46 protein-coding genes, 1 rRNA gene and 1 pseudogene (1 of these 48 running past the window's edge) are annotated in these 57,671 nt (G+C 65.6%); 29 read left to right on the forward strand and 19 right to left on the reverse strand.

Features of this window, described 5'->3' with window-relative positions; genetic code table 11:
* Positions 1 to 4: 4 nt before the first annotated feature.
* A 5S ribosomal RNA gene (rrf, locus tag CFB45_RS32315) occupies positions 5 to 117 on the forward strand.
* Between the two features lie 137 nt (positions 118 to 254).
* Here rrf and CFB45_RS32320 read toward each other — a convergent pair.
* The 4 genes from CFB45_RS32320 to CFB45_RS32335 form a co-directional block, all read right to left on the reverse strand.
* A complete protein-coding gene (locus CFB45_RS32320) occupies positions 255 to 971 on the reverse strand; it encodes an O-methyltransferase (RefSeq protein ID WP_089429232.1) in 717 nt (238 codons plus the stop codon).
* A gap of 105 nt (positions 972 to 1,076) precedes the next feature.
* The gene (locus tag CFB45_RS32325; protein WP_373452763.1) at positions 1,077 to 1,379 is read right to left on the reverse strand and encodes a 4Fe-4S dicluster domain-containing protein; all 303 of its coding nucleotides are present in this window, start codon (positions 1,377 to 1,379) and stop codon (positions 1,077 to 1,079) included.
* Positions 1,376 to 1,684, reverse strand: coding sequence for a hypothetical protein (locus CFB45_RS32330; RefSeq protein ID WP_089429233.1), 309 nt, complete (start codon positions 1,682 to 1,684; stop codon positions 1,376 to 1,378). Before CFB45_RS32330 ends, CFB45_RS32325 begins: the two co-directional genes overlap by 4 nt.
* A gap of 12 nt (positions 1,685 to 1,696) precedes the next feature.
* A complete protein-coding gene (locus CFB45_RS32335) occupies positions 1,697 to 2,281 on the reverse strand; it encodes an RNA polymerase sigma factor (protein WP_089429234.1) in 585 nt (194 codons plus the stop codon).
* 534 nt (positions 2,282 to 2,815) lie between these two features.
* Here CFB45_RS32335 and CFB45_RS32340 point away from each other — a divergent pair.
* Positions 2,816 to 4,645, forward strand: a complete 1,830-nt coding sequence (locus tag CFB45_RS32340) for a methyl-accepting chemotaxis protein (protein WP_089429235.1) — start codon at positions 2,816 to 2,818, stop codon at positions 4,643 to 4,645.
* Positions 4,646 to 4,694: 49 nt separating this feature from the next.
* Here CFB45_RS32340 and CFB45_RS32345 read toward each other — a convergent pair whose 3' ends face one another.
* From CFB45_RS32345 to CFB45_RS38735, 4 genes are all read right to left on the reverse strand, one after another.
* Positions 4,695 to 5,159 (reverse strand): GNAT family N-acetyltransferase, encoded by a 465-nt coding sequence (locus CFB45_RS32345; RefSeq protein WP_089429236.1) that lies wholly within the window; start codon positions 5,157 to 5,159, stop codon positions 4,695 to 4,697.
* Between the two features lie 116 nt (positions 5,160 to 5,275).
* Positions 5,276 to 5,647, reverse strand: coding sequence for a nuclear transport factor 2 family protein (locus CFB45_RS32350; protein WP_089429237.1), 372 nt, complete (start codon positions 5,645 to 5,647; stop codon positions 5,276 to 5,278).
* A 92-nt stretch (positions 5,648 to 5,739) separates the two neighbouring features.
* A complete protein-coding gene (locus CFB45_RS32355; protein WP_089430071.1) occupies positions 5,740 to 6,339 on the reverse strand; it encodes a hypothetical protein in 600 nt (199 codons plus the stop codon).
* Between the two features lie 101 nt (positions 6,340 to 6,440).
* Positions 6,441 to 6,632 carry a hypothetical protein gene (locus tag CFB45_RS38735; RefSeq protein WP_144025250.1) on the reverse strand — a complete coding sequence of 64 codons (192 nt, stop codon included), beginning with the start codon at positions 6,630 to 6,632 and terminating at the stop codon, positions 6,441 to 6,443.
* A 92-nt stretch (positions 6,633 to 6,724) separates the two neighbouring features.
* Here CFB45_RS38735 and CFB45_RS32360 point away from each other — a divergent pair, with 92 nt between their 5' ends.
* The 3 genes from CFB45_RS32360 to CFB45_RS32370 all read left to right on the forward strand — a co-directional run bounded on the left by CFB45_RS32360 (position 6,725) and on the right by CFB45_RS32370 (position 11,390).
* Positions 6,725 to 8,230: an aldehyde dehydrogenase gene (locus tag CFB45_RS32360; protein ID WP_089429238.1), complete on the forward strand. Its 1,506-nt coding sequence runs from the start codon at positions 6,725 to 6,727 to the stop codon at positions 8,228 to 8,230.
* 81 nt (positions 8,231 to 8,311) lie between these two features.
* Entirely contained in the window at positions 8,312 to 9,703 is a 1,392-nt protein-coding gene (locus tag CFB45_RS32365) for an aspartate aminotransferase family protein (RefSeq protein WP_089429239.1), read from the forward strand.
* A gap of 301 nt (positions 9,704 to 10,004) precedes the next feature.
* Complete coding sequence (locus CFB45_RS32370) at positions 10,005 to 11,390, forward strand: purine-cytosine permease family protein (protein ID WP_089429240.1); 1,386 nt, start codon at positions 10,005 to 10,007, stop codon at positions 11,388 to 11,390.
* A gap of 48 nt (positions 11,391 to 11,438) precedes the next feature.
* On the opposite strand, the gene CFB45_RS32375 is transcribed toward CFB45_RS32370, so the two are convergent.
* On the reverse strand, positions 11,439 to 12,458 hold the full coding sequence (locus CFB45_RS32375; RefSeq protein WP_089429241.1) for an AraC family transcriptional regulator: 1,020 nt from the start codon (positions 12,456 to 12,458) through the stop codon (positions 11,439 to 11,441).
* A 144-nt stretch (positions 12,459 to 12,602) separates the two neighbouring features.
* Here CFB45_RS32375 and CFB45_RS32385 point away from each other — a divergent pair, with 144 nt between their 5' ends.
* The 3 genes from CFB45_RS32385 to CFB45_RS32395 are packed head-to-tail and all read left to right on the forward strand — an operon-like array spanning position 12,603 to position 16,269.
* Complete coding sequence (locus CFB45_RS32385; protein WP_089429242.1) at positions 12,603 to 14,270, forward strand: acyl-CoA synthetase; 1,668 nt, start codon at positions 12,603 to 12,605, stop codon at positions 14,268 to 14,270.
* A 22-nt stretch (positions 14,271 to 14,292) separates the two neighbouring features.
* Positions 14,293 to 15,060: a 3-hydroxyacyl-CoA dehydrogenase gene (locus CFB45_RS32390; RefSeq protein ID WP_089429243.1), complete on the forward strand. Its 768-nt coding sequence runs from the start codon at positions 14,293 to 14,295 to the stop codon at positions 15,058 to 15,060.
* Between the two features lie 18 nt (positions 15,061 to 15,078).
* Positions 15,079 to 16,269, forward strand: a complete 1,191-nt coding sequence (locus CFB45_RS32395) for an acetyl-CoA C-acyltransferase (protein WP_089429244.1) — start codon at positions 15,079 to 15,081, stop codon at positions 16,267 to 16,269.
* Between the two features lie 118 nt (positions 16,270 to 16,387).
* Here the strand turns inward: CFB45_RS32395 and CFB45_RS32400 are convergent, their stop codons facing one another.
* A complete protein-coding gene (locus CFB45_RS32400) occupies positions 16,388 to 17,080 on the reverse strand; it encodes a TetR/AcrR family transcriptional regulator (RefSeq protein WP_089429245.1) in 693 nt (230 codons plus the stop codon).
* Positions 17,081 to 17,436: 356 nt separating this feature from the next.
* Here CFB45_RS32400 and CFB45_RS32405 point away from each other — a divergent pair, with 356 nt between their 5' ends.
* The 8 genes from CFB45_RS32405 (at position 17,437) to CFB45_RS39840 (ending at position 28,139) form a co-directional block, all read left to right on the forward strand.
* On the forward strand, positions 17,437 to 18,717 hold the full coding sequence (locus CFB45_RS32405; protein WP_089429246.1) for a Zn-dependent hydrolase: 1,281 nt from the start codon (positions 17,437 to 17,439) through the stop codon (positions 18,715 to 18,717).
* Positions 18,718 to 18,852: 135 nt separating this feature from the next.
* A complete protein-coding gene (locus tag CFB45_RS32410; protein ID WP_089429247.1) occupies positions 18,853 to 20,190 on the forward strand; it encodes an NAD(P)-dependent oxidoreductase in 1,338 nt (445 codons plus the stop codon).
* A gap of 64 nt (positions 20,191 to 20,254) precedes the next feature.
* Positions 20,255 to 21,571: an NAD-dependent dihydropyrimidine dehydrogenase subunit PreA gene (gene preA / locus CFB45_RS32415; protein ID WP_089429248.1), complete on the forward strand. Its 1,317-nt coding sequence runs from the start codon at positions 20,255 to 20,257 to the stop codon at positions 21,569 to 21,571.
* A gap of 100 nt (positions 21,572 to 21,671) precedes the next feature.
* A complete protein-coding gene (locus CFB45_RS32420; RefSeq protein ID WP_089430072.1) occupies positions 21,672 to 23,180 on the forward strand; it encodes an NCS1 family nucleobase:cation symporter-1 in 1,509 nt (502 codons plus the stop codon).
* Between the two features lie 34 nt (positions 23,181 to 23,214).
* On the forward strand, positions 23,215 to 24,672 hold the full coding sequence (hydA, locus tag CFB45_RS32425; RefSeq protein WP_089429249.1) for a dihydropyrimidinase: 1,458 nt from the start codon (positions 23,215 to 23,217) through the stop codon (positions 24,670 to 24,672).
* 338 nt (positions 24,673 to 25,010) lie between these two features.
* Positions 25,011 to 26,285, forward strand: a complete 1,275-nt coding sequence (locus CFB45_RS32430) for a NupC/NupG family nucleoside CNT transporter (RefSeq protein WP_089430073.1) — start codon at positions 25,011 to 25,013, stop codon at positions 26,283 to 26,285.
* Between the two features lie 38 nt (positions 26,286 to 26,323).
* Complete coding sequence (gene deoA / locus CFB45_RS32435) at positions 26,324 to 27,640, forward strand: thymidine phosphorylase (protein WP_089429250.1); 1,317 nt, start codon at positions 26,324 to 26,326, stop codon at positions 27,638 to 27,640.
* Positions 27,641 to 27,749: 109 nt separating this feature from the next.
* Positions 27,750 to 28,139 (forward strand): cytidine deaminase, encoded by a 390-nt coding sequence (locus tag CFB45_RS39840; protein WP_089429251.1) that lies wholly within the window; start codon positions 27,750 to 27,752, stop codon positions 28,137 to 28,139.
* A gap of 34 nt (positions 28,140 to 28,173) precedes the next feature.
* Here CFB45_RS39840 and CFB45_RS32445 read toward each other — a convergent pair whose 3' ends face one another.
* From CFB45_RS32445 to msrB, 4 genes are all read right to left on the reverse strand, one after another.
* On the reverse strand, positions 28,174 to 29,289 hold the full coding sequence (locus CFB45_RS32445; RefSeq protein ID WP_069250308.1) for an aromatic ring-hydroxylating oxygenase subunit alpha: 1,116 nt from the start codon (positions 29,287 to 29,289) through the stop codon (positions 28,174 to 28,176).
* Between the two features lie 247 nt (positions 29,290 to 29,536).
* Entirely contained in the window at positions 29,537 to 30,232 is a 696-nt protein-coding gene (gene msrA / locus CFB45_RS32450; RefSeq protein ID WP_089429252.1) for a peptide-methionine (S)-S-oxide reductase MsrA, read from the reverse strand.
* Positions 30,233 to 30,355: 123 nt separating this feature from the next.
* Positions 30,356 to 32,233 (reverse strand): cytochrome c biogenesis protein DipZ, encoded by a 1,878-nt coding sequence (locus tag CFB45_RS32455; RefSeq protein ID WP_089429253.1) that lies wholly within the window; start codon positions 32,231 to 32,233, stop codon positions 30,356 to 30,358.
* Between the two features lie 37 nt (positions 32,234 to 32,270).
* On the reverse strand, positions 32,271 to 32,801 hold the full coding sequence (gene msrB, locus CFB45_RS32460) for a peptide-methionine (R)-S-oxide reductase MsrB (protein ID WP_089429254.1): 531 nt from the start codon (positions 32,799 to 32,801) through the stop codon (positions 32,271 to 32,273).
* A gap of 972 nt (positions 32,802 to 33,773) precedes the next feature.
* Between msrB and CFB45_RS32465 the strand changes: the two genes are divergently transcribed.
* Genes CFB45_RS32465 through CFB45_RS32475 form a run of 3 tightly spaced genes read left to right on the forward strand, consistent with a single transcriptional unit; the run spans position 33,774 to position 42,162 of the window.
* Entirely contained in the window at positions 33,774 to 34,595 is an 822-nt protein-coding gene (locus tag CFB45_RS32465; RefSeq protein ID WP_089429255.1) for a type IV toxin-antitoxin system AbiEi family antitoxin domain-containing protein, read from the forward strand.
* Positions 34,579 to 35,535: a nucleotidyl transferase AbiEii/AbiGii toxin family protein gene (locus tag CFB45_RS32470; RefSeq protein ID WP_089429256.1), complete on the forward strand. Its 957-nt coding sequence runs from the start codon at positions 34,579 to 34,581 to the stop codon at positions 35,533 to 35,535. Before CFB45_RS32465 ends, CFB45_RS32470 begins: the two co-directional genes overlap by 17 nt.
* Before the next feature lie 45 nt (positions 35,536 to 35,580).
* On the forward strand, positions 35,581 to 42,162 hold the full coding sequence (locus CFB45_RS32475) for a hypothetical protein (RefSeq protein WP_089429257.1): 6,582 nt from the start codon (positions 35,581 to 35,583) through the stop codon (positions 42,160 to 42,162).
* 319 nt (positions 42,163 to 42,481) lie between these two features.
* Here the strand turns inward: CFB45_RS32475 and CFB45_RS39845 are convergent, their stop codons facing one another.
* Complete coding sequence (locus CFB45_RS39845) at positions 42,482 to 43,531, reverse strand: IS3 family transposase (RefSeq protein ID WP_089430074.1); 1,050 nt, start codon at positions 43,529 to 43,531, stop codon at positions 42,482 to 42,484.
* On the opposite strand from CFB45_RS39845, the gene CFB45_RS32485 reads away from it, so the two are divergent.
* The 5 genes from CFB45_RS32485 to CFB45_RS32505 all read left to right on the forward strand — a co-directional run bounded on the left by CFB45_RS32485 (position 43,421) and on the right by CFB45_RS32505 (position 48,507).
* The gene (locus CFB45_RS32485; protein ID WP_089429258.1) at positions 43,421 to 44,320 is read left to right on the forward strand and encodes a LysR substrate-binding domain-containing protein; all 900 of its coding nucleotides are present in this window, start codon (positions 43,421 to 43,423) and stop codon (positions 44,318 to 44,320) included. The two genes, CFB45_RS39845 and CFB45_RS32485, sit on opposite strands and share 111 nt — an antisense overlap.
* A 156-nt stretch (positions 44,321 to 44,476) precedes the next feature.
* On the forward strand, positions 44,477 to 45,226 hold the full coding sequence (locus tag CFB45_RS32490; protein ID WP_089429259.1) for an SDR family NAD(P)-dependent oxidoreductase: 750 nt from the start codon (positions 44,477 to 44,479) through the stop codon (positions 45,224 to 45,226).
* 74 nt (positions 45,227 to 45,300) lie between these two features.
* Positions 45,301 to 46,626 (forward strand): MFS transporter, encoded by a 1,326-nt coding sequence (locus CFB45_RS32495; protein WP_089429260.1) that lies wholly within the window; start codon positions 45,301 to 45,303, stop codon positions 46,624 to 46,626.
* 40 nt (positions 46,627 to 46,666) lie between these two features.
* Positions 46,667 to 47,512, forward strand: a complete 846-nt coding sequence (locus CFB45_RS32500) for a transketolase (protein WP_089429261.1) — start codon at positions 46,667 to 46,669, stop codon at positions 47,510 to 47,512.
* The gene (locus CFB45_RS32505; protein WP_089429262.1) at positions 47,509 to 48,507 is read left to right on the forward strand and encodes a transketolase family protein; all 999 of its coding nucleotides are present in this window, start codon (positions 47,509 to 47,511) and stop codon (positions 48,505 to 48,507) included. Before CFB45_RS32500 ends, CFB45_RS32505 begins: the two co-directional genes overlap by 4 nt.
* 280 nt (positions 48,508 to 48,787) lie before the next feature.
* Here the strand turns inward: CFB45_RS32505 and CFB45_RS32510 are convergent, their stop codons facing one another.
* The 3 genes from CFB45_RS32510 to acnA are packed head-to-tail and all read right to left on the reverse strand — an operon-like array spanning position 48,788 to position 53,123.
* A complete protein-coding gene (locus CFB45_RS32510) occupies positions 48,788 to 49,522 on the reverse strand; it encodes an ABC transporter substrate-binding protein (protein ID WP_089429263.1) in 735 nt (244 codons plus the stop codon).
* Between the two features lie 44 nt (positions 49,523 to 49,566).
* On the reverse strand, positions 49,567 to 50,460 hold the full coding sequence (locus CFB45_RS32515; RefSeq protein WP_089429264.1) for a GntR family transcriptional regulator: 894 nt from the start codon (positions 50,458 to 50,460) through the stop codon (positions 49,567 to 49,569).
* Positions 50,461 to 50,498: 38 nt separating this feature from the next.
* The gene (gene acnA, locus CFB45_RS32520) at positions 50,499 to 53,123 is read right to left on the reverse strand and encodes an aconitate hydratase AcnA (RefSeq protein ID WP_089429265.1); all 2,625 of its coding nucleotides are present in this window, start codon (positions 53,121 to 53,123) and stop codon (positions 50,499 to 50,501) included.
* Between the two features lie 238 nt (positions 53,124 to 53,361).
* Here acnA and CFB45_RS32525 point away from each other — a divergent pair, with 238 nt between their 5' ends.
* From CFB45_RS32525 to CFB45_RS39665, 4 genes are read left to right on the forward strand one after another with little or no spacing between them, the layout of a single operon-like run.
* Positions 53,362 to 54,423, forward strand: coding sequence for a lactonase family protein (locus CFB45_RS32525; protein ID WP_089430075.1), 1,062 nt, complete (start codon positions 53,362 to 53,364; stop codon positions 54,421 to 54,423).
* Between the two features lie 53 nt (positions 54,424 to 54,476).
* Positions 54,477 to 55,802, forward strand: coding sequence for an MFS transporter (locus tag CFB45_RS32530; RefSeq protein ID WP_089429266.1), 1,326 nt, complete (start codon positions 54,477 to 54,479; stop codon positions 55,800 to 55,802).
* A 60-nt stretch (positions 55,803 to 55,862) separates the two neighbouring features.
* A complete protein-coding gene (locus CFB45_RS32535; RefSeq protein WP_089429267.1) occupies positions 55,863 to 57,089 on the forward strand; it encodes a porin in 1,227 nt (408 codons plus the stop codon).
* A gap of 43 nt (positions 57,090 to 57,132) precedes the next feature.
* Entirely contained in the window at positions 57,133 to 57,264 is a 132-nt protein-coding gene (locus CFB45_RS39665) for a hypothetical protein (RefSeq protein WP_256978526.1), read from the forward strand.
* Between the two features lie 35 nt (positions 57,265 to 57,299).
* On the opposite strand, the pseudogene CFB45_RS32540 reads toward CFB45_RS39665, so the two are convergent.
* Positions 57,300 to 57,545: pseudogene (locus CFB45_RS32540) on the reverse strand (LysR substrate-binding domain-containing protein); the annotation flags it as partial.
* A 120-nt stretch (positions 57,546 to 57,665) separates the two neighbouring features.
* Here CFB45_RS32540 and CFB45_RS32545 point away from each other — a divergent pair.
* Positions 57,666 to 57,671 carry the 5' portion of a zinc-dependent alcohol dehydrogenase gene (locus tag CFB45_RS32545; protein WP_089429268.1) on the forward strand. The gene runs 1,200 nt beyond the window's last position, so 6 of the gene's 1,206 nt are visible here — the first part of the coding sequence; its start codon is at positions 57,666 to 57,668; its stop codon lies off the right edge, out of view.

A 57,671-nucleotide genomic window follows, 5' to 3' on the forward strand; every position in this document is an offset into this window, starting at 1 on the left:
TTTGCCTGATGACCATAGCGAGTCGGTCCCACCCCTTCCCATCCCGAACAGGACCGTGAAACGACTCTACGCCGATGATAGTGCGGATTCCCGTGTGAAAGTAGGTAATCGTCAGGCTCCCTAAGCCGAAAACCCCCGCCCGAAAGGCGGGGGTTTTTGCATTTGGGCGGCGGAAATGCACAAGGAATCGGAGCGGGCGGCAATGTTCTTTAGCCCGAGATCCCATGGAAGAACCGCATCGACGGCATCGCCACTCAACAAACGACGACCGTAAATTCGACTCCGGATTCAAAGTCCAGGGTCGTGGTCGAAAACCGCGGGTCGTTGTCGAGGTAGTGCTTGTACGGTCGAACGGCGTCCTCTGCTGTGTACATGTTGTCGGCCAGTACGACCGATCCCGGGCGCAGCAGGCGCTCGATCTGCTTGAAGAGCCTCAGATAGGCGTCGGCCCATACATCGATGAACACCATGTCGAAAGTGCCGTCCAGTTCGGCGACGGTCTCGAATACGTCGCCCTCCCGCATGTCGACATAGGCATCCAGGCCCGCCGTCCTGACGTGAGCGCGCAAATGTGCGCACTTGAGCGGATCACGTTCGGTCGCGACGACAACGCCACGGCCCAACGTGCGCAGCGCCTCGGCGAAATACAGCGTGGATACGCCGCATGAACTGCCAAGTTCAAGGATTCTGGCCGGTCGTTGCGAGAGCACCATGTTGCGCAAGAATCCGCCCGTTTCCGGCGACACGGCCAACGATAGCGGACTGCCTTCGGGGGAATCGAAGTCGTCGCTGGACAGCCCGACCGTTTCGAGAAACCGCCCCCGCAGACGGGGCGCGATCGCTTCGTATTCCTCGGCTAACGACAGAAAATCCTCGTTCGATCCCTGGAACTGCGCACGGGCGCGGGCGACGATTTCGGTCCGGCTCTCTTCGTGGAGCCGCTGCAGAAGAGCGATGGTGGGTGACGCCATGTGCGTTCCTTGAAGAGATTGATTCGGTCGACGCAGTATTCAGCGGCGGCATCTCTCATCAGAGATGCCGCGCTGTCGCTCGATATCGGCGATACACGGAGGTTGCTATACCGTACGGGCAAGCGTGATTGCGCGTTCGGGGCACGCCGTCACACACAGTCCGCATGACCGGCACGCGTGCGCATTCGGCGTATAGGCGACCTTCATTCCATGCACGCGCTGCTTCAGGCGATGCATCAGATCAAGGCCGAGGTAATCGACTTTGTCGATGCGCCGGATCTCGAACACGTTCTCGGGACAAACGGCGACACAATCCCCTTTGCCTTCGCAGCGCTTCAGATCGACGACCGGCGCAATCACACCCGGCTTCTGTTTGCAGCCGCCCGTTGATTTGTCGGGCATGTTCATTCTCCCGTGGGCCGGTTGCTGCCGGATCGCCACGCGGTCCGGAAATGCTCGCGTTCCTCGGGGGTCATGGACTCCCACTTGCGCCAGTGGCGTCGACCGCGCCAGCCGTGATGTCCGCGGAATCCGCCGAACAGGATGCGGCTCAACACGAGCAGGCCCAGCGCATGGGCGAAGTCGATCGTACGGGCGCCGACGAATAGCGCCGGCATGACCCAGTTCCATAACATCATGACGACCCATCCGAGCACGCCTATCGCGATCAACACGAGAAGCGCCTTGCCTGCACATCTGATTCGGAAATTCATCTGTCGATTCCTCTAGGTGTTATCCAGTTCGTCATAAATGGGCTGCAGTCGGGCACGCAAATGCAAGACCGCATAGCGTTTGCGAGCGAGCAGCGTATTGAGCGCGACACCGCTTTGTGCGGCCATTTCCTTGAAAGACTGGCCCTCCAGCTCGTGTGCGATAAATACCTCCCGCTGATTGGTCGGCAACTCGTCGAGCGCATCCTGCAAGGCCTTGAGCACGAGCGTGCGCGCATAGCGTGCTTCGGGGCCGGCATCATGCGCCGGTAGCGCGAGGTCCAGGCGATACTCACCGTTTGTGTCATCGTCGACCTCGGGCAGATCGGTCAGCGGCTGCTCCTTCTTCTTGCGAAAACGGTCAACGATGCGGTTGCGCGCGGCACGGAAAAGCCACGCACTCGCCTGCTCGATTGGCGCAGGAAGTCGATACGCCTGTACGAATTCGTGAAACACATCCTGCAGGATGTCCTCGGCGTCGTCCGGGTCGCGAATCCGACGCCGGATAAAATTCACTAGCCTCGATCGTTCACGCATCACTGTCGCTGTGATGTCGCGGTCTGGGTCGGTCATCGTGTGCGAAGTGGGTGGCGATTCCATGTACCTGAAGACGTTTCAGGCGCGCGAATATTGTGGCGAGAGAAAAAAATCTGCTGCCGAATGCGTCGGCCTTGCGGTGATACCCTTTATCGTTGGCTAAGCCGGGAGCGCACTTATCGTCGGCGGCTCGTCAAATACGCGTGCCGGAGCGGAATCGATGCCTGATCCCGTCTCTCGGCTTCGACACGCTGAACGAGATGCCTTTCTGCTACCGGCCACGCGGAAGTCGACCGAATCGCGATGCAGATAGACCGTCAAACCTCCGGCGAACCGGAACATGGCAACCTTCCGCGTATCCGGACGAGCGTTGACAGTTCTTCAAGGCTCCCTGCTACGCGCCCCGGTCAGTCCGCACGGTATCCGATCTTGCCGGATCGGCACGTCCGTCTTTCAATCCACGGTTCTGCCGATCCGTTGCGCACACTGGTCTGGCCAGTCAGGCCTTAAGTTCCCGCAGCCGCTGTCGTTAAACAGGACGTTGCCCGCTTTCGGCGAGCCCATTCATATAACGCGGTAACGGAGATCGAAGTCATCATGTTGTCCTCGATTCGTGCACGGATACTCGCGACCTGCGTCGCCATCGTGGTAACGGCGCTGGCCGTGACAGGCGGCCTGGTCTATTACGTCGTCAAGCAACACAACGACGCGACAATCGACCAGAATCACAAGTCGATCCTCGCCGGGCACGCGCTGGCGATCAACGAATGGGTGGCCAGCAGAGGCCGGGAAACCCAGGCACTCGCGGACACGATCCCGATCGGCGAGGGCGACCCGCTGCCGGCGCTGAAGTTGCTTGGGAAGTCGGGCGGCTTCGAGGTGTTGACGCTCGGCCTGCCGGACAAGACCGCGTTCTCGAACGTGCCGCTCGCACCCGGCTACGACCCGACATCACGCCCGTGGTACAAGCAGGCCGTCAGCGCCGGCAGCCTGGTCGTGACGGCACTCTATCGTGATGCAACGACCGGCAAGCCGGCTGTCGCGTTCGCGGTGCCCGTGGTGCGCGACGGCACGGTGAAGGGCGTGCTGGCCGCCAGCCTGTTCATGGAGAGCGTGAGCTCGATCGTCACCTCGGTACACCCGACACCCGCGAGCTTCGCATTTCTGGTGGACAAGAGCGGACGCGTGATTGCGTCGGCCAAGACCGACCTGATCATGAAACCGGCAACCGGTCTTTCGCCGGCACTCGACGCCGACCACCTCGGCGCGCTGCAAACCGCGTCCGAGCCCGTCGCGGTCGACATCGACGGCGCCACCAAGCTGCTGCGGGCCCAGCCGATCGCGGGTACCGACTGGTCCCTCGTGCTCGCGCTCGACAAGGCCGACGTGACGGCCGGCATGCGCGCGGTCGCGACGACGACACTGGCGGCGATCCTGATCGTGGCCGTGATCGCGGCCGCGCTCGTCGGCGCGATGACGAACGCGGCCTTCAAGCGCATCCTGCTGGTTCGCGACGCGCTGACGGATGTCTCGACCGGCAGCGGCGACCTGACGAAACGCCTGCCTGCCGACGGCGCGGACGAAGCCGCGCAGATCGCGCATGCGTTCAACCTGTTCGCCGAAAAGATCAGTACGATCCTGCTGCAGATTCGCGAGTTCAGCGAATCCGTCAACCTCGCGAGCGCCGAGATCGCGCAGGGCAACCAGGATCTGTCCGGGCGGACCGAGCATGCTGCATCGAGCTTGCAGGAAACCGCCGCCGCGCTCGAGGAAATCGCCGGCACGGCCCGCAACTCGGCCGATGCCGCGAGCCAGGTGAGCCGTCTCGCGGAATCGGCGTCGGACGTCGCGGTGCGCGGCGGCACGGTCGTCAGCGAAGTCGTCTCGACGATGAACGAGATCACGCAGGCGTCGAGCGAGATCGCCAACATCGTCGGCGTGATCGACGGCATCGCGTTCCAGACCAACATTCTCGCGTTGAACGCTGCCGTCGAGGCCGCACGTGCGAACGAGCACGGCCGGGGCTTTGCGGTCGTCGCGGGCGAGGTGCGAGCGCTCGCGCAGCGCAGCGCGCAGGCCGCCAAGGAAATCAAGCAGTTGATTCACTCGTCGGTCGAGAAGATCGAGGGAGGCTCGGGACTCGTCCAGACGGCCGGCACGACGATGAACGAAATCGTCGAGGGCGTGCGCAGCATCACGAGCGTGATTGCGGAAATTACCGTGGCCGCCAAGGAGCAGAGCACGGGGATCGAGCAGGTGAATCAGGCGGTGTCGCATCTCGACAATGCGACGCAGCAGAACGCGGCGCTCGTCGAGCAGTCCGCGGCGGCCGCGACGTTGCTGCGCGAGCAGGCCGCCAGGCTCGCGCAGACGGTCGGCGAGTTCAAGCTCGAGGACCGCCGCGCGATGACGTTGCAGTCAGCGTGAGAAGGGCGATACCGGGTGCGTCTGGCGGCGGTGCCGACGGACGTTGCAATCAGATCGTGATCCTCACGATCGGGAAGTACCTGCCCGGGACGACGCTCGATTCCTTTTCGCCGATTTTTTCGGCGCCGAGCGCCAGATAGAACGGAAGCGCATTGGGGTCCGCTTCGATCACGAAGCTCCTGATCCCTCTCGCGACGCTTTCCCTGCGGACCTCTTCCCACAGTGCCCGGGCGACACCGCGGCCCATGTGGTCGGGATGGACGAACAGCCATCCGGGCGTCGGGCGATCCGATTCCGATGACGCCCGGACCCAGAACCCGATGATTGCCGCGCCGGACTCCGCAACGTATCCGATCGACCCGTCGATCGTCTCCGGCGCAATCGTGAGATCGCTCTGCCACAAGTCCAGCCAGTCCTGCGGATAGCCCCAGTGTGCCTTCGAAATGCGAGCCAGCCGCGTGAGTGCGTCCGCGTCCGCGGTACGGGCAGCGCGTACGGTGAATGCTTGGTGCATCTCGTCTCCTGTGATGGTCGACACCTTCGTCGGGGTATCGCCCGGCTCGCATCGACTCAGCTCAACGCCGGATTCGCGGGGCTTGCCGACTCGAAGGAACGTCGCGCACGACGCAGCTACGCGACCTGCGATGCATGCCCGGCGACGATGCGCCAGCCGGCGGATGATCGGCGCCAGAGCCGAGTATAGGCAAACATGCCGTCGAACGCCGTGCCGTCGAAATGGCCGGCGAGTCTCGCCTTCGTCGTGGTCAGGATCATCTCGCCGATCGCGCATGCGCGTGTTTCCTGCACATCGAGCCTGTCGAGGCGCAGCAGCTTCGCGCGATGCGCGGCCAGGTCGTCCTCCTTCGAGATGACCTGGCCGGTCGGAACGGTGAACGCCAGGTCGTCGTCCAGCAACGCATCGAGCGCTTCGACATCGTTGGCCAGCATCGCGGCACGAAGCGCGATTTCACTGGGTTCGATCGCTGTACGGATTGCATCCATGTCAGGGCCTCGCATCGTCTCTGAAGGTCTGTGGTTCAGCTCATACCGGCGAGCAACAGCAGCAACGAACATACCGCACCGTCGGATACCGTCTACCGCGCGTTCGACAGCGATTGGCGCCGGACGAGCATCACCACGCAGATGCCGATCGACGCGATGACGTTGACGGCCGGATAGAACGCGACCGCGATGCTCCACGTGCTCAACGCCAGCAACGCCAGCGCGTACTTGAGCACGCACAGCGCGAAATACGTGAGGCTCTCGCTCCACGGATCGCGGATCGTCTTGCGGACGGTCGGGCCGAGGCCGGCCAGCTCGATCAGCGTGACCAGACAGATCGAGAGCGTCGGGTCGTTGGTCAGCATCCACAGCGGAATGGCCGACAGGGCCGCGACCAGGAAAAACCAGTCGACGCGGGTCCAGCCGCGTTCTCCCCGAAAGATGCTTGCCACCAGCGTTAGGAAGCAGGTAACGGCAATGGCTGCCGTGCACCACGCGGACGGCCCGGCACCCGCGACGAACTGGCCGGCCGCCGCGATCGCCGTGACGACCGACCACACGAGCCAGGTGAACAGATGCGGGCGAATCGTGCGCCGGTAGATGGCGAGCGCATACGGAATCGCCGCCAGCAAAGACACGGCCGTTCCTATCACGCCGAAGATCGAAGCGGCGCCATGATCGACATTCACCATCGTCAGCATCCTTGTTCCCACTGGCCGACCAGTATGTGGTTGGACTGGGCGGGGCGCAACGTCGTACCGGCCAGATGTCGTCGCGGATGACACGTCGAATCTCATCGGAAAGCCGACGCGATCGCACACAAACAAACGGCACCGGGATCGCGACGTGGCAGGAAAACCCACTGCACGACCGCGGAATGAATAGAAATAACCTCTTCAATGAGAAGAAAAACTGTTCTTTCAAATCTCTTTTTGACGACCGACAGTTTGCCAACCGGACGACTGCGGCGATGCGCGGCGGTCATGGGCATCGGTCGTGCCCGCTGGCGTCTTTCGTCGGGTCGAGTTCAGGCGCAGAACAACGCACAAACGCCTGGTCGTCAAAACGGAGTCTTGAATGAACCCAACTTCAGCAGAAACTCTTCAGCACGCGAACTGGAGACGCCTCGCGGCGCAAGTGGTGCCGAGAACACTCGCGCAAATCGGCGGGCGCGGCGTGCCGGCTCGAAGCGGTCGGACGTTCACCGCGATCAATCCGGCGACGGAGGCCGTCATCGCGGAAGTCGCGTCGTGCGATGCACCGGACGTCGACGACGCCGTGCGCGCCGCGCGTCACGCGTTCGAATCCGGCGTCTGGTCACGTTGCGCGCCGGCCGAGCGCAAGCGCGTGCTGTGCCGGCTGGGCGAACTCATCGCAGCGCACGGCGCGGAGCTCGCGCTGCTCGACTCGCTCAACATGGGCAAGCGCGTGGCGGACGCGTTCAGCATCGACGTGCCGGCCGCGGGCGGCCTGTTCAGCTGGTACGGCGAAGCCGTCGACAAGCTGCATGGCGAAGTCGCGTCGACGGACCCCGGCAACCTCGCGGTCGTCACGCGCGAACCGTTGGGCGTGGTCGGTGCCGTGGTGCCGTGGAATTTTCCGCTCGACATGGTCGCGTGGAAGGTCGCGCCCGCGCTGGCGGCCGGCAACAGTGTCGTGCTGAAGCCGGCGGAGCAATCGCCGCTGTCCGCATTGCGTCTCGCGGAACTGGCGCTCGAGGCCGGCCTGCCGCCGGGCGTGCTGAACGTCGTGCCGGGCTACGGCGAGACCGCAGGGCGTGCGCTCGGGCTGCATCCCGACGTGGACGTGCTCGCCTTCACCGGGTCGACGGCCGTCGGCAAGAAATTCCTCGAGTACGCCGCGCAGTCGAACATGAAGCAGGTGTGGCTCGAGTGCGGCGGCAAGAGCCCGAACCTGGTCTTCGACGATACGGACGATCTCGACCTGGCCGCACGCAAGGCTTGCTTCGGCATCTTCTTCAACCAGGGCGAGGTGTGTTCCGCCAACTCGCGGCTGCTGGTCCAGCGTTCGATTCACGATGCGTTCGTCGACCGGCTGATTGCGCATGCCGCCGCGTTCATGCCGGGCGATCCGCTCGATCCGGCGAGCGGGATGGGGGCCATCGTCGACGAGCAGCAGCATCGGCGCGTGCGCGAGTGGATCGCACGCGGCCGCGATAGCGCGACGCTCGCGATCGGCGGAGGCGCGCCGCGCGTCGACGGCAAGGGCTACTTCATCGAGCCGACGATCTTCATCGACGTGAAGCACGACGACCCCATCGCGCGCGAGGAGATCTTCGGGCCGGTGCTGTCGGTGATGGCGTTCGACACCGAGGACGAGGCCATCCGGCTCGCGAACGACTCGATTTATGGGCTGGCCGCGTCGCTCTGGACCGGCAGCCTGTCGCGCGCGCACCGCGTATCCGGGCGGCTGCGTGCCGGCACGGTGTCCGTCAACACCGTCGATGCGCTGAGCGCGCAGACGCCGTTCGGCGGGTTCCGCCAGTCGGGCTTCGGCCGCGATCTTTCGCTGCATGCGATCGACAAGTACACGGGCCTCAAGACAACCTGGATCAGTTACTGATTCGACGCGGCGGCCCGCATGCGGTTGCGCCGCGCAACACGACCACGCTTTTCATCCACACAACGAACCGGAGACTCGCCCATGAATGCGCCCAACTTTCCGCATCGTACGACACAGGACTATCAACGCAGCGACGCCGCGCATCACCTGCACGCATTCGTCGACCAGAAGGCGCTGAACGAGGAAGGCGCGCGCGTGATGGTGCGCGGCGAAGGTATCCATCTATGGGATAACGACGGCAACCGCTACCTGGACGGCATGTCCGGGCTGTGGTGCACCAACGTTGGCTATGGGCGGCCGGAGCTGGTCGACGCCGCCGCGCGGCAGATGAAGGAACTGTCCTACTACAACATGTTCTTTCATACGACGCACCCGTCGGTGATCGAACTGTCGGAGCGTCTGTTCGCGCTGCTCGGCAATCGCTTCAGTCACGTGGTGTATACCAATTCGGGATCCGAATCGAATGAAGTGCTGATTCGCACCGTGCGGCGATTCTGGGACGTGATGGGCAAGCCGGAGAAGAAGGTGCTGATCGGTCGCGTGAACGGCTATCACGGGTCGACGGTGGGCAGCGCGTCGCTGGGCGGGATGGCGTTCATGCACGAAATGGGCGACCTGCCGATTCCGAACATCACGCACGTGGACGAACCGTACTGGTACGCGAACGGCGGCGACCTGAGCCCCGAGGCATTCGGCAAGCAGGCGGCGCTGTCGCTCGAGCGCAAGATCCTGGAGATCGGTGCGGACCGCGTGGCCGCGTTCGTCGCGGAGCCGTTCCAAGGGGCGGGCGGGATGATCTTCCCGCCGGACGGCTACTGGCAGGAGATCGAGCGCATCTGCCGACAGTACGACGTGCTGCTCTGTGCGGATGAAGTGATCGGCGGTTTCGGCCGTACCGGTGAGTGGTTCGCGCACCGTCACTTCGGCTTCGAACCGGACCTGATCTGCATGGCCAAGGGCCTGACCTCGGGCTACGTGCCGATGGGCGGGCTGATCATGAGCCGGCGCGTCGGCGAGGCGCTGGTCGACAAGGGGGGTGTCTACGCGCACGGGCTGACCTATTCGGGGCACCCGGTCGCGGCCGCCGTCGCATTGGCCAACCTCGACGTGCTCGAGCGCGAAGGCCTCGTCGAGCGGACCAAGACGGATACCGGGCCGTACCTGCAGAAGGCGCTGCGCGATGCGTTCGGCAATCATCCGCTCGTCGGCGAGATCCAGGGTGTGGGCGCGGTCGGCGCGATCCAGTTCGCGAAGAACAAGGCGACGCGCGAGCGCTTTGCGAACGAGGCCGACCTGACCTGGCACAGCCGGACCGTCGGGTTCGAACTCGGCGTGATCGTGCGTTCGACGAACGGCCGACTGATCGTTGCGCCGCCGCTGGTGATCGATCACGCGCAAATCGATGAACTGGTCGACACGATGCGCAAGGCCGTGGATGCCACCGCGCGCGAAGTGCTCGGGATCGACTGCTGACGGATTGAGCGACGCGCTTGCGCCCGATGAGCGTCGGGCGCAAGCGCGCCAAACCACAGGATCCGGTTCGGCGACGAGCCAATTGCGTGCGGCCACCGGAGCGGCAACCTGACCGGGTGAAGACTGGGTGTCGTGGGCGGTGATCGCGATAGGGCGATGTGCCGCTGACTGCATATTGGTAAGGAATGCAAATGGTATGGCTCGCGCGTCGAAGTCCGCACGGCTTTGAGCCGGCCACGTATTCCCGGTCACCCTTCAGCTCCCGAATCCACGAACATCACAACAGAAACAAGGAGACGACATGAGTCAGGGCGAGTCCATTGCTCATCTCGAGGAAAGCACCATCCAGCCGATTCCGCTGACCGAGCGGCACGGCAGCGCGAAGGATCTGTTCACGATCTGGTTCGGGTCGAACATCATGATGCTGACGATCGTTACTGGATCGCTCGCGACCACGGTGTTCAAGCAGCCGTTCTGGTGGGCGGCGCTCGCCACGCTCGTCGGCAGCCTGATCGGCGCGGTGTTCATGGCGCTGCATTCCGCGCAGGGGCCGCAGCTCGGCGTGCCGCAGATGATCCAGACCCGCGGGCAGTTCGGGTCGTTCGGCGCGCTGCTCGTGGTCGGGCTGGTGGTCGTGATGTATGTGGGCTTCTTCGCGTCGAACTGCGTGTTCGGCGGGCAGGCGCTGCACAGCCTGAACGCCGGCATTCCGCTCGATGCGGGCGTGGTGGTGATCGGCCTGATCAGCCTGCTCGGATCGATCTACGGCTACAAGCTGATCCACGCGTATGCGCGGCTGTTGAGCTGGTGCTCGGGCAGCGTGCTCGTGCTGGCGTTCGTGTGGATCATCTTCGTGCACGGACTGCCCGCCGATACGTTCTCGAAGCATTCGCTGAACCTGTCAGGGTTCCTGGGCGCGATGTCGGTCGCCGCGCTGTGGCAGATCGCCTATGCGCCTTACGTGTCGGACTATTCGCGCTACCTGCCGCCCGATACCGGGCCGCGCACGGCGTTCTGGTCGAGTTACTGGGGCTGCGTGGTCGGCTCGTTCTTCCCGATGCTGCTCGGTTGCCTGGTGGGGCTCGCGACGCCCGACGGCAATGTCGTGAGCGGCCTCACGGGCCTCACGCAAGGGATCAGCGTGCTCGTGATCGTCGTGCTGTCGTTCGGCATCGCGGCCAGCAATGCGATGGAACTGTATTGCGGCGCGCTGTCGGCCATCACCGTGCTGCAGACGCTCTTTCCATCGTGGTCGGGCAAGGCGCGGGCGCGGGCGATCACCGCGATCGTCCTGTGCGGCATCGCGCTCGCGATCGCGCTGTTCGGGCAGGACAATTTCCTCGCCGGCTACACGAACTTCATCCTGCTGCTGCTGTACGTGCTCGTGCCGTGGACCGCGATCAACCTCGTCGACTATTACCTCGTGTGTCACGGCGAGTACGACGTCGACTCGTTCTTCCGGCAGGACGGCGGCATCTACGGGCGCTTCAATACGATTGCCGTTGGCTCGTACTTCATCGGCATCGTCGCGCAGGCGCCGTTCATGGCGACCGATCTCTATACGGGCGAACTGGCGAGCCGGCTGGGCGGCGCGGACGTGTCGTGGATCGTCGGTTTGTCGCTGACGTCGCTCGTCTACTACGCGGGGTGCAAGCTGTTCTCGCGGCCGCTGCAGGGCGTCGCGTGAGCGTTTCCGTGCCGGCCGGGCATTCGGTGTTGACGACTGCCCGCCGCATCATCCGTTCGCGACCCCCGGCTCCCCCTCCGCCGCATGCACGTCCCGCCGGAACGCACCCGGGCTCGTGCCTGTCCATTTCCGGAATGCGCGATGAAACGCGCTCGGCTCGGTGAAGCCGAGCTCGGCCGCGATCTCCGCGACGCCGAGCGCATGCCCGCGCAGCAGCGACTGGGCCAGCGCGCCGCGCAGCTCGTCCTTGATTGCCGCGAAGCTTTGCCCTTCGCTGCGCAGACGCCGCCGCAGCGTCGCGGGCGTCGTGCCGAGGCGCACGGCCAGCGTATCGAAGTCGGGCCACTCCGCGGCCGGTAGCGCCTTCAACTGCGCGCGCGTCTTCGCGACCCAGCCCGTATCGTGCCGGTAGCGGACGAGCAGGTTGCCGGGCGCGCCGCGCAGGAAGGTCTTCAGCGCCTGCTCGGAACGGATCGTCGGCAGCGCGAGGTATGCGGCGTTGAACGCGAGCCGGCTGTCGGGCCGGTCGAAATGCACGGGCACGCCGAAGAACTGGTGATAGTCGCTGCGCTGGCCGGGGCTCGGGCACGCGAAGTCGATGCGCTGCAGCGGGATGCGCCGGCCGATCAGCCAGCACGCGACGCCGAGCAGGATCAGCCAGAACGTCCGGTACGCGAACGCCGGGTAGGGCGCGCCCGTCTGCGTCAGCACGATCTGCGCCTGCCCATCGGCCACGACGAGCTCGCCATGCGGCTCGTCCAGCACCACGCGCAGGAACTGCAGCGCGCGCCGCAACGCCTTGTCGAGCGTGCCGGCGTGCAGCACCGCATGGCACAGCAGCGTGAAGCTGCCGCGCCGCATCGGGCGCGCGGCGAGCCCGAAGAATTCGTCGTCGAGCGCACCGGCGATCGCGAGCCACAGCCTGCCGTACTGCTGCGGCGTGACGGGCTCGCGCACGGCGGCCGGCAGGCCGGCGGCACGCAGCACGGCCTCCGTCGGAAGGCGTTGCCGGCGCAGGCACGCGAGCGCGTCGTCGACGAAATCCGGCGAAATCATCTGCGGCCCCATTTTCCTGCATCCTCCCGACATGGCAAAAGCGATCACGATTCTAGATTCGGTTTGTCATTGATTGCAATGTACGGGCTGTCTACTATCGAACTATCCCCGTCGCGCCCCTGGCTCGCCGGCGGCCATAACGCACAGGAGACACGCATGTCTGATGGAGCTACCGCCCGCGCGGTGCCGGCCTACGCCGACGCCGTGGCCCGGTTCAGTATCGAGACCGCCGAGCAGCAACTGCACGGCGACCTGGAGCGCGGCCTGAACGCGTGCGTGGAATGCTGCGACCGGCACGCATCCGCGGACGCGATCGCGCTCGACTGGATCGACGCGGGCGGGCAGCATCACCGCTACACGTTTGCGCAGATGAAGGCGCTGTCGGCACGCGTCGCGAACCTGCTGGTCGCGCAGGGCGTGAAGCCGGGCGACGTGGTGGCGGGGCTGTTGCCGCGCACGCCCGAACTCGTCGCGACGATCCTCGGCACGTGGCGCGCGGGTGCCGTCTACCAGCCGCTGTTCACCGCGTTCGGCCCGAAAGCGATCGAGCACCGGCTGCGCATGAGCGATGCGCGCCTGGTCGTGACCAACGTCGCGAACCGCGCGAAGCTCGACGAGATCGCCGATTGCCCGCCCGTTGCGACGGTGCGCGAGCCGGGCGAGACGCTGCCGGCGCGCGACATCGATTTCCGTGCGGTGCTCGATGCGCAGTCCGACGCGTTCGAGCCGGTGCTGCGCCAGGGCACGGACCTGTTCATGATGATGTCGACGTCGGGCACGACGGGTTTGCCGAAGGGCGTGCCGGTGCCGCTGCGCGCGCTGCTCGCGTTCGGCGCGTACATGCGTGAAGCGGTGGACCTGCGTGCCGACGACCGGTTCTGGAACATCGCCGATCCGGGCTGGGCGTACGGCCTCTATTACGCGATCACGGGCCCGCTGTTGCTGGGCCACGCGACGACGCTCTACGAGGGCAGCTTCACGGTCGACAGCACGTACGACGTGATCGAACGGCTCGGGATCACGAGCCTCGCCGGCTCGCCGACTGCCTACCGGATGCTGATGGCGGCCGGCACGGAGGCGGCGGCGCGGCTGAAGGGCAAGCTGCGCGTGGTCAGCAGCGCGGGCGAACCGTTGAATCCGGAAGTCGTGCGCTGGTTCGACGCGGCGCTCGGCGCGCCGATCTACGATCACTACGGCCAGACCGAACTCGGGATGGTCGTGAACAACCACCACGGCCTCGCGCATGTGGTCCACGCCGGCTCCGCCGGCTTGGCGATGCCCGGCTACCGCGTCGCGGTGCTCGACGACGCGAGCCGCGAGCTCGGCCCCGGCGAGCCCGGCAACCTCGCGATCGACATCGCGCGCTCGCCGCTGCTGTGGTTCCACGGCTACTGGCAGCAGAACACACCGGCGATCGCGGGCGGCTATTACCGGACCGGCGACAACGTCGAGCTGGAGCCGGACGGCACCGTGAGCTTCATCGGCCGCGCGGACGACGTGATCACGTCGTCCGGCTACCGGATCGGCCCGTTCGACGTGGAAAGCGCGCTGATCGAGCATCCGGCCGTGAGCGAGGCCGCCGTCATCGGCGTGCCCGATGCGGAGCGCACGGAGATCGTCAAGGCGTTCGTCGTGCTGTCGAAAGACTACGACGGCACGCCGGCGCTGGCCGAGGAACTGAGCCTGCACGTGAAGCGGCGGCTGTCCGCTCACGCCTATCCGCGCGCGATCGACTTCGTCGACGCGCTGCCTAAAACCCCGAGCGGCAAGATCCAGCGCTTCGTGTTGCGCAAGATGGAAGCCGAGAAGGCCGCTCAACCCTGAACACAACCTGTACGGACTGCGAATGGATATCAAGGATCGCGTTTTTCTGATCACGGGCGCCGGTTCCGGCCTCGGCGCCGCGGTGGCGCGCATGGTGGTCGCGGAAGGCGGCAAGGCCGTGCTGCTGGACGTCAACGAAGAAGCCGGCGCGGGCCTCGTGCGCGAGCTTGGCGCGGCTGCGCGCTTCGTGAAGACGGACGTGACGAGCGAAGCCGATGGGCAGGCGGCCGTCGCCGCCGCGCGTGACGCGTTCGGCCGCATCGACGCGCTCGTCAACTGCGCGGGCGTCGCGCCGGGCGAGAAGGTGGTGGGCCGCGAGGGCCCGCATTCGCTCGACCGCTTCGCACGCGCGGTGTCGATCAATCTGGTCGGCACGTTCAACATGATCCGGCTGGCCGCCGACGCGATGTCGAAGCAGGAGCCCAATGCGGAAGGCGAGCGCGGCGTAATCGTCAACACCGCGTCGGTCGCGGCGTTCGACGGGCAGATCGGGCAGGCCGCGTATGCGGCGTCGAAGAGCGGCGTGGTCGGCATGACGCTGCCGATCGCGCGCGAACTCGCGCGGTTTGGCATTCGCGTGGTGACGGTCGCGCCGGGCATCTTCGCGACGCCGATGATGGCCGGCATGCCGCAGGACGTGCAGGACGCGCTCGGCAAGAGCGTGCCGTTCCCGCCGCGGCTTGGCCGCCCGGACGAATTTGCGGCGCTGGTGCGCCACATCGCCGAAAACACGATGCTGAACGGCGAAGTCATCCGTCTCGATGGCGCGTTGCGCATGGCACCGCGCTGACACTGGAGGAAGCGAATCATGACGACTCAGGATCCGATCGTAATCGTTGGCACGGCGCGTACGCCGATGGGTGGTTTTCAGGGCGACCTCGCGGCGGCCAGCGCGAGCGACCTTGGCGCGGTAGCGATTCGCGCGGCGCTCGAGCGCGCGAACGTGCCGGCCGAGCGTATCGATGAAATCGTGTTCGGCTGCGTGTTGCCGGCGGGCCAGGGCCAGGCGCCGGCGCGGCAGGCCGCGCTGAAGGCCGGGCTGCCGCTCGCGGCGGGCGCGACCACGGTCAACAAGATGTGCGGCTCGGGGATGAAGGCCGCGATGTTCGCGCACGACCTGCTGCTGGCGGGTTCGGCGGGGGTGGCCGTCGCGGGCGGGATGGAGAGCATGACGAATGCACCGTACCTGCTGCCGAAGGCGCGCGCGGGGATGCGCATGGGTCACGGGCAGGTGCTCGACCACATGTTCCTCGACGGGCTCGAGGACGCGTACGAGAAAGGCCGCCTGATGGGCACGTTCGCGGAGGATTGCGCGCAGGCGTACCAGTTCACGCGCGAGGCGCAGGATGCGTTCGCGATCGCGTCGCTGACGCGCGCGCAACGGGCGATCGCCGACGGGCACTTCGTGTCGGAGATCGCGCCGGTGACCGTGAAGGCCGGCAAGACCGAAACGGTCGTGTCGATCGACGAACAGCCGGGCAAGGCGAAGCTCGACAAGATCCCGACGCTGAAGGCTGCGTTCCGCGACGGCGGCACGGTGACGGCCGCGAATGCGTCGTCGATCTCGGACGGCGCGGCCGCGCTCGTGATGATGCGCCGCTCGGAAGCCGAGCGCCTGGGCCTCACGCCGAAGGCCGTGATCGTCGGGCATTCGACCTACGCGGACAAGCCGGGCCTGTTCGCGACCGCGCCGATCGGCGCGCTGCGCAAGCTGTCGGAGAAGACCAGCTGGAACCTGCGCGACGTCGACCTGTTCGAGATCAACGAAGCCTTCGCGGTGGTGCCGATGGCCGCGATGCGCGATCTCGACCTGCCGCACGAGAAGGTCAACGTGCACGGCGGCGCGTGTGCGCTGGGGCATCCGATCGGTGCATCGGGCGCGCGCGTGATGGTGACGCTGCTGGCCGCGCTCGAAACGTATGGGTTGAAGCGCGGCGTCGCGTCGCTGTGCATCGGCGGCGGCGAGGCGACGGCGATCGCGATCGAGCGCATCGCGTAACGCAGCGGATCACGCAGTGCATCACGCGTAGTCCGCATGCGGCGGCGCGTCCGACGGGTATCGCACGGGAAACACCTGTGCGATACCCGTTTTGTTTTTGGCGGATCGCGTTGCCGCGCTACGTCTTCGCGTGCGGCGACACCGCCCCGCATGCGCGAATCACAAGCTGCACGACCTGTTCGGTCTTCTCGTCGTACGCCTTCTGCGTGAACGTCCGCTTGCCGCTCAGCGCGCGGATCTGCGCATCGAAATCCGCATAGTGCTGCGTGGTGGCCCAGATCAGGTACATCAGCGCATGCGCGTCGATCGGCGCGAGCAGCCCGCGCGCGATCCAGCCGTCGATGACCTTCACGCGCGTATCGAACCACGGCTTCACGCGTTCCGACAGGATGTCCTGCATGTGCTCCGCACCATGGATGATCTCGTTGGCCCAGACCTTCGAGCCGAGCGGGCGCCGCCGCGACAGCGCCATCTTCGCGCGCACGTAGGCACCGATCGCTTCGACGGGATCGTCGTCGGCCTCGAACGAACCGGCTGCGCGATGCCAGTCCTCGAACAGGTCGTCGAGCACACGGCGGTACAGCGCAAGCTTCGTCGGGAAGTAGTAATGCAGGTTGGCTTTCGGCAGGCCGGCACGCTCCGCGATCATCGCGGTACTCGCGCCGTCGAGCCCACGTTCCGCGAACACGGCCTCCGCGCAGGCGAGCAGATGCGCTTCGTTGGACTCGCGGATGTGCGCCTTGCGTCGCCGCAAAGGCGCGGGCGTTTCGTCGCTGTCGGTGGCTGCGGTTGCCGCCTGGTCATGTCTCATCGTTGCCCTCGCGCGGCGGGCATGCCGCGTTGGGCTTCATTCTAGCCGCTGATTCGCATCGAACGCACGCGTGCCGATCTCGCGCAGTCATCGCCATGCTGCGTTGCGATGGCACGTTTCTCGCTCCATTCATTCACGCAAGAAAGAGATTGATTTGGTCATTTTGATCGTCTAAAACCTGTCCAATCGGACAGGATTCGACGAGCAGCGGAAACCTCTCGGCCCGATTCGTCGGACGATCTTCGCGAACGACCAGGGCATGCACCGCGCTTGGGCGGCGTTGCCCCGAAACAGGCATGACACGCACCGGCACAGACCGGGCTGACGACATCACCGACCCCACAGGAGCGATACGAATGAACGCGGTATCGGAAACAGTGAAGCGGGCAGCTTTCGACACGTCGATCAAGGTCGACGGCAAGCGGTTGTGGGACAGCCTGATGGAAGTCGCGAAGATCGGCGCGACGCCGAAGGGCGGCGTGTGCCGCCTCGCGCTGACCGATCTCGACAAGGCCGGGCGCGACCTGATCGTCAGCTGGGCGAAGGCCGCCGGCTGCACGGTGACGGTCGATACGATGGGCAACGTGTTCATGCGCCGCGCGGGCCGCGTGGCCGATGCGGCGCCGGTCGTCACGGGCTCGCACGCGGATTCGCAGCCGACCGGCGGCCGCTTCGACGGCATCTACGGCGTGCTCGGTGGCCTCGAGGTGATTCGCAGTCTCAACGATCACGGCATCGAGACCGAGCATCCGGTCGAGGTCGTGATCTGGACCAACGAGGAAGGCTCGCGCTTCGCGCCGGCGATGGTTGCGTCGGGCGTGTTCGCGGGGGTGTTTTCGCTCGAATACGGGCTGTCGCGCAAGGACGTGGACGGCAAGACGATCGGCGAGGAGCTGGCGCGGATCGGCTACGCGGGCGACGTGCCGTGCGGCGGACGCAAGCTGCACGCGGCGTTCGAACTGCATATCGAGCAGGGACCGATTCTCGAAGCGGAATGCAAGACGATCGGCGTCGTGACCGACGCGCAGGGGCAGCGCTGGTACGAGATCACGTTCACCGGCCAGGAAGCGCACGCGGGGCCGACGCCGATGCCGCGCCGCCGCGATGCGCTGCTCGGCGCGTCGCGTGTGGTCGATCTCGTCAACCGGATCGGCCTCGATCATGCGCCGTTCGGCTGCGCGACGGTCGGCATGATGCAGGTCTACCCGAACTCGCGCAACGTGATTCCGGGCCGCGTGTTCTTCACCGTCGATTTCCGTCATCCGGACGACGCGGTGCTCGCGAAGATGGATGCTGCGTTGCGCGACGGCGTGGCGCGCATCGCGGGCGAGATCGGGCTCGAGACGCAGCTCGAGCAGATCTTCTATTACAAGCCGGTCGCGTTCGACGCGGCCTGTGTGGAAGCGGTGCGCAGCGCGGCCGACCGCTTCGGCTTCTCGCATCGCGACATCGTGTCCGGTGCCGGCCACGACGCGTGCTACCTCGCGCAGGTCGCGCCGACGTCGATGGTGTTCGTGCCGTGTGTCGACGGCATCAGCCACAACGAGATCGAGGACGCGACGCCCGCATGGATCGAGGCCGGCGCGAACGTGCTGCTGCACGCGATGCTGTCGCGCGCATGCGAGCCGGCTTCATGACGCCGCGACCGTAGCTGCCGGCAGGTTGCTCGACGCCTGGCAGCCTGACCGTAGCATGCCTAACAACGACCGCCCCGACTGTGCATGCGCAGCCGGCGAGGACGGCTTTGTCTCCACCCAGTCGAAGGAACGCGTATGACCACCCAGCCAACCGGCGATATCGCCGCGCATCGCCTGTCGTCCACGCAACTCTCGTGCGAATTTGCCGACATCGCGCCGCTGCTCGATCCGACTGCCGCGGCGGCCGCCGCCAGCCGCTGCCACTACTGCTACGACGCGCCGTGCGTGCAGGCCTGCCCGACGCAGATCGACATCCCGAGCTTCATCCGCAAGATCGGCAACGGCAACCTGAAGGGCGCCGCGACCGACATCCTGTCGGCGAATCCGCTCGGCGGGATGTGTGCCCGCGTGTGTCCGACCGAGATCCTGTGCGAAGGCGCGTGCGTGCGCAACCATCAGGATGCGCAGCCCGTCGCGATCGGCGCGCTGCAGCGGCATGCAACCGATTGGGCGATGGAGACCGGCGCGGTGCGCTTCACGCGCGCGCCGGACACGGGCCGCCAGGTCGCGGTGGTCGGCGCGGGGCCGGCCGGGCTCGCATGCGCGCACCGGCTCGCGCTCGCCGGGCACCGCGTCACGCTGTTCGACGCGCGCCCGAAGGCCGGCGGCCTCAACGAATACGGGATCGCCGCATACAAGACCGTCGACGATTTCGCGCAGCGTGAAGTCGAGTGGCTGCTGTCGGTGGGCGGCATCACGTTGCAAACCGGCGTCGCGCTGGGCCGCGACATCACGCTCGACGCGCTGCGCGAGCAGCACGACGCGGTGTTTCTCGCGATGGGCCTCGGCGGCGTGCGTGCGCTGTCGATCGACGGCGAGCAACTGAACGGCGTGATGAACGCGGTCGATTTCATCGCGCAGGTGCGGCAGGCCGATGCGCTGGAGAACGTGCCGGTCGGGCGGCGCGTGGTGGTGATCGGCGGCGGCAATACGGCCATCGATGCGGCGGTGCAGAGCCGCAAGCTCGGCGCCGAGCGCGTGACGATGGTGTACCGGCGCGGCGTGGAGGCGATGAGCGCGACGTGGGCCGAGCGCGAGTTCGCGCAGAAGAGCGGCGTCACGCTCGTCACGCATGCGAAGCCGGTGCGCATGGCGGGCGAGAACGGGCAGGTGACGGGTGTCGAGTTCGAGGCGGCATCGGGCGAGCGCTTCACCGTCGAGGCGGACATGGTGCTGAAGGCGATCGGCCAGACGCTGGTGCCGGACGCCATCGACGCCGCGCTGCTGACGGCGGACGGCGCGCGCATCGCGGTGGACGCCGACGGGCGCACCGCATGGCCCGACGTGTGGGCCGGCGGCGACTGCGCGGCGACGGGCGGCGTCGACCTCACGGTGCAGGCCGTGCAGGACGGCAAGCGCGCGGCCGCATCGATCGACGCCACGCTCGCGCAGCGCGACGCGAAGGCCGCGTGAGCGCACCACGCGCGTCACCCACCACGAGCACAACCAACACGACCCCACTCTCACGGAGCCGACCATGGCCGACCTTCGCTGCACCATCGCGGGCATCACTTCGCCGAACCCCTTCTGGCTGGCGTCCGCGCCGCCGACCGACAAGGCCTACAACGTGAACCGCGCGTTCGAGGCGGGCTGGGGCGGTGTCGTCTGGAAGACGCTCGGGCTCGATCCGCACGTCGTCAACGTCAGTTCGCGCTATGGCGCGGTGCAGTGGAACGGCCAGCGCATCGCGGGGCTGAACAACATCGAGCTGATCACCGACCGTCCGCTCGACGTGAACCTGAGAGAGATCGCGCAGGTGAAGCGCGACTGGCCGGACCGCGCGCTGATCGTGTCGCTGATGGTGCCGTGCAACGAGCGCGACTGGAAATGGATCCTGCCGCTCGTCGAGGACACGGGCGCCGACGCGGTCGAGCTGAACTTCGGCTGTCCACACGGGATGAGCGAGCGCGGGATGGGCGCGGCGGTCGGGCAGGTCCCCGAATATGTGGAGATGGTCACGCGCTGGGTGAAGGAAGGCACGAAGCTGCCGTGCCTCGTGAAGCTCACGCCGAACATCAGCGACATCCGGATGGGCTCGCGTGCCGCGTACAAGGGCGGCGCGGACGGCGTGTCGCTGATCAACACGATCAACTCGATCGTCGCGGTCGATCTCGACCACATGGCGCCGATGCCGACGGTCGACGGCAAGGGCACGCACGGCGGCTATTGCGGCCCGGCGGTCAAGCCGATCGCATTGAACATGGTCGCGGAGATCGCGCGCGACCCGGAAACGCCGAACCTGCCGATCTCGGGCATCGGCGGCATCTCGTCATGGCGCGACGCGGCGGAGTTCATGGTGCTCGGCGCCGGCAGCGTGCAGGTGTGCACCGCCGCGATGCATTACGGATTCCGGATCGTGTCGGACCTGGCCGACGGATTGTCGAACTGGATGGACGAGAAGGGCTACGCGACGCTCGACGACATCCGCGGCCGCGCGGTGCCGAACGTGACCGACTGGAAATACCTGAACCTGAAGTACGACATCAAGGCGCGCATCGACCAGGACCGCTGCATCCAGTGCGGGCTGTGCCATATCGCGTGCGAGGACACGTCGCACCAGGCGATCACCGCGACGAAGGACGGCGTGCGCCACTTCGAAGTGGTCGATTCGGAATGCGTCGGGTGCAATCTTTGCATGCATGTGTGTCCGGTCGAGCAATGCATCACGATGGAGCGTGTCGATTCGGGCGACTACGCGAACTGGACCACGCATCCGAACAATCCGGCAAGCGCGGACGCGGGGGCGAGTGCAGGCGCGGCGGCACCCGAGAAGCACGCGAAGAAGGCTGCTTGACGGCGTCCGGCGACGCAGGTCATCCTGCATCGTCGCCTTTCGTTCCACCCGGGCCGGCATCGGTTGATGCCGGCGCTGGCGTTTTAGTGGAGTGCGTTCGATGAATCACGCAGCGAATCCCGCCGATCCCGACAGCGCCGCGGCGCAGGGCGGCAGCCTGTACAACGACGATCTCGCGCCGACGACGCCGGCGCAGCGCACGTGGAAGTGGTATCACTTCGCGGCACTGTGGGTCGGGATGGTGATGAACATCGCGTCGTACATGCTGGCGGCCGGGTTGATCCAGGAAGGCATGTCGCCGTGGCAGGCGGTGATGACCGTGCTGCTCGGCAACCTGATCGTGCTCGTGCCGATGCTGCTGATCGGCCATGCGGGCGCGAAGCACGGGATTCCGTACGCGGTGCTCGTGCGCGCGTCGTTCGGCACGCAGGGCGCGAAGCTGCCGGCGCTGTTGCGGGCGATCGTCGCGTGCGGCTGGTACGGGATCCAGACCTGGCTCGGCGGCAGCGCGATCTATACGCTGCTGAACATCCTGACCGGCAACGCGCTGCATGGCGCGGCGCTGCCCGTCATCGGCATCGGGTTCGGGCAGCTCGCGTGCTTTCTCGTGTTCTGGGCGCTGCAGCTCTACTTCATCTGGCACGGCACCGATTCGATCCGCTGGCTCGAGAGCTGGTCCGCGCCCATCAAGGTCGTGATGTGCGTGGCGCTCGTGTGGTGGGCGACGTCGAAGGCGGGCGGCTTCGGCACGATGCTGTCGGCGCCGTCGCAGTTCGCGGCGGGCGGCAAGAAGGCCGGGCTGTTCTGGGCGACGTTCTGGCCGGGGCTGACCGCGATGGTCGGCTTCTGGGCGACGCTCGCGCTGAACATCCCCGACTTCACGCGCTTCGCGCATTCGCAGCGCGACCAGATGATCGGGCAGTCGATCGGGCTGCCGTTGCCGATGGCGCTACTGTCGGTGGTGTCGGTCGTCGTGACGTCGGCGACCGTCGTGATCTACGGCAACGCGATCTGGGATCCGATCGACCTGACGAGCCGGATGACGGGCATCGGCGTGGGCATCGCGCTCGTGATCCTCACGCTCGACACGATGTGCTGCAACCTCGCCGCGAATCTCGTCGGCCCGGCCTACGACTTCTCGAGCCTGTGGCCGAAGGCGATCTCGTATCGCACCGGCGGGATGATCACCGCGACGATCGCGATCGTGATGATGCCGTGGAAGATCCTCGCGACGACGGACGGCTACATCTTCACCTGGCTCGTCGGCTATTCGGCGCTGCTCGGGCCGGTGGCGGGGATCCTGATGGTCGACTACTTCCTGATTCGCGGCACGCGGCTCGACACGCGTGCGCTGTTCGACGAGCGCGGTGGCTTCAGCTACGCGCGCGGCTGGAACCCGGCCGCGCTGGCCGCGCTCGCGGTCGGCGTGCTGCCGAACCTGCCCGGCTTCCTGCATACGGCGTTTCCGGCGTCGTTTCCGAACGTGCCGGCGTTCTTCAACACGCTTTACACGTACGCGTGGTTCGTCGGCCTCGTGCTGGCGTCATGCGTGTACGGCACCTGGATGAAGTGGCGCGCCGGACAGCACGCGCAGATCGCGCGCGCTTGATGCGGCACCCGACAGTCAACGAGGAGGCAACCCCATGGCAATCCTGATTCGTGGCGGCACCGTGGTCGATGCGGACCGCTCCTATCGCGCGGACGTGCTCTGCGCAGCCCCGGAGGACGGCGGCACGATCCTGCAGATCGCCGAGCAGATCGACGCGCCGGCCGGCGCGACCGTCGTCGATGCGCACGGCCAGTACGTGATGCCGGGCGGCATCGATCCGCATACGCACATGGAACTGCCGTTCATGGGTACGACCGCGAGCGACGATTTCTACTCGGGCACGGCCGCCGGGCTCGCGGGCGGCACGACGAGCATCATCGACTTCGTGATTCCGAGCCCGAAGCAGCCGCTGATGGATGCGTTCCACGCGTGGCGCGGCTGGGCCGAGAAGGCGGCGGCCGATTACGGCTTCCACGTGGCCGTGACGTGGTGGGACGAGAGCGTGCACCGCGACATGGGCACGCTCGTGCGCGAACACGGCGTGTCGAGCTTCAAGCACTTCATGGCGTACAAGAACGCGATCATGGCCGACGACGAGGTGCTCGTGAACAGCTTCTCGCGTGCGCTCGAACTCGGTGCGTTGCCGACCGTGCACGCGGAGAACGGCGAGCTCGTGTTTCAGTTGCAGAAGGCGCTGCTCGCACGCGGGATGACGGGGCCGGAGGCGCATCCGCTGTCGCGGCCGCCGGAGGTGGAAGGCGAGGCCGCGAACCGTGCGATCCGCATCGCGCAGGTGCTCGGCGTGCCGGTGTATATCGTGCATGTGTCCGCGAAGGACGCGGTCGATGCGATCACCAAAGCGCGCAGCGAAGGGCTGCGCGTGTTCGGCGAGGTGCTGCCGGGGCACCTAGTGATCGACGAGGCCGTCTATCGCGATCCGGACTGGACGCGTGCGGCCGCGCACGTGATGAGCCCGCCGTTCCGCTCGGCCGAGCATCGCGAGGCGCTGTGGCGCGGGCTGCAGGCGGGGCAGCTGCATACGACGGCGACCGACCACTGCGTGTTCTGCGCATCGCAGAAGGCGATGGGCCGCGACGACTTCACGAAGATCCCGAACGGCTGTGGCGGTGTCGAGGATCGCATGTCGGTGCTGTGGCATCACGGCGTGAACCATGGCCGCATCACACCGAACGAGTTCGTGCGGATCACGTCGACGAACGCCGCGCAGATCTTCAACCTGTATCCGCGCAAGGGCGCCGTGCAGGTGGGCGCCGATGCCGATCTCGTCGTGTGGGACCCGGCCGCGACCAAGACGATCTCGGTGAAGACCCATCATCAGCAGGTCGACTTCAACGTGTTCGAGGGGATGACGGTGCAGGGCGTCGCAACGCATACGCTCACGCGCGGCGCACTCGCGTGGGCCGACGGCGATCTGCGCGCCGTGCGCGGCGCGGGCCGCTATCTGAAGCGCCCGCCAGCGGCGAGTTACTACGAGGCCGCGCGGATCGCGAACCGGTTGCGCGAACCGCATCCGGTCGAGCGCGCTGGTTGAACGATCGGTATCGCGCGGGGCGTGCCGGTTGGAACGGCACGCCCCGCGCATGTTTGAATGTGCTTTCCCTGTCATGCCGGCACCGCGCCGGCTTCCTCTCCGCATCCCGCCAATTCTCTCAATATTTGGGACGAATTGGGCGCGGTCTCGTCTTTCCGATCTCCAGGTACGTAGAACAACTGAGCAAGTAGAAGCAACACGCGACGTGGCGCAAATGCGACCATTTTGTTTGCGTTGTCGACGTGCATACCGGCGAGTAATATCCACCGACGGCGTTGCGCAGGCGTGCCGGGCCGCCCGCCGAACAGTCCAACAACATTGAGAGCAAGGAGTACGAGGTGGATATTCTGCGCAGTCTCCTGGGTATGCTGTTCCTGCTGCTGGTTGCCTATCTGCTGTCGAACAACCGGCGCGCGGTGAGCGGCCGGACCCTGATCGCCGCGCTGTGCACGCAGCTGGCGATCGGTGCGCTGGTGCTGTTCGTGCCGGTGGGCCGTGCGGTGCTGGCGGGCGCCGCGAACGGCGTCAATCGCGTGCTCGACATGGGCAATCACGGCATCGCATTCGTATTCGGCGGGCTCGTCGACAGCCGGATGTTCCAGCTGTTCGGCGACGGCGGGTTCGTGTTCGGCCTGCGCGTGCTGCCGATGATCATCTTCGTGACCGCACTGATCGCGGTGCTGTACTACATCGGCGTGATGAAGTGGATCGTCGCGATCCTCGGCGCCGCGCTCGCGAAAGTGCTCGGCGTGAGCCGCATCGAGGCGTGCTCGGCGGTGGCGACGATCTTTCTCGGGCAAAGCGAGATGCCCGCGCTCGTGAAGCCGTTCGTGCGGAACATGACGAGCGCCGAGATCTTCACGGTGATGGCGAGCGGCATGGCATCGGTCGCGGGCTCGGTGCTGGTCGGCTACGCGGGCCTCGGCGTGCGGATGGAATACCTGCTCGCCGCGTCGTTCATGGCGGTGCCGGGCGGGCTGCTGTTCGGCAAGCTGCTGTATCCGACGGTCGAGCCGAGCCGCGTCGTGGTCGACGGGCTCGACTTCGACGACAAGCGCGCCGCCAACGTGATCGAGGCGGCGGCGTCCGGCGCGTCGGTCGGGCTGCGGATCGCGATCAACGTCGGCGCGATGCTGATCGCGTTCGTGGGGCTCATCGCGCTGATGAACCTGATCGTCGGCGGCGTGGCCGCGTTCGCGGGCTTTCCGCAAATCACGCTGGTCGGTATCATCGGCCACCTGTTCGCGCCGCTCGCGTGGATCATCGGCGTGCCGTGGCACGACGCGGCGCTGGCCGGCAACTTCATCGGCGAGAAGCTGATCTTCAACGAGTTCGTCGCGTATGGCGACCTGTCGCCGTACCTGAAGGGCGGCGAGCACGTCGCGGCCGCCGGCCTGCAGGTGCTCGACCCGAAGACGCTCGCGATCGTGTCGTTCGCGCTGTGCGGTTTCGCGAACTTCTCGTCGATCGCGATTCTCGCGGGCGGCTTCAGCGCGGTCGCGCCCGAGCGCCGCTCGGAAGTCGCGCGGCACGGCCTGCGCGCATTGACGGCCGCGACGCTGTCGAACCTGATGAGCGCCGCGATCGCCGGCCTGTTCTTTTCCCTGCATTGAGCCCGCAGCGGCCACCGACCGATCGAGGAGAGGCAACGATGTTTTTACCGCAGGAATTCATTCGCCGGAAGCGCGACGGGCAGCCGCTCGATCGCGACGGGATCGCTGCGTTCGTGCGCGGCGTGACCGACGGCAGCGTGACCGAGGGCCAGGTGGCCGCGTTCGCGATGGCCGTGTATTTCAACGACCTGAGCACCGACGAACGCGTCGCGCTGACGCTCGCGCAGCGCGACTCGGGCGACGTGCTCGACTGGCGCGCGCTGGATCTCGACGGGCCGGTGATCGACAAGCATTCGACCGGCGGTGTCGGCGATGTCGTGTCGCTGATGCTCGGGCCGATGGTGGCCGCGTGCGGCGGCTACGTGCCGATGATCTCGGGGCGCGGGCTCGGCCACACCGGCGGCACGCTCGACAAGTTGAGCGCGATTCCCGGCTACAACGTGAAGCCCGATACGGACGCGTTTCGCCGCACGGTGCGCGATGTCGGCGTCGCGATCATCGGGCAGACCGCGCGGCTGGCGCCGGCCGACATGCGCATCTATGCGATTCGCGACGTGACGGCGACCGTCGAGTCGGTCGCGATGATCACCGCGTCGATCCTGTCGAAGAAGCTCGCGGCCGGGCTCGACGGGCTCGTGATGGACGTCAAGGTCGGCTCCGGCGCATTCATGCCGACCGCCGAGAAATCGGCGGAGCTGGCGCGCAGCATCGTCGACGTCGGCAACGGCGCCGGCATGAAGACGACCGCGATCCTCACCGACATGAACCAGTCGCTCGCGCCGTGCGCGGGCAATGCGCTCGAAGTGGTGTGCGCGATCGACTACCTGACGGGCAAGTCGCGTCCGGCGCGCCTGCATGAGGTCACGATGGCGCTTTCCGCTGAGTTGCTCGTCACCGGCGGGCTGGCACGCGACGTCGCAGAAGCGCGCGCGAAGTTGCAGCATGCACTCGATACGGGTGCGGCAGCCGAACGCTTCGCGAGGATGGTCACGGCGCTCGGCGGCCCTGCGGACCTGATCGACGCACCTGCTCGTCATCTGGCGCGGGCGCAGGTGATCGTGCCGGTTCCGTCGCGCGAGAGCGGCGTGGTGCAGCGGGTCGATTGCCGCGCGCTCGGGCTGGCGGTCGTCGCGCTCGGCGGCGGCCGCACGCGCGCGGCGGATGCGATCGACTACAGTGTCGGCCTGACGGCGCTCGCGGAGATCGGGCAGCGTGTCGAGGCCGGCCAGCCGCTCGGCTACGTGCATGCCCGCGACGCAGCCGCCGCCGCGCACGCGGTGGACGCGATCCAGCGCAGCTACGTGCTGGGCGAAACCGGTGGCGCGCCGCCGACCATTTATCAGCAGATCGGCTGATCGATCGCCGGTACGGGCACAGGCGATCACTCCACTTCACGGGCGTATCGCGACGGTCGGGGTTGGGCCGCGCCGATACCTCTCCGCACACAATCGAGGCTACGACGAGATGGAACGAAACGAACTGATCGAGGCGGCGAAGGCGGCGCGCGAACGCGCGTATGCGCCGTATTCGCGCTTCAAGGTCGGCGCGGTGCTGCAGGCGCGCGACGGGACGATCTTTCACGGCTGCAACGTCGAGAACGCGTCTTACGGACTCTGCAATTGTGCGGAACGCACGGCGATGTTTTCGGCCATCGCCGCCGGTTATCGTCCGGGGGATTTCGCGCGGCTCGCGGTCGTGGGCGACACGGACGGCCCGATCGCGCCGTGCGGCGCGTGCCGCCAGGTGATCATCGAGATCGGCACGCCCGACATCGAAGTGATCCTGGCCAACCTGAAAGGGGCCGTCGAGGTCACGACGGCCCACGCATTGCTGCCGGGCGCGTTCCGGTTGTAACGGCGCGCGCGACTCAGGTCACGCGCCGCACGCATCACGCGCCGTCGCGCGCGTCGCGGATCGGGATCACCGTGCGCGCGCCGCACTGGCGCAGCAGGTCGCGCAGCTCGTTGATGACCGGAAACACCTCGTGGTTCCAGTCGGCGCCTTGGGCGTCGTGCGCTTCCTGCTCGCGCTCGACGATCCAGCGATCCTCGCGGAAGATCCGCTCGGTGAACCAGACGAGCAACGGCCACGCGAGATCGAGCGCGAACGGGATGCCGGGCTTGTGGATCGACAGCAGTCCGAACGTGCGGTTGGTGCGCTGCTCGGCGTCGAGCGGCACGTAGACGATCCACAGGTCCATCACGAGCGTGCCTTCGCTCGAGCGGATCTGCAGCGTCTGGTACGGGTAGCCGGTGCGCACCGTCATCACGCTCTTGTCGGACTGGTCGGCCGGCTTCTTGCTGGCGCCGAACACGAGCGCTTCGCCCACCGGCTGCTTGCCTTCCATCCGCGCGAACGTGTAGTCGACTTCGACCCAGTCGTCGCCGCGGCGCCGGCCTACCGAGCGCGCGCGCATCTGCCCCATCTGCTTGCGATGCAGGAACTGATGGTTCATGTCCATCAGGTTCTCGTGCATGAACGAGTAGTGGCACTTGACCTCGCGGCCGAAGCGGCGCGTCTTGTATGCACGATTGTCCGCCGATTCGAGCGCGGGGAACGGCCGGGTGTCGGCGAGCGTCGCATCGCCCGGGAACACGAAGATCAGCCCGTGTGCTTCGCGGCACGGATACGCGCGCACGCCGTTGGGCAGGCGCTCGCGGCCGAGGTACGGCACGTCGACGCAGCGGCCGCTGTCGCACGCGTAGGTCCAGCCGTGATAGCAGCAGCGCAGCGTCTCGCCGCTCACGACGCCCGCGTGCAGCGGCACCTGGCGGTGCGCGCAACGATCCTCGAGCGCATACACGGCGCCGGATTCGGTGCGCACGAGCACGATCGGATCGCCGGCGAAGCGCACGCCGAGTGTCTTGCCGCGTTTCAGCTCGCGCGACCACGCGAGCGGGTACCAGTGATCGGGATGAATCGGCACGCGGCGCAGGTCGCGCACGGCCGCGCCGGAAGAGGGTTCTACAAGGGTGCCGCTGTCAGGAATGGGCACTGCGCGCATGCGTGACGTCTCCAGGCTGAACAGGGATTCCGGGCGCCGCGTGACGCGGCGGGGATCTGAAGAAGTCTACGCGAAGTTGCCGGTCGCGGCGGACGCGATGCGGGTTTGCCCCGGCACGGCGGCCGCGGTGTCGTTGATGCAGCGCAAACCGGGTCGAAGGCGGCGCGCGCCTGGCCGGCGGGGCCGTACGGGCCCGGGGCGTGCGGCAGGCACCACGCCGTCACCCCGTCACGCGGCTGCTTGCCGGTCACGAGCGCGCATCGCGCCACAGTACCGCGTCGGTGCGGTACAGCGCCGGGAAGTGCTGCTTCAGCCCGGTGATCTTCGGCATGTCGTTGTACGCGATGTACGGCGCGTCGGGGTGCAGTTCGAGGTAGTTCTGGTGATAGGCCTCGGCCGGGTAGAACCCCTTGTAGTCCTCGACGCGCGTGACGACGGGCGCCGGAAACACGTGCGCGGTGCCGAGCTGCGCGATGTAGGCGGTCGCGACCGCGCGTTGCTGCGCGGTGGTCGGGAAGATCGCCGACCGGTACTGCGACCCTTCGTCGGGGCCCTGCCGGTTGAGCTCGGTCGGGTCGTGCGCGACCGAGAAGAACACCTGCAGCAGCCTGCCGTACGTGATCTGGGTCGGGTCGTAGACGATGCGAACCGATTCCGCGTGCCCGGTCAGCCCCGAGCCGACGAGCGCGTAGTGCGCGGTTTCGGACGCGCCGCCCGCATAGCCGGCCGTGACCTGCTTCACGCCCTTCACGTGCTCGAACACGCTCTGCACGCCCCAGAAGCAGCCGCCGGCGAGCACGGCCGTCTCGTCGTGCGATGTGCCGGGTGTTTCGTCGAGCGTCGGCGCGGGCACGGTGCGCATCGGCTCGGCGGAATTGACGATGCGCTGGTAGCCGAACACGGCGGCGGCCGCGACGGCGATGGCGCCGATGCGGCGCAGCATCGCCGTGCGCCGTTGCGGCGCGGGACCGCGGGGAGAAGTGGTGTTCACGGTGTGCTCCTTCGAAAGGCGGTAGGGGAAGCGGGTGGCCCGGACGCGGCGCCGGTGCGCCGCGTCCTGCCGGGATCAGCCGAACGTGAACGCATACGCATTCACGCCGGAATCGAGAAACTCGATCGAGAACGTGCGGTCGGCGATCGCGCCGGGCTGCCGGACCAGCTGGTACAGGCGCTGCCCGGTCACCGTGCCGTAGCCTTGCGCATCGACGTCGCTGCCGTGCGCGGCACCGGGCGCCGCGCCGTCGAGCGTCACGCGAAAGCGCACCGGCTTGCCGTCGTCGCCGGGGCCGAGCACCAGGTGCAGGTCGCGTGCATGGAAGCGGTAGACGATGCGGCCGGCCGGCGCCGCGAGCGTCGCGCGTTCGGCGCCGACCTGCCACGTGCCGGCGAGGCCCCAGTCGTTGAGATCGGGCCGGGCCGGCTCGGCGTAGTGGTACGCCGCGTCGCGCACCACACCGCCCGGCGACATGAAAGCCTCGGCGCGCGCGTAGCCGACGTAGGTCTCCGGCGAGCGGACGTCCGCGCTGTCGGCCGCGGCGAGCGCCCCCTTCGCGGGCGCACCGGCGAGCCCGATCGGCACGTTCAGCGCTTCCGGATGGCCGGCCTCGGCGAGCAGCGACTGGATCGCGCGCTCCGATTCCGCGTATTCGCCTTCGCCGAAGTGGTGGCGGCGCACGCGCCCCTGCGCGTCGACGAAGTAGTGCGCGGGCCAGTATTCGTTGTTGAACGCGCGCCAGATCGTGAAGCGGTTGTCGATCGCGACCGGGAAGTCGATGCCGAGGTCGTGCACGGCCTTCTTCACGTTGCCGATGTCGCGCTCGAACGCGAACTCCGGCGCGTGCACGCCGATCACGACGAGCCCGTACGGCGCGTACTTGCGTGCCCACGCGGTCGTGTACGGCAGCGTGCGCAGGCAGTTGATGCACGAATACGTCCAGAAATCGACCAGCACGACCTTGCCGCGCAGGCTGGCCGCCGTCAGCGGCGGCGAGTTCAGCCACTGCACCGCGCCGTCGAGCGACGGCAGCGTGCCTTCGACGGGCAGCGCGGCAGCCGCATGCGTCGTATCCACCGCGCGCATCATCGCGCCGCCGGCGATCGCCCCGCCGTTGGCCTGGGTGCGATCGGCAGCCGCGGCCTTCATCGCGCCGCCGTTCGTGTTGTCGGCGGCGTTGCCGGTCGCGGCCATCGCCGCCGGTGCGCCCGGTGTGCCATTCGAACGCCCGCCGAGCCGGTCGACGAGCTTCGTCTCGAGCCCGCCCGTCGTGACGGTCGACAGCTGCGCGAGCGCACCGGTATCGAGGCCGAGCGCGATCGCGCCGACGCCGCCCAGCAGCGCCACGCCGATCCCGCGCTTGATCCATTCGCCGGCGCCGAGCGAGCGTTTCATCGCGGCGAAGACCTTGCCGCCGATCACGAGCGCGACGCCGAGCGACGTCGCCGCGCCGGCCGCATACGCGACCAGTAGCAGCGTCGTGCCGACGCTTGCGCCGCGCAATGCGGCGCCGGTCAGCACGAGCCCGAGGATCGGACCCGCGCACGGTGCCCACAGCAGGCCGGTGGCGACGCCGAGCAGCAGCGACGACAGCGGGCCGGCCGGGCGGCCGTCGCGCTGCGCGAAGCCGGTGAGCCGGTTGCCGGCGGCAACGAGCGGGCGCGTCAGGTGTTCCGCGAGGCGCGGCATCAGCAGCGTCAGGCCGAATACCGCGAGCAGCACGATGGCGACCCAGCGGCCGGCCTGGTTGGCCTGCGCGACCCAGCCGCCGCCGACGGCCGCGAGCGTCGCGACGACGGCGAACGTGAGCGCCATGCCGACGAGCAGCGGCAGGCCGCTGCGGACGAACGGCTGGTCGGCGCGCGCGAACACGAACGGCAGCACGGGCAGGATGCACGGGCTCAGGATCGTGAGCACGCCGCCGAGGTAGGCAAGGACGATGAGCAGCATGGTGCGTTCTCCAGTCGGTCGGAAGTTCGGGGCCGGATCAGGCGGCGGCGGGGTGGAAGGTGAGCGCGAGGCCGTTCATGCAGTAGCGCAGGCCGGTCGGTTGCGGGCCGTCGTCGAACACGTGGCCGAGATGGCCGCCGCAGCGGCGGCAGTGCACTTCGGTGCGGATCATCCCGAACGATGCGTCGGTGTTCGTGGCGACCGCGTGGTCGAGCGGCTTCCAGAAGCTTGGCCAGCCCGTATGGCTGTCGAACTTGGTGGCCGACGAGAACAGCGCGAGGGCGCAGCCGGCGCACGCGAACGTGCCTTGCCGGTGCTCGTCGTTCAGCGGGCTGGTGTACGGCCGCTCGGTGCCGGCTTCGCGCAGGACCGAGTACTGGGCGGGCGTGAGCCGGCGATGCCATTCGGCGTCGCTGAGGGTGACTTCAAAAGGGGCGGCCGTCTGCGGGGTGGCCGGCGATGCGGCGAACGCACGGCCGACCAGCGCGCGGCGGCCGACGGACGACAGCGTCGCGAGCACGGCGAGGCCGGTGGCGCCGGCGAACAGCAGATGTCTGCGGGTGGGCATGATGGGCTCCTGGCGGCATGTCCTGAAAACATGCGCCCATCGTAGTCAGCGGCCGGTGTCGAAGTCCTCACGGAAAGTTAAATGAATTGTGAAGGTTGGGATGGCGTGGGGTGTGCTGGAATCCGTCGAAGCTCTAATGGGCAAGGGCCTTTGAGCGGGTGAGCCGCCGATATTTACCGAGTACCGGTTCGCGCCGCGATTTTTAGTGTTCGTAGAGTTGCGCGGTGAATCCGGACTTTGGCTTGCCGATCAAATCGGACTGGGGAATGAACGTTGTTTGACTGCGGTCGCGAATCACACCGAGCGTCTGATACGCATTGATAGACGGGATGAGTTTGCAAGCTAGCGCGACCGACGTGTGGTGCGCGTGTGGGCGCGACAGCTTGACAGTTTCTACGTAGAAACTTCAGGGGGCGAGTTAGGACGTGCGCGGTTGCCCAGTGAAAGAGGGGCACGATGCGCTCCGCCGAAGTGGCCCATGTCGAGGCAGGATCCGGCGGAATGAAAGGGAACATAGTAAGGGCTATGTTCCCCTTCATTTTGGGACATCGTGCCAAAGCTCTACGCTCGGGGTGCTTCTGTATGCTTGGCGCGGGCGCCGAGGGCTTGGAGGTTCTTCCGATCCGGGTGGGACCGCCGGAGAGGCGGCTTTGTCTCAAACGGTGCTGAATCTCTATTGCAAGTGCCTACATTTAGCGTGGCGAAAGGCGAGGGCATCGCCAGACAGATTGCTTAATTCTCTCCGCGGTGCGGAGAGAATTAAGGGTTTGAGCGCTCGGTAGTAGGTAAGTCACGGACATATCGATTTGTCGTCGATCTCGACGCTGCAAAGATCAGAAGAGGGACCTCCGGATTTCCTTGTACCGGGCGGTTTGCTCATCGCAGAAAAAGATCACCAAGAGTGATCTTTTTTATTCAAATTCAAACCACCCTGCCTTGGCAGAAGTTTCAAGAAGGTGTATTTTGTTCACTATGAGTGAACAAAATCATGGAAAATTAAACCTTCTGCTAGCTGAGCTGGGTGATACGAGCTTGGTGTCGAGCCGCTGGCTGCGGGTTCACGGCTACTCCAATAGCCTCGTCGCGCGCTACGTGAGCAGCGGTTGGCTGGTGTCGCCGGCACGCGGCGTCTACATGCGCAAGAGTGGGCGCCTACAGTGGGAGGGCGTGGTTCGCAGCCTGCAGGTTGGGGAGGGTATGCCGCTGCACGTCGGAGGTCGTTTTGCACTCAGCCTTGAGGGGCACGAGCACTATCTACGTCTGGGCGATGCCGGCACGATCACCCTGTATGGGGCGGAGCGGCCACCCGCTTGGATTGGCAAACTGCCTCTGACGCAGTGTTTCGAGTATCTGGGGAAGGGGCCGTTCGATTGGCCGCCCATGCCGTTCGAGGTGGAGGCGTCCGCGACAATGCTGTCCGAACAGGGCCTGGCGTGGCATCAGGCCGCACCCGGTGCCGATGCCTTGGTTTGTTCCATGCCGGAGCGGGCCATGCTGGAGCTGTGCGATGACGCCTCTGACGCTGCCTTGATCTACGAGGTGGATGCGCTGATGCAGGCTATGACCACACTGCGGCCGCAGCGGGTCGGCGTATTACTGCGCCATTGCCGAAGCATCAAAGCCAAGCGGCTGTTCCTGGCGTTGGCCGAGCGCCATCGGCATGCATGGCTACCGCACGTGCCGCGGGATGGTATCGATCTGGGTCGGGGAAAGCGCGCGCTGGTGCCTGGCGGCCGCTTGCATCCGGTCTACCAGATCACCTTGCCGGGAGACCTCGATGAACACCTGGCTTGATCACTGGGATCGGCGCTATACCGACCGCGTACGGCTGCTGGTCGAGATTCTGCCGGCGCTGGCGCAAGAGCCGCGCTTCGCGCTCAAAGGCGGTACGGCGATCAACCTATTCGAGCACGACCTGCCCCGGTTGTCTGTGGACATTGATCTGGCCTGGTTGCCGGTGCATGACTATGCCGAGGACGCAAGGCTCATCGCTGAAGCGCTTGGGCGGCTGGCTGATGTGCTGCGCGCCCGGCCTCTGCAACTGCAGGTGCAATTGTCGGCAGGCGAGGGCGCAGGCGTCACGCGACTGGTGGCCAGTCGCGGTCGTGCGCGCGTGCAGATCGAGACGACGCCGGTGATGCGCGGCACGGTGCATCCCGCGCGGAACATGGTGGTGCGCCCGAGGGTCGAGGAGGCATTTGGCTTTGCTTCGGTGCAGGTGCTGCACTTCGCCGACCTTTATGCCGGCAAGCTGGCTGCGGCATTGTCGAGACAGCATCCGCGCGACCTTTTCGATGTCGGCTTGTTGCTGGAAGACGAGCGGGCGGATCAGGCGCTCTGGCGAACCTTTCTTGTCTACCTAACCTGCAGCCCCAAGCCTGCGTGGGAAATGCTGGCGCCCCGCGTGCCTGCGGATTTCGCCGCGACCTTTGAAGCGCACTTCAGGGGGATGACGGCAGAGCCTGTCGAAGCCCAGGTCCTGCTGGACATCCATGAGCGCCTGCTGGCGCGTGTTGCCGGGTGGCTGGATGAGCCATCGTGCGCATTTCTGCGATCAGTGGAGGGTGAACGGCCGGACTTCGATCTGATCGGACTCCCGCACGCGGTCGGGTTGCCAGCCGTGCGACGCAAATTGCTCAACCTGGCCCAGCGCAGCGACGCCAAGCGTGCGGCGGATCGAGGTTTGTTGGAAGAAACGCTGACGCGGATCGTCGGCGCTAGATCGTCACGTTGAGACCAAAACGACGCGACCACTTAAACCATATGAATCAGGCTCATCATGGGTGTTGAGGACGAAACAGGCGCAGTGTCGACAGAAATCGATAAAGTTCGAGCATCCAAGGCGGGCCATGCTTTTCATGAAGCGTGGGCCGCACGCACGGCCCTCGAACTCCTGCCGCCGTCGACCGACCTTGTCGCTATCACGCTCGAAGGTTTTGATGAGCAGGACGAGCAGGGTTTGGGAACCGGTGCGATCGAGATTGCGGATCTGGTCAGGTACCACGGCGCCGCCGACGTTGCCCGCGCACATCGCGTTACAGTCGTTCAGTTCAAGTATTCGATCGCAAGCGCTGAAAAGGCAGTTCGGGCCGCTGACTTGGCGTCAACACTCGCCAAGTTTGCCGCGACCGATACAGAGCTTCGGGCGAAGCATGGGGATGGCCATGTTATTGCCGTTGTCCGGTATGAATTTGCCACGAACAGGCCCATTCACGAGAACCTCGGGAAGGCGATCTTAGCGATCATCGCGGGTACTCACGAAACCGGTGATGCAGGCCGCCAGGCAGACCAGATCGCGGAAGCCATGAAAGAGTACCCTCATTCCTTCGCTGATCTGCTGCGGCGATTGGACCTAGTTGGCAGGAAGGGGAGCTTGATCGAGGCGGAGCGCGCGATTTCAGCGACGCTCGCCGCATGGAGCGAGCCTGGCGATCCGGATGCGGAGAAGCGCTTGCTCAAGCTGCGGAATCTCATCAGGATCAAGGCCGGCCCCGGCAGTGAGACGGACAAACGCGTTGATCGCGTGACGGTCCTGGCCGAGCTCGAAGTGGAACACGAGGATCGTCTGTATCCCACACCCGACGCGTTTCCCGACGTTGAGGTCGTCATTCGGCGCGACGCCCTTGATGACATGGCAATCCTTGCACGCGAAGCGGGTTTTCCTCTCATCGTCCATGCTGCAGGCGGGATGGGGAAGACAGTCTTGATGCAAGGTCTCGCCGATCGATTGAGAACGGATGGCCCCGTCGTGCTTTTCGATGGTTTTGGCGCCGGTCGCTGGCGAGATCCAGCTGACGGTCGGCACCTTCCGGAAAGGACGCTGGTCCACCTTGCCAATCTTATGGCCGGGCAAGGTCTGTGCGACATCTTGTTACCCGTGGCGGACGTTACGGGCCTGCTGAAGGCATTTCGTCGACGGCTTGCCCAATCGGTGGAGACTGCTCGGCGAACGCGCAGCGATGCATGTGTTTCACTGTTGCTCGATGCGATCGATCATGCTGGGCTTGCCGCACAGGAAACCGCGACATCGTCATTTGCCCACCTCGTCTTGCGCAGTATCAGCGTCGATCCGATCGATGGCGTGCGCGTCATCGCATCGTGCCGGACGGAGCGGCTGGCGTTGGCAATCGGCGATAGTTCGCATCGTTCTTTCGCAGTTCCGTTGTTCACCGACACGGAGGTACGCACCCTAGTCGAGCGCCGCGTGCCGGACGCCTCGACCGCCGAGATCGGCGCTTTGCTGACGCGATCAGGGCGCAACCCACGTTGCCTTGACAACCTGATCACGAACGGGCGGCCGTTTGATCCGGTGATGTTTCCTGATGCCTCGACGGAGCCGCAGGATCTGCTTGACGTACTGCTTCGCCAACGTCTCACCCAAGCGCGTGAAACGGCACGCGCTCGCGGTGCCAGTGATGTGGACATCGATCTCTTGCTCTCGGGCATCGCCTTGCTGGTGCCCCCGGTTCCCATTGAAGAACTTGCCGCTGTGCATGGCCTGATCTCGGAGCAGGTCGAGAGTTTTGCGGCCGATCTTGCGCCCTTGCTTGAGCGAACACAGCACGGCCTGATGTTTCGCGATGAACCGACCGAGACCTTGATCCGATCAGCCTACGGTGTGAGTCAAGTGGGTCGTTATCGCGTTATTGCTGCCCTGCAGGAGCGCCAACTCACCTCAAATTATGCGGCCCGCGCGCTTCCGACGTTGCTCATCTCGCTACGTGACGCCGATCAGCTCATTCAACTGGCATACGATTTGCGCGTACCGCGAGGTGCTTCACAAGTCAGTGCGCGGGATATCCGTCTATCGCGGATTACTGCCGCGATAGCGCTGGCGGGACAGCTTAACCGGCGCGACGACCTTTTGCGCCTGTTGCTGGAGGCGTCGATCGTTGCCGCCGGGCATGAGCGATCCGATCGCTTCCTATACGAGTATCCCGACCTCGCTGCGGTCGTGGGTGACCCCGAGGCGCTGCGGCGGCTTTCCGCGACCCATATTGGCTGGCCAGGGGGAAAACATGCCGTTCTTGCACTTGCGAACGCCTTTGCTGGCGACCGAGATGAGGCACGTCGCCATGCTCGACGATCAATCGATTGGCACAATTGGGCCGCGCAGACCAAACACCACGCGCGTTTTAACGAATCGACCGTCTCACGGGAGTGGGACGATATTGGCTTCGCCTATGTCGAGATGCTGGCGGGTAATGACGTGCGCGTCGCCGAGTTCTTCGCTCGCCGAGATGACGGTGCAGCCTTCGCAAAGTTTCAGGACTTATTCGATCTTCTGGACCGACATCAACATTCGGCACATCCGCCTAAAACGCGCGTTGCGACACGGTTGCTGCGTTGCCGGCTGACATCTCGAGCGCTCTATGCGGCCGCACTCCCATTCGTCGGTCGTAACCCATCGCACGCCAAGATGCTTGTCACGGCGCTTGCCGCCGCACCGGCTGCCGTGTGTAAGAACGAAGGCATGGCGATGGCCAGCGTGTTGGCATCGGCACAGGCGATCGAGCTTGGCTTGGAGGAAGAGGCAGCAGCCATTCTAGCCGGCACTATGCTCAAGCCTCCGACCATCTATAACTACTCAAGTCACCATCCGATTGCCCCCACCATTCATGTAACCGTGCTGGCCGCCGGTGTTCGAGCTGCTTTGAGCCGGAAGCACGTCGCCTTGATCGACTTGGCGCCGACTGAATTTATTGAGTTGGTATCCGCAGGTGCGCGGTCGCGGGGTAGTGCGGCCTTCGTCCGGGCGCTCAACCAGAAGTTGGCGGCTCCGGCGCTCGATGGAACTCGGCACCGCCGACGCAGGCGTCATGGCCTCGATGAGGAAAGGCGGTCGGAGTATTCGCGTGCGCTTGGCAATCGGATCTTGCCGTTGCTGAACTACGCGCAGGATGTTGCCGACATCATTCGCTCGCCGAGTGGAAAGGCGCGGAGCGAAAGCGTGACCATGGCGTTTGACCGACTTGTTCGTGATGTTGAGCAGTCGTCCAACTATCCGTATCGCGATGGGAAAGCATATCTCGCACGGATCGGTTTCCGAGTGATTTTCGATCTCGTCGATGCGTTAGGTGCGCTTGACGACACGCTTGCAAAGCGCATGGTCGAATGGGCAGCGAGTGCCCCGGGCCTGTTCACGCCAGACCTTACCTATACTGTCGCCCCACTGTCCCGCGTCGTCGAATGTCACGATGCCGCGCTCCTCCTTGCTGGCCATATCGAGCGCACGATCCAGCTCGATACGCATGTGGGGGCCAGGGTCTCGTCCTACGGCGAACTCGCTCGCGCCGTCTGGCGAGTCAGCACTGAAGAGGCCGCAGCCTATTTCCGCCGGGCGCTCGACCTTACGGAGGCCATCGGATCAGATGATTTCGATCGCACCAACCACTTGCTCGAACTGACGGGCCACTATGCCGGTCCCGAACTTTCGCCCGCGGCGGCGCACACGCTGGCGCGCATCCTCGAATTGAATCAGAACGAGGACGGCAAATTCCCTTGGACCGAATATGCCCAAACAATGGTGCGGATTACGGGTCGGGCGACGTTGGCGATACTGGCCCGGCTGGACGATCGTGATGCGGCTCGGCTTGGACTTACACTCGGCCCCGCGTTAACTGTCCTTGTTCGTGATTCGAAGCTTTCAGTTGAAGCCGCTGCCGCGCTGTTTGGCTTAGCTGCTCCAATCGAAACGTGGACGTGGCGTATCTCGAACTTCGCGTTACAGGTCGTTGGCCACCTACCGCAAGAGCAACGGGAATGGTTCTTCGATCTGCTTCTGGTCGAAATGGATCGCGACGGTCAATTGTCTCCCACCAGAGTGACGATCGAAGGATTGCATGACCTTGCTGAGCGAACGCTGCCAGCCGTATCTCGAGCTCGAACACGAATCGATGGCCTGTTCGCTCGCCTTGGGCCCAAATCCGAATCGCGAACGGTCATCTCGCCGTCGGTCGCGGCCGAGCCACTTGCTATGTTCCCGGTGGATCTTACGGACCCGGACGATATCGACCGTCGGATACTCGAGGAGGAGATTGACCTGTCGGGACGACGCTGGCCCGTTCGGACACTGATCGATTTGGCCAAACAAGCAAACTCTCCCGCCAACCGCCTCGGGTTCGTCCGCGCGGTTGTTGAAGCAACGGCAGCCACGCTTGCCGACAAAATCGGCGCGCTGGAAGATTACCTGGAGGCGTGGGGCAGTTCGTCGGCGGCGATGCGCGATGCCCTGCCTGATTTGGGGCTGCGCCTGGCGACCAAGCATGCTGCCGAGCTCGCCAGTTCAAGCCCCGACGCATGGGGGAACTGGCAGGGCCTGGAGCACTATTTCCATGCCGATCGCACAATCCTTGTCGAGCACGTCGTCGCCGCGCTCCGGGGCGCGGCGGATAGCCTCGGCGGTCATGCTTGGCTTGCGCTTGCCGCGAGGCTGGCGCCGGATGTCAGTGCCGGTGCGATGGCTGAGGGCCTTGAACGGTTTCTGGCGAATACAGCCGAAAAGCTGCCGCCCGAAGTCGGGGACGGGCCGTGGGATGCGCGATTTGCGGTTCCTGCCGACGAGGCGGCATGCGTAGCGGGACTTGTGTGGGCTAGGCTTGGTCATCCCGTTGCAGCCATGCGCTGGCGCGCTGCCCATGCGGTGAGGCGCTTGGCGGCGGCCGGACGTTTCGATGTGGTCGAGAAACTAATCGAGCGCTTTGAGACCGCCCGGAACTCGCCTTTCGGCGATGCCAAGCTGCCTTTCTATGTCATGCATGCGCAGCTCTGGCTGTTAATAGCCCTTGCTCGCATCGCGAAAGACGCCGCTCCCGGCTTAGTTCCCCATCTTGCGTTCTTCGAGCAAATCGCCATGTCCGCTGATTTTCCGCACGTCGTCATGCGTGCGTTCGCGATAGACATACTTCGTGAGCTTGCGTCGTCTCTGGCAACCGAACAGCGCGAAGCGGTTATCGCCAAACTTGCCTCGGCAAACCAGTCGCCGTATCCCCATGCTCCCCGAAACGACTATCGCGAACTCCGCTACGTCTCGAGGCCCGACGCCTCGCCACAACCAGAGGACGGCTTTCACCTCGACTATGACTTCAACAAATACCATGTCGAGCGCTTGTGCCATGTATTCGGCTGCCCGGGCTGGGAGGTGGAAGACCGCATCGGCACATGGGTGCGGCGATGGGACGCCAACGTTCGAGCGATGCACGATTGCCCACGCAGCGGTAGCGATGACGAATCGTGGTCGTCGGGATATGTCCCTGACCGTGATCGGTACGGCGGATATCTTGGCTGGCATGCCCTCATGCTTGTTGCCGGTGAGCTGCTGGCGACGCGGACGGTTGTCGGCGAGGATTGGCGCGGCGATGCTTGGGCCGCCTTCCTCGGCGAATACACGCTCTCACGAGGCGACGGCCTCTGGCTTGCTGATCTTACAGATCTGTTTCCGCTCAACCTTACCAAGGAAGCAGACATGCCTATGCCGGAGAGCGGCGAGAGCGGGACCGCTCTTGAGGATGGCGATCTGCTGGCACCGTTATTGGGTCTAGCGGACGGCAAGGTTGCGACGGATTGGCTTCCCGTTGCGGGCCGTTGGTCGATCGGGCGCGAGACCACTGTCACACTTCAAAGCGTACTGGCGAATGCCAGCGATGCGCGGGCAGTCGTTATGACGTTGCTTTCTGAAAAAGCCTTCTTTCGATGGTTGCCCGACGATGAAGATGAGGTTGCCCGCAAGTTTGGCCGTGATGGCCATACGGTTCGGGCATGGGTTGACGAGACACCAAACGCCGAGCGCCAGCTCGATCGGCACGATCCCTACGGGGCCGCCACCGCACTCGATAGGCCTTTCCCATCGGACTGGACGCGAGACCTATTGGGGATCGTCGCGGATGATGGGGGGATTCGCCGTTGGTCAATCGGCGGGAAAGCCGCGTATCGCGCGGAAGCGTGGGGGGCGGAGGGTGGACGGGGGGAGTACGCGTGGAGCGAGACCGGGTCCCGCTTGTTCGTCAGCCGTGACGCATTGCTTTCACTGCTCAAGATGTCAGAACGTCGTCTTGTCGTCGCGATCAAGCTCCAGAAATATCACAAAGGAAAATCGAGTGGGCGTATCGGAGACACCAGCGCCTTCACGAACCGATCGCTGCTGGCGGTTGTCGATGACCGCGGCAAGATTTGGTTGCCGAGACGTATTTCTCGACAAGCCAAAGCGGCTCTTGCGACGATCGATCCCGATCGACGGCGCGACGTCTATCCGCGGTTTCGTGCGATCGCCGGTCTACCTGATGAGTGGTCATGTGAGCGCAACGATCTACCGAATTATGAGGAGTTGTATCGGGAGTTTCTTGATAGCAAGTCGGACGAATAAGGCCATGACAGCCCCCGGCTTTAGCTTGATGCCGTTCGCGCCGGGCGGTCTTTTGCAGATTGAAACGTGGGCTGGCGACGTCGGTGCAGAGTGCGCTTGAGCGTTTAGATCCACGCATCCTCTAGCGCTCGACAGACGGTGCGGGACCAACAGGAACCTTATCACTACGCTCCGATTGCCCGCTCAAACTAAGGTTTCGCACAACCGCCTGTTATCACGCCAGCGCGATTCTGAGGCAGCACGGCTTATCATTGGGACGCGCGGGCTTGTATCATCGCTTGGAACGTATCACGTCCACCTTTTAGTGCTTTTTAGTGTTCTAACTGGGGTAGGGAGCGTTTCGTCTTAGGAGCCACAGCGGAACGCCTTGCTGGCATTCCCTCGTGGCACAGACACGATGCAGAGTTAAATGAATTGTGATGGTTGAGGATGTTTCGCGGGGGTGCGGTGGAATCAGTCGAAGTGCCGGATGGCACGGGTTGTCGAGCGGGTGAGGTGCTGATGTTTCCGAGTATCTGTTCGCGCCGTGATTTTTAGTGTTCGTTGTGTTCCTCGAGCGACGCGGCGAATCCGGCCCTTGGCTTGCCGATCGAATCGGATTGGGACATCGTCCTCGTTGTCGCAACTGCTTGAGCACACGCGCCACGCGTACACCCGTTAGAGAGAAGTCGACTTCGATGTGCGGGCACTCGCGGTTCCACGCGTCGATGATCGTCAACATGCGTATGTGTCGGCCATACACCAGCGCGTCAGCAACAAAGTCCATCGCCCAGCTTTCGTCTGCTCCGTTGGGCGTCGGCATGACCACGCGGAGATGCCTCGGGCGTTTCTTTCGACGCTTCAGGCGAAGAGATAGGCCTTCTGCGCGGTACAGCCGCTCAGTGCGCTTGTGGTTCTGGACCAGGCCCTCTCGACATAGCAAGACATGAAGGCGGGGTGAGCCAAACCGTGGCCGCTCCTGTGCCAGCTCGCGCAGCCGTTGCCGCACTTCGTGGCCCGGTATGCGTGTGGACGCGAAAGTTTGACCGTTTCCACGTAGAAACTTCATGGGCTGAGTTAGGACGTGCGCGGTTGTGCAGTGAAAGAGGGCGCGATGCGCTCCTCGCAACGGAGGACAACTTGGTTTTGGTCCACGGCGAACGGAGGCCCGCCGGCGCCCTGGAATTGACGCGTAATATATTGGACTGGCTTTGCCTGGATGATCGCCCGGGCGCGATATCGCTTTGCCGGCGTTCTGCAAATTTCCCAAGATTCCAACATGCGTATCCCGCCGCTCAAGGCCATCATCGCGTTCGAAAGCGTCGCCCGGACCAAAAGCGTCAACCGCGCGGCGGAAGAACTCGGCCTGACCGCGTCCGCCGTCAGTCATCAGCTCAGCAACCTCGAATCGCAGATCGGTCAGCCGCTGTTTCAGCGCTCGGGGCGCGGCCTCGTCCTCACGCCGACCGGCGAACGCTATTTGGCCGACGTCACCGGCTCGTTGGCCGACCTCAGCCGCGCGACCGAGCGCGCGTCGAGCCGCACCGAAGTCGATATCCTGCGCGTGCATTCGAGCCCGAGCTTCGGATTGATGTGGCTGCTGCCGCGGCTGTCGTCGTTTCAGGAGGCGAACGGCGATATCCAGCTGAACCTCGCGTGCTCCTACGAAAACGTGTCGTTCTCGAACGGCTTCTACGATATCGACGTCCGGCACGGCTACGGCAACTGGGACAACCTCGAGGTCCGGACCGTGCGCGGCGAGTTCATCGCGCCGCTCGCGTCGCCGCGCTATCTCGAGCGGCATCCGGTGAACGCGCCGGAAGACCTGCTCGCGCACCGGCTGATCTATTCCGAAACGCCGCTGGTCCAGTGGAAGCAGTGGTTCGGCCGGACCGGCGTGCCGCTCGCGGCCCAGAAGACCTTCGATTTTTCGTTCGACCGTTCGTACATGTCGCTCGAAACCGCCGCGCTCGGCCTCGGCATCGCGCTCGAAAGCCTGATGCTCGCGTCAGTGAAGATCCGCGAAGGGCTGCTGGTGCCGGTGTTCGGCTCGGAACATGCGGTCGAAGTCGGCGCGCATCATCTCGTTTACCCGCGGCAGAACGCTGAATTGCCGCGCGTGAAGCGCTTCCTTGCCTGGATCGAGCGAGAAGTCGCGGGTCATCAGCAAACGGGTTGACCGGGCCGTTCGGCCGCGCCCCGGGATATTGCGCTGCAGCACCGGCCGCGCGCCGTCATCTGAATTTTTCTCAACCATGGCTGAGCGTTTCCGCGTTGATGCGGGTGTCAGGGGAGCCGACACTCCATGCACACATCAACACACAGGAGACGACCGATGTTGCTCGCCCAGAAGACCATCATCTTGACCGGCGCCGCGTCGCCGCGCGGTATCGGCAAGGCCACCGCCCGGGCACTGGCCGCCCACGGCGCACGCGTGGCGATCCTCGACCTTCGTCGGGAAGACGCAGAGGCGGCTGCCGCCGAACTCGGGCGCGACCATCTCGGCGTGGCCTGCGACGTGACCGACCGCGACGCATGCGTGGCCGCAGCCCGTGCGACGCTGGAACGCTATGGCCGCATCGACGGCCTCGTCAACAACGCCGGCATCACGCAACCCGTGCGCACGCTGGATATCTCGGCGCGCGACTTCGATGCGATCGTCGACGTGAACCTGCGCGGCACGCTGTACATGTCGCAAGCCGTTCTGCCGGCGATGAAGGAGCAGCGCGGCGGCAGCATCGTGTGCATGTCGTCGGTGTCCGCGCAGCGCGGCGGCGGCATCTTCGGCGGGCCGCATTACAGCGCCGCGAAGGCCGGGGTGCTTGGGCTCGCGAAGGCGATGGCGCGTGAATTCGGCGGTGACCACATCCGCATCAATTCGATCACGCCGGGCCTGATCCAGACCGACATCACCGGCGACAAACTGACGCCCGACATGCGCGCGGACATCATCAAGGGCATTCCGCTCGGCCGCCTCGGCGAAGCCGACGATGTCGCCCATGCATGCCTGTTCCTGCTGAGCGACCTGTCGAGCTATCTGACGGGCATCACGCTCGACGTCAACGGCGGGATGCTGATCCACTGAAAACGGCGCCGCGATACGTGTGGCGCCGCCCATCATGCACCCGGGACAACCCGGGGCCGTGGCAGGAGACAAACATGAGAGCAAAGTACCCCGCACCGCCGGTTCACGGCGAGATGCTGCAACAGGGCGATGTACGGACGTTCGAAGCGGCCACCTATGCGAAGGTCGCGCGCCGGCTAATCCCGTTCCTGATGTTGTGCTACTTCGGGGCCTATCTCGACCGGGTCAACGTCGGATTCGCGAAACTGCAGATGCTCAACGACCTGCGGTTCAGCGAGACCGTGTACGGGATGGGCGCAGGCATCTTTTTCCTTGGCTACTTTCTGTTCGAAGTGCCGAGCAACCTGATCCTGCATCGGGTCGGGGCGCGCCGCTGGCTCGCGCGCATCATGCTGACGTGGGCCGTGATATCCGCGAGCTTCGTGTTCGTGAAGTCGCCCACCGCGTTCTACGCGCTGCGGTTTCTGCTCGGTGTCGCCGAAGCGGGCTTCGCGCCGGGCGTGATCCTGTATCTCACGTACTGGTTCCCGTCGGCGCGTCGCGCGAAGGCGCTGTCGCTGTTCTTCATGGCGATTCCGCTCGCCGGGATCATCGGCGGGCCGCTGTCGGGCGCGATCATGCATTCGCTGCACGGCGCGATGTCGATGGCCGGCTGGAAGTGGCTGTTCCTGCTCGAGGCGCTGCCTTCGTTCGTGCTGGGCTTCGCGATCCTGCTGTATCTCGATGACGGCATCGCCGGCGCGAAATGGCTGACCGATGCCGAAAAAGCCTTGCTCGCGCGCAACGTATCGGCCGATGCCGCGCACACGACCGCTCACCTGTCGATTCGCGCATTCGTCGCCGATCGCCGGCTCTGGCTGATGGCCGCGATCTATTTCTGCGTCGTGCTCGGGCAGTACGGCCTGACGTTCTGGCTGCCCACGATCATTCGCAAGGCCGGTGTCGCCGATCCGCTGTGGGTCGGGCTGTTCACCGCGATTCCGTATGCGTGCGCGATCGTCGCATTGCCGCTGATCGGCATGAGCGCCGACCGCCGCCGCGAGCGCCGTTTCCATCTCGCGGTGCCGATGCTGGTCGCGGCGGCGGGCTTCGCGACGTTGCCGATGCTGGGCAGCGTCGGCGCATCGATCGTGTGCCTGAGCATCGCGTCGGCCGGCATTCTCGCGTCGTCGTCGCAGTTCTGGTCGCTGCCGACGGCGCTGCTCGGCGGGATGTCGGCCGCCGCGGGCATCGCCGCGGTCAACTGCTTCGCGAACCTCGCGGGATTCTTCTCGCCGGCGATCGTCGGCTGGCTGAACGACCTGACCGGCAGGTCCACCGCCGGGCTGCTCTTCATCTCCGTTGCGATCACGTTCGGCGCGCTGCTGGTGTTCCTCGTGCCGCGATCCGTGAACCGCTGATTCGACCTGCATACCTTCTGATCCAATACTGGAGTAATCGATGGATACCGAAACGATCCATGAAGCGGTCACGCTCGCCGAGCGCGCGTACCGCATCCGCAGGAACGCCGTGCTGATGGGCGAAGTCCAGGGGCAGGGCTACGTCGGCCAGGCGCTCGACATCGCCGACGTGCTGGCCGTCGCGTACTTCGGCGCGATGCGCTATCGCCCGGACGACCCCGAGTGGGAAGGGCGCGACCGCTTCCTGCTGTCGAACGGGCACTATGCGATCGCGCTGTACGCCGCGTTGTTCGAAGCCGGCATCCTGCCGGCCGACGAACTCGAAACCTACGGCAGCGACGATAGCCGTTTGCCGATGTCCGGGATGGCGAGCTACACGCCGGGGATGGAGATGTCCGGCGGCTCGCTCGGGCACGGGCTGACGATTGCGGTCGGTCGTTGCCTCGGTCTGAAGCGCAAAGGCTCGGACGCATTCGTCTATACCCTGTTCTCGGACGGCGAACTGGACGAAGGCGCGATCTGGGAAGGGCTGATGTCGGCCGCGCACTGGAAGCTCGACAACCTGATCGCGATCGTCGACGTGAACAACCAGCAGGCCGATGGCCCGTCGACACAGATCATGGCGTTCGAACCGCTGGTCGACAAGCTCGAGGCATTCGGCTGGTACACGCAACGCGTGGACGGAAACGACATCGATGCGGTGAAGCGCGCGTTCGACCTTGCACGCGAACATGACGCACCGCAGCCGCGCATCATCGTCTGCGACACGAAGATGGGGCGCGGCGTACCGTTCCTCGAAGCACGCGAGAAGAGCCATTTCATTCGCGTCGATGCGCACGAGTGGAAGCTCGCGCTCGACGCACTCGAAGCAGGGAGACACGCATGAGCACCGTCGACAACAAGCCGCGCCTGAAGACTTCCGCGATGATCGCGTCCATCGCGGCCGATGGGCAGGTGACCCGCGCCGCGCCGTTCGGCCATGCGCTGACCGAACTCGCACGCACGAACGCCAACGTGATCGGCATGACGGCCGATCTCGGCAAGTACACCGACCTGCACATCTTCGCGAAGGCATTTCCCGAGCGTTACTACCAGATGGGGATGGCCGAGCAGCTGCTGATGGGTGCGGCCGCCGGATTCGCGCACGAAGGGGCGCAGCCGTTCGTCACGACCTATGCGGTGTTCGCGACGCGCCGCGCATACGACTTCATCCATCAGGCGATCGCCGAGGACAATCTCGACGTGAAGCTGATCTGCGCACTGCCGGGGCTTACGACCGGCTACGGACCGAGCCACCAGGCGGCCGAGGATCTGGCGTTGATGCGCGCGATGCCGAACATGACCGTGATCGATCCGTGCGACGCGCTGGACATCGAACAGATGGTGCCGGCCATCGCCGCGCACAAGGGGCCGGTATATGCACGCCTGCTGCGCGGCAATGTGCCGGCCGTGCTCGACGAATACGATTACCGTTTCGAGCTCGGCAAGGCGAAGCTGCTGCGCGACGGCAACGACGTGCTGCTGATCTCGTCCGGGATCATGACGATGCGTTCGCTCGAGGTCGCGAAGGCGCTCGAGGCCGATCGCGTCGATGTCGCGGTGCTGCACGTACCGACGATCAAGCCGCTCGATACGGCGACGATCGTCCGCGAGGCGGCGCGCAAAGGGCGCATGGTGATCGTCGCCGAAAATCATACGGTGATCGGCGGGCTCGGCGAAGCGGTCGCGACCGCGCTGCTGGCGGCCGGCGTTGTCGTGCCGTTCCGGCAGATCGGGTTGCCCGATGCGTATCTCGCCGCGGGTGCGCTGCCGACGCTGCACGATCGTTACGGGATCTCGGCCGGCGCGATGCGGGCGAATATCCGGTCGTGGGCCGGGTGACGGATTGAAGCCGGGGTATGCCGGGAGAACGTTACATAGTGCGACGGTCCTATTGTGACCGCTTCCTGGCGCTACTGGCTGCTTGCTACAGCCTCCCCGGCAAGCAAACGGTTTGCTGGGGAGCATTGCCAAGATCGAATATTGACGACCTGAATGGGTTAGCGGTAACGGCCTTTTTCTGGTCCGCGGTGGCTCTGCACCCCGTTAAAGCGACGCGCCGCTGCACACGACGGTTGCTGCCTGAGGATCTCGCTTGCATCCGCGCTCAACAGGAAGCCCGTCAGCGCAGGGGTGCCACCGAAGCCCCTGTGATTCGGTGTCGACGGAGCGAATCCGCGACGAAGCCCGACACCTTCATCTCCTCGACGAACTGGTAGAGAAGCGCAGCGGCCGCTTCGCCGCGGCTCTTCGGCACGCCCATCGCCTGGCGGATCACCATGAAGCGCTCGTCGAGCAGGCGCAGGCCGGGCGTCTTCGCCGCATCGGCTTCGAGCTGCTGCTTCACGCCGGCCGCGACTTCGAGCTGCTGTTCGACGAACGTCGGCACGACGGCCGGCGATGTCGGCGCGCGCACGATCTGCGCGGCCTTCAGTTCGCGCGTGAGGAACAGGTCATATGCGCTGCCCTTGCCAACCGCCACCCGGTTGTGCGGCTGGTCGACATCCGCGTTGCCGCGGATCGGCGAATCGTCGCGCACGAGATAGAAGCCTTCGATCAGCACGTACGGTTCGGTGAACGCGACCGTCTCGCCGCGCAGCGGATCGACCGCGAAGAAGCCGAAATCGGCGCGCTCTTCGGTCAGCGCCTGCACGGACTTGCCGGCGGCGTCGAACACGACGAGCTCCAGCTCGGCGGACAGCCGCTCAGCGAACGCGCGTGCGAGGTCGATCGACACGCCGAACGGCTCGCCCGTGGCCGGGTCGCGGTTCGCAAGGATCGGGTTGCCGAGATTGATCGACGCGCGCAGCTTGCCGGTCGGGGTGAACGCGGAGAGGACGGAAGGGTCGACGGTCATGAAAGGGCTCGTTTGGGAATCGGATGCGCCGCTCGCACGCGCGCTCAAGGTTTGAGAATGGCGCTGATGCGCGACAGCGCATCGAGCGTATGCAACAGGTGTTGACGCAGTTCTTCCGACGCCTCTTCATTGCGCTCGCGCTCGAGCAGCTCGAGCACGTGAAGATGCTGCTTCGCATGTTCGACGTAGCGCTCGCGATCCTGCATCGAGCGGTACGACAGCAGGCGGCGCACGCGATTCACGCGCCGGATCGTGTCGATGAAGAAACTGTTGCCCGATGCTTCGACGAGTGATTCGTGGAACCGCACGCCGCGATCGTGCAGTTGATCGGCGGTATCGGTCTCGATGCCGCCGGCGAGCAGGTGTTTCTCGACTTCGCGGCACCGTTCCAGCACCTTCGGTTCGAGCCGGTAGCCGGGTTCGAGCAGTGCGGCTGGTTCGAGCGCAAGGCGCAGCCGGTACGATTTCAACAAGCTGTCGGGCGTCGTGAGCATCGGCGAGAACTGCCAGCCGTAGCCCGGCTTGCGCTCGGCCCAGCCTTCTTGCGCGATACGCCCGAGCACGGCCGTGAGCTGCGCGTTCGTCAGCCCGTAGCGGGTGCGGATCAGCTGCTCGGAAAATTCGTCGGGCAGCTCGCCCTTCAGGCGATCGTCCGCGATCCGGAAATACACGCTCGTGATCACGTCGGCTTCGCCGAGACCGAGTTCGTCGACGACGTCCGACAGCGGCTCGATCACGGGCTTCGCGACGAAGAAGCCGCGATTGCGCTCGCGCGTCAGGATGCCTTTCTCGTGCAGCAGCGCGAGCGCCTCGTTGACGGGTGAACGGGATACGCGCAGGCGGTCGGCCAGCATCTGCGCGGGCAGGTGCGCGCCGACGGCGAGTCCTTCCGTCTTGATCAATTCGACAATCTGGGTCGCGATGGAGCGGTCGATCATGTGAGTGAGCATTCGGGGCGCCGCGGGCGGCTTCGGTCTCAAGCCTCCTGCGTCGTCAAGTTCTTCTGCAATATCAGCGGAATGACGCCGCCTGAGCGCAGCAGCTCGCATTCGAGACGGGTCTCGACCGCGGCCGTCGCGTCGACGGGCTCGACGCGACCGTCGGCGCGCACGATGCGCACGGGCACCGTGCAGCGCGGCGACAGCGCATCGGCCGGCGCGTCGACCTCGAGCTTATCACCTGGCCGGAGGTCCAGCGTGTCCGGGTGGATGCCCGCCGCGAAGCGCAGCGGCAGGATGCCCATCCCGATCAGGTTCGAGCGGTGGATGCGCTCGAAGCTTGCCGCCAGCACCGCGCGGATGCCGAGCAGCCGCTGGCCTTTCGCGGCCCAGTCGCGCGACGATCCGGTGCCGTAGCGCTCGCCGGCGACGAGCACGACCGGATTGCCTTCCTCTCGGTAGCGCGCGGCTGCCTCGAAGATCGGCAACACGTCGCCGCTCGGCACGTGCAGCGTATGCGCGACCGGCATGCCGTCGCGCAGCCGGTTGACGAGGGTCCGGTTGTAGAACGCGGCCCGCATCATCACTTCCCAGTTGCCGCGCCGCGATGCGAACACGTTCAGGTCATCGCGATCGTCGCCGCGCGACACGAGGAAATCCGCGACGAAGCTGTCCTTCGGGATCGCGCTGGCGGGCGAGATGTGATCGGTCGTCACGTCGTCGCCGAGCACCAGCAGCGGATAGGCGCTGTACGTGCCGAGCTGGCTGCGCTGCGACGCCGACGCGAACGGCGGCCGGCGCAGCGCGGTCGAGGCCGGATCCCACGGGAACTGCGCGCTGTCGGGCGCGTCGAGGTCGTGCCAGGCCGGGTTCGCACTGGCGTGCGCGAAGGCGCGCGGGTAGTCGTGCGGATCGGCGGCGGCCGCCGTCAGTTCGGCGATGGCTTCGCGTGTCGGCCACAGGTCGTGCAGGTACACGGGCCGGCCGTCGGCCGTGTGCTGGAGCGGGTCGCGACTCACGTCGATTTCGGCGTCGCCGGCCAGCGCGAACGCGATCACGAGCGGCGGCGACATGATGAAGCCGAGGTCGAGATCCGGGTGGATGCGCCCCGGGAAGTTGCGGTTGCCTGACAGCATCGCGACCGGCCGGATCGACGCGTCGGCGAGCGCCGCGCGGATCGGCTCGGTCAACGGCCCGGAGTTGCCGATGCAGGTCGTGCAGCCGTACCCGACGATATCGAAACCGACCGCCGACAGGTCGTCGACGAGCCCGGCCCGTTCGAGGTAGGCGGCCGCCGCGGGCGAACCGGGGCCGAGCGACGTCTTGACCCATGCCGGCACCTTCAGCCCGAGCGCACGCGCGTTGCGCGCGACGAGGCCGGCTGCGATCAGCAGCGCAGGATCGGACGTGTTCGTGCAGCTCGTGATCGCGGCGATCGCGACCGGATGCTTCGGCATCGACCGATGCGGATGCGCGGGATGGAACGCGAGCGGTGCGAGCGCGGCGGCCGTCTGCGAATGATCGAGCAGGTCCTGCGGGCGGCGCGGCCCGGCGACGTGCATGCCGATCGACGCGAGGTCGAGGTCGATCGTGCGCGTGTAGCGCGGCTCGGCATCCGGATCGAACCACAGGCCGGCTTGTCGCGTGAACGCTTCGACGAGCCGGATCGCCGATTCGGATCGGTGGGTCGCGCACAGGTAGTCGAGCGTGTTGCCGTCGACCGGGAAGAAGCCGGTCGTCGCGCCATACTCGGGCGCCATGTTCGCGACGACCGCGCGCTCGCCGGCACCGAGCGTCGCGACGCCCGGGCCGAAGAACTCGACGAACTCACCCGATACGCCGATTGCACGCAGCCGCTGCGTGACGGTCAGCGCGAGATCGGTCGCCAGCACGCCCGCGCGCAACGCGCCGGTCAGCCGTACGCCGATCACGTCGGGAATGCGCTGCATCACGGGCATCCCGAACATCACCGTCTGCGCCTCCAGGCCGCCTACGCCCCAGCCGAGCACGCCGATGCCGTTGATCATCGGCGTGTGGCTGTCGGTGCCGATCAGCGTGTCGGGCACGGCCCAGCGCTCGCCGTCGCGCTCGAGCGTCGTGACCACTGTCGCCAGTTGCTCGAGGTTGATCGTATGCATGATCCCCGTGCCCGGCGGATGGATGCGCACGCCCGTCAGCGACTTCGATGCCCAGCGCAGGAACCGGTAGCGCTCCGCGTTGCGGCGCAGCTCGCGCTGCAAGTTCAGCGGCGCGGCGTCCGGCCGCGCGAAATATTCGACGGCCAGCGAGTGGTCGACCGACGAATCGACCGGGAGCACCGGGTTCAGCGACGCCGGATCCGCGCCGGCTTCGGCGAGCGCGTCGCGCATCCCGGCGATATCGACGAGCGCCGGCGTGCTGGTGGTGTCGTGCATCAGCACGCGGTTCGGCTGGAACGCGATCTCGGCCTCGCTGGTCGCGCGGCGCGTCCATTCGACGATGGCGTCGACCGCCTGCTGCCGCTCGTCGCCATCGGTATTGCGGATCACGTTCTCGAGCAGCAGACGCAGCACGACGGGCAGTTCGCGCAACGTGGCGCCGAACCGGCCGGGAAGGTCGACGAAGCGAAACGTCGCGCCATCGACTGTCAACCGGGCTTCCGAGGGGGAGTTGGTGTTTTCCATGACTGTATTTTTGCACTTTAACAAGTAAAAATGCAATCTAGTGCTAACCCGACATACAACAATTCAGGAGACGACCGTGACGAAAACAGGCAACGACCCGGACGAAAACGGTCCGGATCCGATGCGTCGCCGCGTGATGGGGCACACGGCGGCGCTCGGCGCGCTCGCGCTCCTCGGCGCGGCCGCCGGGCCGGTTTCTGCAGACGAATCACACAAGGCTTTGAAAGGAAAAACACCCATGTTTGCTTATGTCGGATCGCGCACCACGCGCGAACGAAACGCCCGCGGCGACGGGATCAGCGTCTATCGCGTCGATACCGGAACGGGGGCGCTCGAGCGCGTGCAGCTCGTCAAGGATCTGGTGAATCCGTCGTTCCTTGCGTTGAGCGCGAATGGCGAACACCTGTACACGGTCCACGGCGACCTGAGCGACATCAGCGCATTCAAGGTCGACAAGACGACCGGCCAGCTCACGTTCCTGAACCGCCAGAGCACGCAGGGCAAGAACCCCGTGCATCTCGCGATCGACCCGACCGGCCGCTACGTGGTCGTGTCGAACCACATCGGCGCGAGCCTGGCGGTGCTGCCGATCGCGGTCGACGGGACGCTGCAGGAGGTCGCGCAGCTCGTTCCGCTCGAAGGCCCGATCGGCCCGCATCGCATCGAGCAGAAGCAGGCGAAGCCGCACTTCAACCCGTTCGACCCGACCGGGCAATTCGTGATCGTGCCGGACAAGGGGCTCGACCGCGTGTTCTCGTTCCGGTTCAAGGACGGGCGGCTCGCGCCGGCCGATCCGGCGTTCGTCGTCACGCGCGAGACGGCCGGCCCGCGTCACGTCGCGTTTCATCCGAACGGCGCGCTCGCGTATGTCGTCAACGAACTCGACTCGACCGTCACGACCTATCGGTACACGTCGTCGAACGGTGCGCTGACGCCCGTGCAGATCGTGTCGTCGCTGCCGGACACGTACACCGGCAACAGCCGCGCGTCGGAGATCGAGGTCGATCCGGCCGGGCGCTTCGTCTACGCATCGAACCGCGGCGACGACAGCATCGCCGTGTTCCGCATCGACCCGGCCAGCGGCCATCTCGCGTTCGTCGCGGCCGAACCGGCCGGCGGCCGCACGCCGCGCTTCATGACCGGCACGCCGGACGGCCGCTTCATGTACGCGCTGAACGAAGACAGCGACAGCATCGTCGCGTTCGCGATCGATGCCGCGACGGGCCGCCTCAAGCCGACCGGCTTCTCGGTCGCGTCGGGCAGCCCCGTGTGCATGGTGTTTTCCGGACACCGCGCGTAATCCTTCCCGCCCCATCAGGAGACAGCCGGCGGCAGGTCCGCCGGTGCACATTCATGAATCAAGCAACCCCTATCGACGAACGCGCGCTGGTGCGCAAGATCGCGTGGCGCATCATCCCGTTCGTGTTCGTCCTCTACATCATTTCGTATCTCGACCGCGCGAACATCGGCTATGCCGCGTTGCAGATGAACAAGGAGCTCGCGCTGTCGAGCGAGGCGTTCGGCTTCGCGTCGGGCATCTTCTTCATCGGGTATTTCCTGTTCGAAGTGCCCAGCAACGTGATGCTCAACAAGTTCGGCGCACGCGTATGGATCGCGCGGATCCTGGTGACGTGGGGCGTCGTGTCGGTGATCTCCGCATTCGTGCAGGACGCGACGCAGCTCTACGTGCTGCGGTTCCTGCTCGGCGTGGCGGAAGCGGGCTTCTTCCCCGGGATCATCGTGTACCTGACCTACTGGTTCCGTGCGAAGGAACTCGCGACGACCGTCGCGCTGTTTACGGCCGCGATCCCGGTGTCGTACATCATCGGCGCGCCGCTTTCGACGTGGATCATGGATCACGTCCACTGGTTCCAGTGGAGTGGCTGGCGCTGGATGCTCGTGCTCGAAGGCGCGCCCGCGCTGGTCGGCGGGATCCTGTGCTTCCTGTACCTGACGGACCGCCCGGGCGACGCGAAGTGGCTCACGCCCGCGGAGCGCGCGTGGCTGCTGAACGAACTCGACAACGACCGCAAGGCGCGGCCGCGTGCGCAGCATCTCGGTTCGCTGAAGACGATGACGAACCCGAAGGTGTTGTACCTGTCGTTCATCTACTTCGTGTATCAGTGCGGCAGCCTCGGCGTCGGGTACTGGATGCCGCAGATCATCAAGGGCTTCTCGTCGAGGCTCTCGCATACCGAGATCGGGCTCATCGCGACGGTGCCCTACGTGGTTGCGACGATCGCGATGGTCATGTGGTCGCGTCGTTCGGACCGGCGCAGCGAACGACGCCTGCATTCGGCGATTCCGCTGGCGGTGGCCGCCGCGGCGCTGCTCGGCGCGGGCCTGTCGACGAACCCGTACGTGTCGATCGCGATGATCAGCCTGAGCCTCGCGGGCCTGTACGCGTTCAAGTCGCCGTTCTGGGCGCTGCCGACGCTGTTTCTTAGCCGCTCGACCGCGGCCGTGTCGATCGCGGTGATCAACTCGATCGGCAACCTCGGCGGCTTCGTCGGGCCGTTCATGATCGGCTTCGTCAAGGGAACGGGGCAGAGCGCGACCCCTGGGCTGCTGTTTCTCGCGGCGCTGCTCGTCGTGTCGTTCCTGATGACGTTCTTCATTCGCGTTCACGAACAGCCGGCCGCCGACACGCCGTCGAACGTGGTGAACCAGACCCATTGACACGATGAAGCGCAATCCGGCGACGAGCCGGAACATATAACCGAAGGAGGAGATCGATTGATGAAGAAGCTTTCATTTTGCTTTGTTGTACTGAATTCAATGCCGGCGATATCGCTGGCGCAAAGCAGCGTGACGTTGTACGGGATCATCGACAGCGGCATCAATTACACCAGCAATGTGCAAACGGCGCGAACGGCGGCCGGCCCGGTCGGTGGTCGTCAGATCGCGATGATCGAAGGCGGATCGGCCGGCCTGCAGGGGAGCCGCTGGGGGCTCAAGGGCAGCGAGGATCTCGGCGGCGGTCTCAAGGCACTGTTCGTGCTGGAGAGCGGTTTCTACAGCAATAACGGCGTGCTGAACCAGGGCGGTGCGATGTTCGGGCGGCAGGCGTATATCGGCCTGGGCCATCCGGTCGGCACGGTCACGCTCGGGCGCCAGTACGATCCTGTCGTTGACTTTTACGGGCCGTTCCTCGCCGCGCCGCAGTGGGGCGGCTACATGACCTCGCATCCGGGCGACCTCGACAACGCGTTGAACACGCGACGCATCAACAATTCGATCAAGTTCCGCAGTGCCAGCTACCGCGGGCTGACGGTCGAAGCATTGATGAATCTCGGCGGCACCGCCGGGTCGTTCTCGACCAACTGGATCTGGGGCGCCGGCGCGTCGTACGCGGCGGGGCCGTTTTCGATCGGCGCGGGCTACCTGAACGTCCGCAACCCCAACACGTCGTTCTTCGGCGCGAATCCGAATGCCGGCCCGGCGACAAGCAACAACCTCGGCAGCGCCGGCAACGCGAGTGCGCCGGAGAACAACCCCGTGTTCGCCGGCTATGCGTCGGCGAACCGGCTCGAAATCGCCGGCGTCGGAGCGGGCGTGACGCTGGCCGCCCTCAGCGTCAATCTCGCGTATTCGAATACGCGCTTCGAGGGGCTGGGCTCCGCGTCGGGGCCGAATGCGCTGCGTTACGCGGGCACCGCGGCGTTCAACAACGTCGAGATCAACGCGAAATACCAGTTTACGCCGTCGTTGCAAGCCGGCATCGCCTACGACTACACGAGAAACGGCGGTGCCGGCGGCAAGGGCGGCGCGAACTACAACCTGTTCAGCGCGGGTGTCGATTATTTCCTGTCGAAGCGTACCGACGTTTATACGGTTGCCGTGTTCGAGAAGGCGAGCGGGACGGACTCGCTCGGGCAGCCGGCGGTTGCGCAGATCACCGGATTGACACCGTCCGCGACGGACAAGCAGGTTTCGCTTCGGGTCGGGGTGCGGCATAAGTTCTGAGCGAGCAGTGGCGGGCGCCGGGTGTGCTGGGCGGAGCGGCTCAATGAGCGTCCGCGAAAAACCCTTTACTTCGATACACCGGCTGAGCGATTTCATCAAGCTGTTGCATCGACGGGTTGAATCCACCGTCATCATCGTCTTCGCGTGGCACGACCTGACGCGCGTCGATACCTGACGACCATTGCGGGGGCGTTCGCGTTGCTCGCCGCCCAGCGGCACGGCGATCATGTCCTTCTCGATGACCTGTCCCAGCCGGATCCCGGCATTGAATCCGCGCGCGACGACGTCGAATGCTTCGTCCGTGACGGTCATGTCGATGGTCGCTTCGGGATAACGCTCCATAAGGCTTGCCAGCCACGGGCCCGACAGGAAGGGCCCGGCAATCGACGTGGCCGAGAGCCGAAGATGGCCGCGCGGCGCGGCGCGTCCGTCGTGCCTCAGCGACACCCTTCGCACCGTGACCGATGAATGCTCTCCGCACCGCGGAGAGCATTCAGGCCAGGCCCGTCAGGGCTCATTCCTTGCTCGATTGTTTTCTCGGTAGTTCCGAGAACGTTCGAACAAGGAGGGCCTGAGATGAAA

Origin of the sequence: Burkholderia sp. HI2500 (assembly GCF_002223055.1) — a bacterium.
GTDB lineage: Bacteria > Pseudomonadota > Gammaproteobacteria > Burkholderiales > Burkholderiaceae > Burkholderia.

Coding starts and splice junctions, on each gene's coding strand:
- CFB45_RS32490 (WP_089429259.1), top strand. CDS start 44,477: ATGTTGCTCGCCCAGAAGACCATCATCTTGACCGGCGCCGCGTCGCCG.
- hydA (WP_089429249.1), top strand. CDS start 23,215: ATGGCAATCCTGATTCGTGGCGGCACCGTGGTCGATGCGGACCGCTCC.
- msrA (WP_089429252.1), bottom strand. CDS start 30,232: ATGCTGCGCCGCATCGGCGCCATCGCCGTCGCGGCCGCCGCCGTGTTC.
- CFB45_RS39665 (WP_256978526.1), top strand. CDS start 57,133: ATGAGCGTCCGCGAAAAACCCTTTACTTCGATACACCGGCTGAGCGAT.
- CFB45_RS32405 (WP_089429246.1), top strand. CDS start 17,437: ATGAACGCGGTATCGGAAACAGTGAAGCGGGCAGCTTTCGACACGTCG.
- CFB45_RS32495 (WP_089429260.1), top strand. CDS start 45,301: ATGAGAGCAAAGTACCCCGCACCGCCGGTTCACGGCGAGATGCTGCAA.
- CFB45_RS32515 (WP_089429264.1), bottom strand. CDS start 50,460: ATGATCGACCGCTCCATCGCGACCCAGATTGTCGAATTGATCAAGACG.
- CFB45_RS32330 (WP_089429233.1), bottom strand. CDS start 1,684: ATGAATTTCCGAATCAGATGTGCAGGCAAGGCGCTTCTCGTGTTGATC.
- CFB45_RS32400 (WP_089429245.1), bottom strand. CDS start 17,080: ATGAGACATGACCAGGCGGCAACCGCAGCCACCGACAGCGACGAAACG.
- CFB45_RS32500 (WP_089429261.1), top strand. CDS start 46,667: ATGGATACCGAAACGATCCATGAAGCGGTCACGCTCGCCGAGCGCGCG.
- CFB45_RS32355 (WP_089430071.1), bottom strand. CDS start 6,339: ATGGTGAATGTCGATCATGGCGCCGCTTCGATCTTCGGCGTGATAGGA.
- CFB45_RS32475 (WP_089429257.1), top strand. CDS start 35,581: ATGGGTGTTGAGGACGAAACAGGCGCAGTGTCGACAGAAATCGATAAA.
- CFB45_RS32335 (WP_089429234.1), bottom strand. CDS start 2,281: ATGGAATCGCCACCCACTTCGCACACGATGACCGACCCAGACCGCGAC.
- CFB45_RS32470 (WP_089429256.1), top strand. CDS start 34,579: ATGAACACCTGGCTTGATCACTGGGATCGGCGCTATACCGACCGCGTA.
- CFB45_RS32390 (WP_089429243.1), top strand. CDS start 14,293: ATGGATATCAAGGATCGCGTTTTTCTGATCACGGGCGCCGGTTCCGGC.
- CFB45_RS32375 (WP_089429241.1), bottom strand. CDS start 12,458: ATGGGGCCGCAGATGATTTCGCCGGATTTCGTCGACGACGCGCTCGCG.
- CFB45_RS32465 (WP_089429255.1), top strand. CDS start 33,774: ATGAGTGAACAAAATCATGGAAAATTAAACCTTCTGCTAGCTGAGCTG.
- CFB45_RS32525 (WP_089430075.1), top strand. CDS start 53,362: ATGTTTGCTTATGTCGGATCGCGCACCACGCGCGAACGAAACGCCCGC.
- CFB45_RS32505 (WP_089429262.1), top strand. CDS start 47,509: ATGAGCACCGTCGACAACAAGCCGCGCCTGAAGACTTCCGCGATGATC.
- CFB45_RS32340 (WP_089429235.1), top strand. CDS start 2,816: ATGTTGTCCTCGATTCGTGCACGGATACTCGCGACCTGCGTCGCCATC.
- CFB45_RS32410 (WP_089429247.1), top strand. CDS start 18,853: ATGACCACCCAGCCAACCGGCGATATCGCCGCGCATCGCCTGTCGTCC.
- CFB45_RS32325 (WP_373452763.1), bottom strand. CDS start 1,379: ATGAACATGCCCGACAAATCAACGGGCGGCTGCAAACAGAAGCCGGGT.
- CFB45_RS32510 (WP_089429263.1), bottom strand. CDS start 49,522: ATGACCGTCGACCCTTCCGTCCTCTCCGCGTTCACCCCGACCGGCAAG.
- CFB45_RS39845 (WP_089430074.1), bottom strand. CDS start 43,531: ATGACTGACGGCGGACGCGGTCAGGCCGAGTTCTTCCGCCGCGCGGTT.
- deoA (WP_089429250.1), top strand. CDS start 26,324: ATGTTTTTACCGCAGGAATTCATTCGCCGGAAGCGCGACGGGCAGCCG.
- acnA (WP_089429265.1), bottom strand. CDS start 53,123: ATGGAAAACACCAACTCCCCCTCGGAAGCCCGGTTGACAGTCGATGGC.
- CFB45_RS38735 (WP_144025250.1), bottom strand. CDS start 6,632: ATGACCGCCGCGCATCGCCGCAGTCGTCCGGTTGGCAAACTGTCGGTC.
- CFB45_RS32485 (WP_089429258.1), top strand. CDS start 43,421: ATGCGTATCCCGCCGCTCAAGGCCATCATCGCGTTCGAAAGCGTCGCC.
- CFB45_RS32420 (WP_089430072.1), top strand. CDS start 21,672: ATGAATCACGCAGCGAATCCCGCCGATCCCGACAGCGCCGCGGCGCAG.
- preA (WP_089429248.1), top strand. CDS start 20,255: ATGGCCGACCTTCGCTGCACCATCGCGGGCATCACTTCGCCGAACCCC.
- CFB45_RS32370 (WP_089429240.1), top strand. CDS start 10,005: ATGAGTCAGGGCGAGTCCATTGCTCATCTCGAGGAAAGCACCATCCAG.
- CFB45_RS32530 (WP_089429266.1), top strand. CDS start 54,477: ATGAATCAAGCAACCCCTATCGACGAACGCGCGCTGGTGCGCAAGATC.
- CFB45_RS32535 (WP_089429267.1), top strand. CDS start 55,863: ATGAAGAAGCTTTCATTTTGCTTTGTTGTACTGAATTCAATGCCGGCG.
- CFB45_RS32365 (WP_089429239.1), top strand. CDS start 8,312: ATGAATGCGCCCAACTTTCCGCATCGTACGACACAGGACTATCAACGC.
- CFB45_RS32350 (WP_089429237.1), bottom strand. CDS start 5,647: ATGGATGCAATCCGTACAGCGATCGAACCCAGTGAAATCGCGCTTCGT.
- CFB45_RS39840 (WP_089429251.1), top strand. CDS start 27,750: ATGGAACGAAACGAACTGATCGAGGCGGCGAAGGCGGCGCGCGAACGC.
- CFB45_RS32385 (WP_089429242.1), top strand. CDS start 12,603: ATGTCTGATGGAGCTACCGCCCGCGCGGTGCCGGCCTACGCCGACGCC.
- CFB45_RS32455 (WP_089429253.1), bottom strand. CDS start 32,233: ATGCTGCTCATCGTCCTTGCCTACCTCGGCGGCGTGCTCACGATCCTG.
- msrB (WP_089429254.1), bottom strand. CDS start 32,801: ATGCCCACCCGCAGACATCTGCTGTTCGCCGGCGCCACCGGCCTCGCC.
- CFB45_RS32395 (WP_089429244.1), top strand. CDS start 15,079: ATGACGACTCAGGATCCGATCGTAATCGTTGGCACGGCGCGTACGCCG.
- CFB45_RS32345 (WP_089429236.1), bottom strand. CDS start 5,159: ATGCACCAAGCATTCACCGTACGCGCTGCCCGTACCGCGGACGCGGAC.
- CFB45_RS32320 (WP_089429232.1), bottom strand. CDS start 971: ATGGCGTCACCCACCATCGCTCTTCTGCAGCGGCTCCACGAAGAGAGC.
- CFB45_RS32360 (WP_089429238.1), top strand. CDS start 6,725: ATGAACCCAACTTCAGCAGAAACTCTTCAGCACGCGAACTGGAGACGC.
- CFB45_RS32445 (WP_069250308.1), bottom strand. CDS start 29,289: ATGCGCGCAGTGCCCATTCCTGACAGCGGCACCCTTGTAGAACCCTCT.